The 56,214-nt window shown below is 70.2% G+C and carries 55 protein-coding genes and 1 tRNA gene (2 of these 56 cut by a window edge); 41 read left to right on the forward strand and 15 right to left on the reverse strand.

Going from position 1 to position 56,214, the window contains the following annotated elements:
• From L3Q67_RS17005 to L3Q67_RS17020, 4 genes are all read right to left on the reverse strand, one after another.
• Positions 1–150: the 5' portion of an IclR family transcriptional regulator gene (locus L3Q67_RS17005; protein ID WP_499190422.1), read on the reverse strand. 588 nt of this gene lie to the left of the window's left edge; only the first 150 of its 738 coding nucleotides appear in the window; it begins with the start codon at positions 148–150; the stop codon falls past the left edge of the window.
• Positions 151–189: 39 nt separating this feature from the next.
• On the reverse strand, positions 190–1,326 hold the full coding sequence (locus tag L3Q67_RS17010) for a serine hydrolase domain-containing protein (protein ID WP_499190423.1): 1,137 nt from the start codon (positions 1,324–1,326) through the stop codon (positions 190–192).
• A gap of 71 nt (positions 1,327–1,397) precedes the next feature.
• Positions 1,398–3,794: a tetratricopeptide repeat protein gene (locus L3Q67_RS17015; RefSeq protein ID WP_499190424.1), complete on the reverse strand. Its 2,397-nt coding sequence runs from the start codon at positions 3,792–3,794 to the stop codon at positions 1,398–1,400.
• A gap of 413 nt (positions 3,795–4,207) precedes the next feature.
• Positions 4,208–5,155 carry an alpha/beta hydrolase gene (locus L3Q67_RS17020; RefSeq protein WP_499190425.1) on the reverse strand — a complete coding sequence of 316 codons (948 nt, stop codon included), beginning with the start codon at positions 5,153–5,155 and terminating at the stop codon, positions 4,208–4,210.
• Positions 5,156–5,269: 114 nt separating this feature from the next.
• Here L3Q67_RS17020 and L3Q67_RS17025 point away from each other — a divergent pair, with 114 nt between their 5' ends.
• Positions 5,270–5,830 carry a TetR/AcrR family transcriptional regulator gene (locus tag L3Q67_RS17025; RefSeq protein ID WP_499190426.1) on the forward strand — a complete coding sequence of 187 codons (561 nt, stop codon included), beginning with the start codon at positions 5,270–5,272 and terminating at the stop codon, positions 5,828–5,830.
• On the opposite strand, the gene L3Q67_RS17030 is transcribed toward L3Q67_RS17025, so the two are convergent.
• Positions 5,811–7,451 (reverse strand): glycosyltransferase family protein, encoded by a 1,641-nt coding sequence (locus tag L3Q67_RS17030; RefSeq protein ID WP_499190427.1) that lies wholly within the window; start codon positions 7,449–7,451, stop codon positions 5,811–5,813. The genes L3Q67_RS17025 and L3Q67_RS17030 overlap by 20 nt on opposite strands.
• Before the next feature lie 105 nt (positions 7,452–7,556).
• On the opposite strand from L3Q67_RS17030, the gene L3Q67_RS17035 reads away from it, so the two are divergent.
• Entirely contained in the window at positions 7,557–7,868 is a 312-nt protein-coding gene (locus tag L3Q67_RS17035) for a hypothetical protein (RefSeq protein WP_499190428.1), read from the forward strand.
• On the opposite strand, the gene L3Q67_RS17040 is transcribed toward L3Q67_RS17035, so the two are convergent.
• Entirely contained in the window at positions 7,831–8,319 is a 489-nt protein-coding gene (locus tag L3Q67_RS17040) for a winged helix DNA-binding protein (protein ID WP_499190429.1), read from the reverse strand. The genes L3Q67_RS17035 and L3Q67_RS17040 overlap by 38 nt on opposite strands.
• Positions 8,320–8,357: 38 nt before the next feature.
• On the opposite strand from L3Q67_RS17040, the gene pip reads away from it, so the two are divergent.
• The 14 genes from pip to L3Q67_RS17110 all read left to right on the forward strand — a co-directional run bounded on the left by pip (position 8,358) and on the right by L3Q67_RS17110 (position 27,520).
• Entirely contained in the window at positions 8,358–9,284 is a 927-nt protein-coding gene (pip, locus tag L3Q67_RS17045; protein ID WP_499190430.1) for an alpha/beta hydrolase family protein, read from the forward strand.
• Between the two features lie 57 nt (positions 9,285–9,341).
• Positions 9,342–10,292, forward strand: a complete 951-nt coding sequence (locus L3Q67_RS17050; protein WP_499190431.1) for an Lrp/AsnC family transcriptional regulator — start codon at positions 9,342–9,344, stop codon at positions 10,290–10,292.
• A 60-nt stretch (positions 10,293–10,352) separates the two neighbouring features.
• A complete protein-coding gene (locus tag L3Q67_RS17055) occupies positions 10,353–13,505 on the forward strand; it encodes an alpha-L-rhamnosidase (protein ID WP_499190432.1) in 3,153 nt (1,050 codons plus the stop codon).
• Positions 13,506–14,079: 574 nt separating this feature from the next.
• Positions 14,080–15,573, forward strand: a complete 1,494-nt coding sequence (locus L3Q67_RS17060) for a sugar ABC transporter ATP-binding protein (RefSeq protein WP_499190433.1) — start codon at positions 14,080–14,082, stop codon at positions 15,571–15,573.
• A complete protein-coding gene (locus L3Q67_RS17065) occupies positions 15,570–16,661 on the forward strand; it encodes an ABC transporter permease (RefSeq protein ID WP_499190434.1) in 1,092 nt (363 codons plus the stop codon). The genes L3Q67_RS17060 and L3Q67_RS17065 overlap by 4 nt, the downstream gene beginning before the upstream one ends.
• Positions 16,661–17,623 (forward strand): ABC transporter permease, encoded by a 963-nt coding sequence (locus tag L3Q67_RS17070; protein WP_499190435.1) that lies wholly within the window; start codon positions 16,661–16,663, stop codon positions 17,621–17,623. Before L3Q67_RS17065 ends, L3Q67_RS17070 begins: the two co-directional genes overlap by 1 nt.
• Positions 17,620–18,687, forward strand: coding sequence for a rhamnose ABC transporter substrate-binding protein (gene rhaS / locus L3Q67_RS17075; RefSeq protein ID WP_209662199.1), 1,068 nt, complete (start codon positions 17,620–17,622; stop codon positions 18,685–18,687). The genes L3Q67_RS17070 and rhaS overlap by 4 nt, the downstream gene beginning before the upstream one ends.
• 12 nt (positions 18,688–18,699) lie before the next feature.
• Positions 18,700–19,866, forward strand: coding sequence for a sugar isomerase (gene rhaI / locus L3Q67_RS17080; protein WP_499190436.1), 1,167 nt, complete (start codon positions 18,700–18,702; stop codon positions 19,864–19,866).
• A gap of 2 nt (positions 19,867–19,868) precedes the next feature.
• Positions 19,869–20,072 (forward strand): transcriptional regulator, encoded by a 204-nt coding sequence (locus L3Q67_RS17085; protein ID WP_499190437.1) that lies wholly within the window; start codon positions 19,869–19,871, stop codon positions 20,070–20,072.
• Between the two features lie 458 nt (positions 20,073–20,530).
• Positions 20,531–22,972: a LamG-like jellyroll fold domain-containing protein gene (locus tag L3Q67_RS17090; RefSeq protein ID WP_499190438.1), complete on the forward strand. Its 2,442-nt coding sequence runs from the start codon at positions 20,531–20,533 to the stop codon at positions 22,970–22,972.
• A 37-nt stretch (positions 22,973–23,009) separates the two neighbouring features.
• Positions 23,010–24,089: an ABC transporter substrate-binding protein gene (locus tag L3Q67_RS17095; protein WP_499190439.1), complete on the forward strand. Its 1,080-nt coding sequence runs from the start codon at positions 23,010–23,012 to the stop codon at positions 24,087–24,089.
• The gene (locus L3Q67_RS17100; RefSeq protein ID WP_499190440.1) at positions 24,079–25,599 is read left to right on the forward strand and encodes a sugar ABC transporter ATP-binding protein; all 1,521 of its coding nucleotides are present in this window, start codon (positions 24,079–24,081) and stop codon (positions 25,597–25,599) included. The genes L3Q67_RS17095 and L3Q67_RS17100 overlap by 11 nt, the downstream gene beginning before the upstream one ends.
• The gene (locus tag L3Q67_RS17105; protein ID WP_499190441.1) at positions 25,596–26,555 is read left to right on the forward strand and encodes an ABC transporter permease; all 960 of its coding nucleotides are present in this window, start codon (positions 25,596–25,598) and stop codon (positions 26,553–26,555) included. The genes L3Q67_RS17100 and L3Q67_RS17105 overlap by 4 nt, the downstream gene beginning before the upstream one ends.
• The gene (locus L3Q67_RS17110) at positions 26,552–27,520 is read left to right on the forward strand and encodes an ABC transporter permease (RefSeq protein ID WP_499190442.1); all 969 of its coding nucleotides are present in this window, start codon (positions 26,552–26,554) and stop codon (positions 27,518–27,520) included. Before L3Q67_RS17105 ends, L3Q67_RS17110 begins: the two co-directional genes overlap by 4 nt.
• Before the next feature lie 4 nt (positions 27,521–27,524).
• On the opposite strand, the gene L3Q67_RS17115 is transcribed toward L3Q67_RS17110, so the two are convergent.
• Positions 27,525–28,442: a cation diffusion facilitator family transporter gene (locus tag L3Q67_RS17115; RefSeq protein ID WP_499190443.1), complete on the reverse strand. Its 918-nt coding sequence runs from the start codon at positions 28,440–28,442 to the stop codon at positions 27,525–27,527.
• A gap of 210 nt (positions 28,443–28,652) precedes the next feature.
• Here L3Q67_RS17115 and L3Q67_RS17120 point away from each other — a divergent pair.
• From L3Q67_RS17120 to L3Q67_RS17145, 6 genes are all read left to right on the forward strand, one after another.
• Positions 28,653–28,725: transfer RNA gene (locus L3Q67_RS17120), tRNA-Arg, on the forward strand.
• 123 nt (positions 28,726–28,848) lie between these two features.
• Entirely contained in the window at positions 28,849–29,112 is a 264-nt protein-coding gene (locus L3Q67_RS17125; RefSeq protein WP_499190444.1) for a hypothetical protein, read from the forward strand.
• A gap of 75 nt (positions 29,113–29,187) precedes the next feature.
• Positions 29,188–29,790 (forward strand): LysE family translocator, encoded by a 603-nt coding sequence (locus L3Q67_RS17130; protein ID WP_499190445.1) that lies wholly within the window; start codon positions 29,188–29,190, stop codon positions 29,788–29,790.
• Positions 29,787–30,455 (forward strand): B3/B4 domain-containing protein, encoded by a 669-nt coding sequence (locus L3Q67_RS17135; RefSeq protein ID WP_499190446.1) that lies wholly within the window; start codon positions 29,787–29,789, stop codon positions 30,453–30,455. The genes L3Q67_RS17130 and L3Q67_RS17135 overlap by 4 nt, the downstream gene beginning before the upstream one ends.
• 78 nt (positions 30,456–30,533) lie before the next feature.
• Positions 30,534–30,941: a YciI family protein gene (locus L3Q67_RS17140; RefSeq protein ID WP_499190447.1), complete on the forward strand. Its 408-nt coding sequence runs from the start codon at positions 30,534–30,536 to the stop codon at positions 30,939–30,941.
• Positions 30,941–32,158, forward strand: a complete 1,218-nt coding sequence (locus tag L3Q67_RS17145) for an RNA polymerase sigma factor (protein ID WP_499190448.1) — start codon at positions 30,941–30,943, stop codon at positions 32,156–32,158. Before L3Q67_RS17140 ends, L3Q67_RS17145 begins: the two co-directional genes overlap by 1 nt.
• Here L3Q67_RS17145 and L3Q67_RS17150 read toward each other — a convergent pair.
• Both L3Q67_RS17150 and L3Q67_RS17155 read right to left on the reverse strand, forming a co-directional pair.
• Entirely contained in the window at positions 32,151–32,873 is a 723-nt protein-coding gene (locus L3Q67_RS17150; RefSeq protein ID WP_499190449.1) for a DUF305 domain-containing protein, read from the reverse strand. The two genes, L3Q67_RS17145 and L3Q67_RS17150, sit on opposite strands and share 8 nt — an antisense overlap.
• Entirely contained in the window at positions 32,870–33,730 is an 861-nt protein-coding gene (locus L3Q67_RS17155; protein ID WP_499190450.1) for a thioredoxin-like domain-containing protein, read from the reverse strand. Before L3Q67_RS17155 ends, L3Q67_RS17150 begins: the two co-directional genes overlap by 4 nt.
• 142 nt (positions 33,731–33,872) lie before the next feature.
• Here L3Q67_RS17155 and L3Q67_RS17160 point away from each other — a divergent pair, with 142 nt between their 5' ends.
• Positions 33,873–34,139, forward strand: coding sequence for a hypothetical protein (locus L3Q67_RS17160; protein ID WP_499190451.1), 267 nt, complete (start codon positions 33,873–33,875; stop codon positions 34,137–34,139).
• Here the strand turns inward: L3Q67_RS17160 and L3Q67_RS17165 are convergent.
• The gene (locus L3Q67_RS17165; protein ID WP_499190452.1) at positions 34,136–34,834 is read right to left on the reverse strand and encodes a thioredoxin-like domain-containing protein; all 699 of its coding nucleotides are present in this window, start codon (positions 34,832–34,834) and stop codon (positions 34,136–34,138) included. The genes L3Q67_RS17160 and L3Q67_RS17165 overlap by 4 nt on opposite strands.
• A gap of 73 nt (positions 34,835–34,907) precedes the next feature.
• On the opposite strand from L3Q67_RS17165, the gene argS reads away from it, so the two are divergent.
• The 6 genes from argS to rho all read left to right on the forward strand — a co-directional run bounded on the left by argS (position 34,908) and on the right by rho (position 43,717).
• Positions 34,908–36,563: an arginine--tRNA ligase gene (argS, locus tag L3Q67_RS17170; RefSeq protein ID WP_499190453.1), complete on the forward strand. Its 1,656-nt coding sequence runs from the start codon at positions 34,908–34,910 to the stop codon at positions 36,561–36,563.
• 4 nt (positions 36,564–36,567) lie between these two features.
• On the forward strand, positions 36,568–38,004 hold the full coding sequence (gene lysA, locus L3Q67_RS17175; RefSeq protein ID WP_499190454.1) for a diaminopimelate decarboxylase family protein: 1,437 nt from the start codon (positions 36,568–36,570) through the stop codon (positions 38,002–38,004).
• Positions 38,001–39,302 (forward strand): homoserine dehydrogenase, encoded by a 1,302-nt coding sequence (locus L3Q67_RS17180; protein WP_499190455.1) that lies wholly within the window; start codon positions 38,001–38,003, stop codon positions 39,300–39,302. The genes lysA and L3Q67_RS17180 overlap by 4 nt, the downstream gene beginning before the upstream one ends.
• Complete coding sequence (gene thrC / locus L3Q67_RS17185; protein WP_499190456.1) at positions 39,299–40,345, forward strand: threonine synthase; 1,047 nt, start codon at positions 39,299–39,301, stop codon at positions 40,343–40,345. The genes L3Q67_RS17180 and thrC overlap by 4 nt, the downstream gene beginning before the upstream one ends.
• Positions 40,342–41,247 (forward strand): homoserine kinase, encoded by a 906-nt coding sequence (gene thrB, locus L3Q67_RS17190; RefSeq protein WP_499190457.1) that lies wholly within the window; start codon positions 40,342–40,344, stop codon positions 41,245–41,247. The genes thrC and thrB overlap by 4 nt, the downstream gene beginning before the upstream one ends.
• Positions 41,248–41,626: 379 nt before the next feature.
• A complete protein-coding gene (gene rho, locus L3Q67_RS17195) occupies positions 41,627–43,717 on the forward strand; it encodes a transcription termination factor Rho (protein WP_499190458.1) in 2,091 nt (696 codons plus the stop codon).
• A gap of 159 nt (positions 43,718–43,876) precedes the next feature.
• On the opposite strand, the gene L3Q67_RS17200 is transcribed toward rho, so the two are convergent.
• The gene (locus tag L3Q67_RS17200) at positions 43,877–44,401 is read right to left on the reverse strand and encodes a CHAP domain-containing protein (RefSeq protein ID WP_499190459.1); all 525 of its coding nucleotides are present in this window, start codon (positions 44,399–44,401) and stop codon (positions 43,877–43,879) included.
• A gap of 211 nt (positions 44,402–44,612) precedes the next feature.
• Between L3Q67_RS17200 and rpmE the strand changes: the two genes are divergently transcribed.
• The 3 genes from rpmE (at position 44,613) to L3Q67_RS17215 (ending at position 46,934) form a co-directional block, all read left to right on the forward strand.
• On the forward strand, positions 44,613–44,840 hold the full coding sequence (gene rpmE, locus L3Q67_RS17205) for a 50S ribosomal protein L31 (protein WP_209662174.1): 228 nt from the start codon (positions 44,613–44,615) through the stop codon (positions 44,838–44,840).
• Positions 44,841–44,917: 77 nt separating this feature from the next.
• Positions 44,918–45,985, forward strand: coding sequence for a peptide chain release factor 1 (gene prfA, locus L3Q67_RS17210; protein WP_499190460.1), 1,068 nt, complete (start codon positions 44,918–44,920; stop codon positions 45,983–45,985).
• Between the two features lie 52 nt (positions 45,986–46,037).
• Complete coding sequence (locus L3Q67_RS17215; protein WP_499190461.1) at positions 46,038–46,934, forward strand: hypothetical protein; 897 nt, start codon at positions 46,038–46,040, stop codon at positions 46,932–46,934.
• Between the two features lie 114 nt (positions 46,935–47,048).
• On the opposite strand, the gene L3Q67_RS17220 is transcribed toward L3Q67_RS17215, so the two are convergent.
• Entirely contained in the window at positions 47,049–47,843 is a 795-nt protein-coding gene (locus tag L3Q67_RS17220) for an LLM class oxidoreductase (protein ID WP_499190462.1), read from the reverse strand.
• A 3-nt stretch (positions 47,844–47,846) separates the two neighbouring features.
• Positions 47,847–48,620 (reverse strand): alpha/beta fold hydrolase, encoded by a 774-nt coding sequence (locus L3Q67_RS17225; RefSeq protein ID WP_499190463.1) that lies wholly within the window; start codon positions 48,618–48,620, stop codon positions 47,847–47,849.
• Between the two features lie 58 nt (positions 48,621–48,678).
• On the opposite strand from L3Q67_RS17225, the gene L3Q67_RS17230 reads away from it, so the two are divergent.
• Genes L3Q67_RS17230 through L3Q67_RS17245 form a run of 4 tightly spaced genes read left to right on the forward strand, consistent with a single transcriptional unit; the run spans position 48,679 to position 51,740 of the window.
• Entirely contained in the window at positions 48,679–49,023 is a 345-nt protein-coding gene (locus L3Q67_RS17230) for a MerR family transcriptional regulator (protein WP_499190464.1), read from the forward strand.
• Positions 49,024–49,036: 13 nt separating this feature from the next.
• The gene (prmC, locus tag L3Q67_RS17235; RefSeq protein WP_423583983.1) at positions 49,037–49,900 is read left to right on the forward strand and encodes a peptide chain release factor N(5)-glutamine methyltransferase; all 864 of its coding nucleotides are present in this window, start codon (positions 49,037–49,039) and stop codon (positions 49,898–49,900) included.
• A 23-nt stretch (positions 49,901–49,923) separates the two neighbouring features.
• Entirely contained in the window at positions 49,924–50,571 is a 648-nt protein-coding gene (locus L3Q67_RS17240; RefSeq protein WP_209662167.1) for an L-threonylcarbamoyladenylate synthase, read from the forward strand.
• A 17-nt stretch (positions 50,572–50,588) separates the two neighbouring features.
• On the forward strand, positions 50,589–51,740 hold the full coding sequence (locus tag L3Q67_RS17245; RefSeq protein WP_499190465.1) for a glycosyltransferase family 4 protein: 1,152 nt from the start codon (positions 50,589–50,591) through the stop codon (positions 51,738–51,740).
• Here the strand turns inward: L3Q67_RS17245 and L3Q67_RS17250 are convergent.
• Positions 51,737–52,744 carry a hypothetical protein gene (locus L3Q67_RS17250; RefSeq protein WP_499190466.1) on the reverse strand — a complete coding sequence of 336 codons (1,008 nt, stop codon included), beginning with the start codon at positions 52,742–52,744 and terminating at the stop codon, positions 51,737–51,739. The genes L3Q67_RS17245 and L3Q67_RS17250 overlap by 4 nt on opposite strands.
• Positions 52,741–53,313, reverse strand: coding sequence for an RNA polymerase sigma factor (locus L3Q67_RS17255; RefSeq protein WP_499190467.1), 573 nt, complete (start codon positions 53,311–53,313; stop codon positions 52,741–52,743). Before L3Q67_RS17255 ends, L3Q67_RS17250 begins: the two co-directional genes overlap by 4 nt.
• Positions 53,314–53,429: 116 nt before the next feature.
• Here L3Q67_RS17255 and L3Q67_RS17260 point away from each other — a divergent pair, with 116 nt between their 5' ends.
• From L3Q67_RS17260 to L3Q67_RS17280, 5 genes are all read left to right on the forward strand, one after another.
• The gene (locus L3Q67_RS17260) at positions 53,430–54,080 is read left to right on the forward strand and encodes a L,D-transpeptidase family protein (protein ID WP_499190468.1); all 651 of its coding nucleotides are present in this window, start codon (positions 53,430–53,432) and stop codon (positions 54,078–54,080) included.
• A gap of 116 nt (positions 54,081–54,196) precedes the next feature.
• Positions 54,197–54,661, forward strand: a complete 465-nt coding sequence (locus tag L3Q67_RS17265; RefSeq protein WP_282773373.1) for a Cg1360 family ATP-synthase-associated protein — start codon at positions 54,197–54,199, stop codon at positions 54,659–54,661.
• Positions 54,662–54,993: 332 nt separating this feature from the next.
• Positions 54,994–55,788 (forward strand): F0F1 ATP synthase subunit A, encoded by a 795-nt coding sequence (atpB, locus tag L3Q67_RS17270; protein ID WP_209662162.1) that lies wholly within the window; start codon positions 54,994–54,996, stop codon positions 55,786–55,788.
• A 64-nt stretch (positions 55,789–55,852) separates the two neighbouring features.
• Positions 55,853–56,104: an ATP synthase subunit C-like protein gene (locus L3Q67_RS17275; RefSeq protein ID WP_113694160.1), complete on the forward strand. Its 252-nt coding sequence runs from the start codon at positions 55,853–55,855 to the stop codon at positions 56,102–56,104.
• Positions 56,105–56,135: 31 nt separating this feature from the next.
• Positions 56,136–56,214, forward strand: partial view of a F0F1 ATP synthase subunit B family protein gene (locus L3Q67_RS17280; RefSeq protein ID WP_499190469.1) — the 5' end (the start) only. 473 nt of this gene lie beyond the right edge of the window; only the first 79 of its 552 coding nucleotides appear in the window; its start codon is at positions 56,136–56,138; its stop codon lies beyond the right edge, outside the window.

The following is a 56,214-nucleotide window of genomic DNA, read 5'->3' on the forward strand; positions in this document are numbered from 1 at the left end:
CGCCACGTACCGGTAGGTGGTGGCGATCGGGGTGCCCAGTAGCGCCGCGAGTTCGGCCACGGTGGCTTCCGGCCGCCGCTCGGAGAACGCCAGCAGCAGCTGCAACACTTTGCGAGAGCTGCTGGCGCCCGGTGTCCGCTTGGCGGTCATCGCCCCATGGTTGATCAACTTCGCCGGGTCCGCAACCGGCTAGTCGCAGAGGGCTCGGTCCAGGACGTGCTTGGTCACCGCGCTGGAGGGGCCGCCGAAGTCCTGGGTGGACAGTGAGAGCACGATGCCGCGGCGGCCGTCGTCGCTGAAGCCGTTGCGGGTCTGGAACCCGTGGATGTCACCGCCGTGCGACCACGAGACCCCGCCGCAGCTGAGCGGTGTGCTGGTGATGCCGAGCCCGTATCCGCTGCCCGGATCGGTCTCCTGCCACGTCTTCGCGGGCACGGTCTTGCGCATCTCGGCGAACTCGGACCGGCGCAGCAGCTTGCCACCGAGCAGCGCCTGCCAGAACCGGCTGAGGTCGCTGGGCGTGGAGATCATGTCCCCGGCCGCGCCACCCCACGACGGGTTCAGCTCCGTGGTGTCGACGATCTTGGTGGTGCCGGGGAAGACGCTGTACCCGTGGGCGTGCGGGTGCGGCAGGCCGACGCGCTCACCGGGGGAGTAGGTGTCGCGCAGGCCCAGCGGCTTCAAGATCCGCGACCGGACCTCCGCCGCCCACGGGTTCCCGGTGACCTGCTCGATCAGCATGCCCGCCAGCAGGTAGTTGGTGTTGGAGTAGTTCCAGCTGGTGCCGGGCGCGAACTCCGGCGGCTGCGCCATGGCCTGCTTGACCAGCACCTCCGCGCTGGTGGAGTCGAAGCGGTGGGCGAGGAACTCCGCCTCGCTGCGCAACGGGAGGTCGTTGGTGTAGTTGTACAGCCCGCTGGTGTGCTGGAGCAGCTGGCGCACGGTGATCTGGTCGCCACCGGGGCTGGTGACCACGCCGGGGAGCAGGTCGGCGACCTTGTCCTCCAGCGACAGGCGGCCCTGCCCGACCAGCTGCAGCACCACCACGGCGACGAAGGTCTTGGTGTTGCTGCCGATGCGGAAGGCGCCGTCACGCGGTACCGGTTTCGCCGTGCCCGCCTCGGCGACGCCGGAGCGGGCGCTCCACCGCCGCGAACCGGTGTCGACCTGCGCCTGCACGCCGACGATGCCGGCGTCGCGGATGGCGTCCAGGTCCTCCTGCAACGCGGAGCGGTCGTAACCGGGCGTGGTGGCCAGCGCCGGGACGGCGGTGGTGAAGGTCAGGGCGGTGATGACGGCTGCTGTGGTGATCCGGGTTGCTCGCATACCTGGAAAACTAGGGGGCGCGCGCGCCCGGTCACAGGGAGTGGCCACCCGTCTCCGGGGTGGGGCTGGCCCTACCTCCGGAACGCGCGCTCGAACCGGGTCCGCCGCGCGGACACCGGGCTGAGGGCGTCGCCGTCGGCGAACCAGTCGGCCAGCGCGGCCCAGGCCTCGGCCGCCTGCTGGAAATCCTTGCGGGTGCGCGGCACCACCACGTCGTGCCGCGGGACGCGCAGCAGGTGCGACAACTCCACCAGCCGCTCGGTGCAGCGGCGCAGGTACAGCTCGGTCTCCTTGTTGACCGTGTCCTCACCCTGCGGCAGCTGCCACTCCTTGCGCAGCTCGAGGTCGTCGGTGAGCCCGGCCGCCCTGGTGAACAGCGAGTGCTCGGAGTAGGCGGGGAAGCGGATGTCGTCGCAGGCGTACCCGGAGGCGTGCGACCAGCGCTGCAGCGCCTTGATCGCCTGGTACCGCGTCTGCCACTCCTGGTTCGCCGACGCCAGCTGGGAAATCGTCTCCCACGCGTCGTGTTCCGCGCGGTGCCAGGTGTCCGCGGCCAGCTCGTCGACGAATTCCTTGGGCTGCGGGGTGTACCGGCGCCAGGCGTGCGCCAGGCAGCTGGCGATGTGCCGGACCAGGGTGGCGGTGTAGGTGGACAGCTCCCAGGCGTGCACCCGGCGCGGGCGCAGCGGGGTCGGGCGGTCGGGGGAGTAGGTGATCATCTCGAAGGTGCGGAACTCCGGCTGCCCGCGCAGCGTGGACAGGTCCGGGTCCTCCGACATCACCCACGGCCGCCGCTGCGCCAGGTAACCGGTGTGCCGCGAGGCCGCTGCGCTGTCCAGCTCCGCGATCGCTTTGGTGACCAGGGTTTTCTTCTCGTCGACGCCGAGCGCGCGCACGGTTTCCTTGGTGGCGCTGGGTTCCCCGCGCATCCCGGACGGCAGCAGGGCGACCGCGTACACGCAGGCGGCGTTGTAGTGCTCGTGCCAGACGGACGCGGGACCGCGGGGCTGGAGCTGCTGCCGGACCACCTCGGTGAGCGCGTCGATCGACGGCGGCCAGTCCGTGTCGGCCGCCAGCGGCTCGAACCCGTCCACGGACACGTTCTTGACCGCCGAATAGCCGCCGAGCGGCGCGCCCATTTCGGCGTGGGCCATCGAGCGGCGCAGGTGCGTCGCGAGCAGGCCGAGGCGCAGGCAGTTGTCGGACAGCAGTTGCCGCAGGTGCTTCGGCCGTGGTTCGGCGATCAGCTTCTCGAGTTCGTACTGCGCGACCTCGCAGAAGTACGCCCGCAGCCGCGCGGCTTTGACCTCGTTGGTCGAGCCGCCGGGGTCGTCGAGCAGGCCGTCCGGCGGGGGCAGCGTTTCGCGGTAGCGCTCGAACCGGAGCTGGATCGATTCGCGCATCCGGATCTGGCGCATGCGGGTCTTCGGATCGCCGAGCCACCAGTCGTGGGCGAGCCAGTCGCCGCGGCCGAGGACCAGCGCGCGGCGGTAGCGGGCGAGCAGCAGCGCCGCGGCTTCCGGGGTGGACGGCCCGTACCTCCGGTTTTCGCACAGGGTCACCACGTCGTCGTAGGTGACCAGTGCGGCGAGGTGCAGGTCGAGGCGTTCCTGGAGGTTGCCGATCTCGACGCGGATGTGCACGTTGGCCGGGTCCAGCTCGATCGCGCGGTGGTACTCGGCGAGCGCTTCGTCGTAGCGGCGCTCGGTTTTGTACTGGTTGGCGCGTTCGTAGGCGTCGAACAGCGCGCCGGGGATCTTCGCGCCGCGCCAGCGGGCCCACTGCTGGTTGCGGCAGTACTTGCTGCGCGGGATGACGAGCGCGGCCACCGCGTTGGCGGCGCGGCCGAGCAGGCGCTGCTCGTCGTCGTCGGTGAGCAGGAGCGGGCTGGCGGCGAACCCGGGCTGGCGCACCACGTCGAGCACGAGCTGGTGCTGCCCGTCCCGGGTGCGGAGTCGGCCGCTGATCCGGATCGCGTGCGGTGGCCGGGCGAGGCGGATCAGCCGGGACGCCACGCGCCACCAGCCGGTCGCGGCTTCGCCCGCGCTTTCCACGATCTGGATGAAGTCGTAGGAGCGGGAGACACCGGGGACCACGGCCGGGGTGTACATCCGTGATTCGTTGAGCTTGCTCTTGAACACCGCGGTGACCTCGGCGGGCGAGGAGTCGCCCTCGATCTCGAACAGCTCGATGTCGACCTCGTTGGCGTTGTACGCGGCGATCTCCAGGCGCGCGCGGCCGATGCCGTAGAGCATGAAGAGCAGGCTGACGATGAACCCGCTGAACAGGGCGACGGTCATCGTGAAGGAGGCGCCCACCGGGGCGTCCGCCGGGACGGTGAGCCGGTAGGGCAAGACGAGGAAGGCGAGCGCGAGCAGCGCGGCCGCCCCGCTGAACACCCACCAGCGGACCATCCGCGCCTTCGGCAACTCGGCCGGCTCGAACTCCGGCCGGTGACGAACCGGCATCACTGCGCAAAACCCCCTCGGGCGAAAATCCTGCCAGAGGGGGTGGGGTGTGTACAGGGGGTTACCGGGGAGTCGAAGGGGCCACCCCGGATTTCGATTGTCACTACGGCGAAGACCCTGATGTCAAGGCGGGAAAGATGCCTTGACATCAGGGTCTTCGCCGTGTTTTGGCTTGGGACCGGGGATGGGGAGGGGTGGGTGGCCTGGGTGGGCGCGTTGGGCTGCCCGGCTCCCGTGGGGGTGCCGGGGGCCTCGTGGGGTGCCGGGGGTCCCGTTGGGTGCCGTGAATGTGGCTTTCACGGCGGAATGTGCCGTGAAAGCCACATTCACGGCATGGTCGAGGGGGACAATGTCACGAATGTGGCTTTGGGGGCGGAATCGGCTCCCAAAGCCACATTCGTGTCCATCGGGCCTTAGGCGAGGGCGGAGCGCAGGGTGGCGGCGGCTTGGGCGATGGCGGCGGCGGCCGCGGGGGTTTCGCGGAGGGCGTTCAGCATGACGAAGTCGTGGATGACGCCCTGGTAGCGCACGGCCGTCACCGGGACGCCTGCCTGCCGCAGCTTGTTCGCGTAGGCCTCGCCTTCGTCACGCAGCACGTCCGCTTCGGCGGTGATCACCAGTGCCGGCGGCAGGCCCTGCAATTCTTCCGAGCTTGCCCGCAGCGGCGAGGCGGTGATTTCCGCTCGCTGCGCCGGGTCGGTGGTGTACTGGTCCCAGAACCATTGCATTCCGTCCCGCCGCAGGAAATAGCCTTCGGCGAACAAACGGTACGACTCGGTGTCGAAGTTCGCGTCGGTCACCGGGTAGAAAAGGACCTGCTGCCGGAACTGCACCTCGCCGCGCTGCTTGGCCAGCAGGGTGACCGCCGCGGTCATGTTGCCGCCGACCGAGTCGCCGGCGATGGCGATCCGCCCGGCGTCCAGGTTGTGTTCGCCGCCGTGTTCGGCGACCCACTTGGCGGCCGTGTAGTTCTCTTCGATCGCGATCGGGTACCTGGCTTCCGGCGAAAGGCTGTACTCCGGGAACACCACGGCCGCGCCCGCGCCGACGGCCAGTTCACGGATGAGCCGGTCGTGCGTGTGCGAGTTGCCGAACACCCAGCCCGCGCCGTGCAGGTACACGATCACCGGCAGCGGACCCTCGGCCCCGGCCGGGCGGATGATCCGGACCCGCACGTCGCCGGGGATGGTCAGGTCTTCGATGTCCACGGCGGGCTTGGCGATCTCACCGCTCTGCACCTCGTCGACCGCCTTGCGACCGTCGGCGGGGGCCAGGTCGAACAGGAACGGCGGCTGCGAAGTCGCCTCGGCGAAGGCCTGGGCGGCCGGTTCGAGCGGCAGGTTGTGCGGGTTCGCGGTCATGGCGACTCCTCAATGAGGGAGAACGTTCTGTCTCGTTCTGTTGAGATCGAAACTAGCCCGCCGGCCCGGCTTCGGCAAGGAGAATGAGACAGAACGTTCTGTTACGCTCGTCTCATGGGCACAGCGACAGGCCGTCCCTCGGCGGCGAGGACCCGGCTGGTGGAAGCCGCCGCGCGCATCTTCTACGCCGACGGCATCCACGCGGTCGGCGTGGACCGGGTGATCGAGGAGGCCGGCGTCAGCCGCGCCACCTTCTACCGGCACTTCCCGTCGAAGGAGGCGCTCGTCCGCGCTTACCTGGAGGCGGAGGACCAGGCGATCCGCGCCAACGTCGCGGCCGCCGAGGCGCGCGCCGAGAACCCCCGTGAGCTGCTGGAACGCCTGGTCGTCGGCCTCGGTGACCAGATCTGCGGCGCCGGTTTCCGCGGCTGCCCGTTCATCAACGCGGCCGCCGAGTACCCGGATCCCGAGCACCCCGTCCGCGTGACCGTGCGCGAGCACCGCGACTGGTTCGCCGGCGCGCTCGCCGACCTGGCTGTCGCCGCGGGCATCCCGCCGGAGCTGTCCGGCGTGCTGGTCTTCCTGCGTGACGGCGCGATGGTCGGCGGCTACCTGGAGGAGCCGGAGGTCGTGCGGGAGAGGCTGGCGCTGACGGTCAGGGCGTTGGTGCGGTAGCCGGGCAGGGCTCGTAGACGAACCGCGGATCGGCGTCCAGCGCGGCGATCAGCGTCGCGGCCTGGTCCTTGCGCGGGAACACCACGGCGTAGAGCTGCGTGCCCTCGCGGCGGAAGTTGGCCACCTGGTAGGTGTCGCGGTAGATCGCGTCGTCCGTGCACTGTGGACGGACGGCGAACCCGTTGCCGGTGACGATGCCCAGCGCGGGCCTGCGCACGTGGACCACGTAGTCGTAGTCGTGCGCGATGTGCCCGATCGGGCCGCTCTCCTCGGTGCGCAGGCCGTTGCGCGCGATGTGCTCGTCGGTCAGCCCGAGCACGTCGACCACCGGCACCGCCGGACCGGCCCGGTAGGACAGCGCGCCGTTGGCGTAGGTGCTGATCAGCGTGCCCGGCGGCAGGTTCTGCCCGAGCAGCGACCCGAACTCCTCCATCTCGGCGATCTTCGCGCGCCACTGGTGCATCAGGTCGAGCATCTTCGGATCGGTGATCGACACCAGCAGCGACAGCCCGCAGATCGCCGCGGCGGCCAGCGGCATCAAGCGCAGCCCGGCGACCCGCGTCCGCAGGCGTTCGGTGTCCAGCAGCCCGTACGCGGCGACCGAAGCGACGCCGAGCAGCGGGGGCACCGGCGCGAGCAGGCGGTACGCGGGCATCCAGTCACCGCCCGCGTAGGTGATGAACGCGAGGTAGGTCAACGCCAGCACGAAGATCAGCCACACCAGCGAGGAATCCGCGTCCGCACGCCGGAACCACACCAGCCCGGCGATCGCCAGCGCCGCGAGCACCAGGAAACCCAGTGATGCCACGGCGAACCCGCCGAGGTACTCGCCGCCCTGGGCGATCTGCCAGCCGAACGAGCCACCCGACTTCGCGGCGACCGCGTTGGGCAGCAGATGGCCGTAGTAGACGACGCGCCAGATGGTCCACGGCAGCGCCAGCACCAGCAGCCCCGCCGCGTATTCGAGCACCGGCCGCCAGTTCGTCCGCTTCCGGACCGCGCGCAGCAGCAGGTAGAGCCCGACCAGCACGGCGATCAGCAGCCCGTCCGGCCGGGTCATCCCGGCCAGCGCGACCAGCAGCCCGGCGATCAGCGGCCGTTCCACCGCGAGCGCGTAGAGCACGCCGAGCACCAGCAGCAGGAACAGCGGCGTTTCCAGGCCGGACGGCCCGTAGGCGGCCAGTCCGCTGGCACCGGCGGTGAGCACCGCCGCGAGCACGCCGAGCGCCTTGTCCTTCACCAGGCGGTTGACCAGGAAGTACGACAGCACCACGCACGCCACCGTGCACACCACGCCCAGCACCGCCGCGCCGACCACGATGCCCTTGCCGAACAACGCCTTCGGGACGGCGATCAGCAGCATCCACAGGAAGTTCGAGTACCCCTCGACCCGCTCGCCCACGTTGAACACCGGGCCGTTGCCGTCCGCGAGGTTCTCCGAGTAGCGGAAGGTGATGAAGGCGTCCTCGGCCACGGTGGAGAACAACGCCTGGTGACCGAGCGAGTACGCGACCGCGCCCGTCAGCGCGGCGACGCGCCACGCCCGGCTGGTGGAGATGCGGGTCCAGCCCCCGAGTACCAGAGCGGTCAGCAGCAGCCAGCCGCAGATGAGCGCAACCACACCAGGTCCTTCGGCAACGGGGTCGGGGTCCGCGTCAATCTACCGGGGCCCCTGCCTGGGACTTTCCCCGCCCGAGCTGTCGGTGGGGCGTGGGAGGATCGACGTATGGAACCAGCCGACAGCCCCGAGATCGCCGAGCAGCTGCCGCTCCCCGGCCGTGAGCCGCTGCAGGCCTTCCTCCGCCGCCAGGCGCACCACCGCGTACCCGCGCCGCCGTCCGCCGACGCGGCGCGCGGCCGGACGCCGTCGGGCACGGTGCACCTGGTCAACGACGCCTGGCTGCCGGTCTGCGGAGCCGGCCTGAACACCTGGGACCCGCTGCGCGGACTGTCGCCGACCGAGGAGCCGGTCACCTGCCGCCGGTGCGCGGACGTGCATCTCAAGGACCTGCGGAACGATCAGCTGCGGCTGTTCTGAGCCGGGTGCCGACGCGGTCGTGGAAGGGCCGCCGTTCCAGCGCGCGGGTGGCGGCGGCGACCAGTTCGACCAGTGAGTACGGCAGTTCGGCGTCCAGTTCGGCGAGGGCGGCCTCGGTCGCCGCCCACTCGGCGTCGAGCACGGGCAGCAACTCCCGCGTCTTCGGGGTCAGGTGCACGATGCGCTCGCGCGCGTCCGCGCCCGGCCGCAGTTCGGCGAGGTCCAGCCGGCGCATCTGGGTCACCGTCTGACTGGCGGCCGAGTGGGTCACGCCCAGCGCCTCGGCGAGGTCGCGGATCGGCAGCGGACCGCGCTCGGTCAGCGTGCGCACCACGGGCGAGAACCGCGGCCGGAAGCCCGCCAGGTCCAAGTCGGCGGAGACCCGGGCGACATCGCCGTCGAGCAGGTCGAGCAGGTGCCGGAGCTGGGTGCCGAACCCGGTGGTTGTCACAGCGCTAATATAACAGCGCTAATACAACTGGAGGAACCATGTACACGCACGGCGAGCCGTACGACAGCGGCCTGCTCGACGTCGGTGACGGCAACCTCGTCCACTGGGACGTCTCGGGGAACCCGGCGGGCAAGCCCGCGGTCCTGCTGCACGGCGGTCCGGGCGTGCCCTCGCCCAACGGCCGCCGCTACTTCGACCCGGCGGCCTACCGCGTGGTGCAGTTCCACCAGCGCGGTGTCGGCCTCAGCACGCCGTCGGTGATCGACCACGAGACCGACCTGAGCGTCAACACCACCGAACACCTGCTCGCCGACATGGAGTTGCTGCGCGAGCACCTGGACATCGAGCGCTGGCTGGTGTTCGGCGGCTCGTGGGGCGCGACGCTGGGTTTCGCGTACGCGGAACGGTTTCCGGCGCGGGTCACGGAACTGGTGCTGGTGGCGGTCACGAACACCCGGCCGTCGGAGATCGACTGGCTCTACCGCGGGCTGGGCATGGTGTTCCCGGAGGCGTGGGACCGGTTCCGCGAAGGGGCCGGAGACGACGACGTGGTCGGCGCGTACAACCGGCTGCTCAACGACCCGGACCCCGCTGTCCGCGAGAAGGCGGCCCGCGACTGGTGCGCCTGGGAAGCGGCGGCGGTCGACGAGCAGACCCCCGACCCGCGCTGGGCCGACCCGGACTTCCGGATGGCGCTGGCCCGCACGGCGGCGCACTACTTCCACCACCACGCCTGGCTGGAGGACGGCGTCCTGCTGCGGGAAGCGGGCAGACTGGCCGGGATCCCCGGCGTGATGGTGCACGGCAGGCGCGATCTCAGCGCGCCACTGGGAACCGCGTGGGCGATGGCCAAGGCCTGGCCGGACGCCGAGCTGAAGGTGATCGACGAGGGCGGTCACTTCTCGGAGGGCGCCATGGAAGAGGCGGTGCGGGCCGCGATGGACCGCTTCGCGACCGGGGATTGAAGCGATCCAGTAGATCAGCGTCTATCGGTGCATCCGTGCGCGATCTAGCCTGATTCGGTGACCCCGCACGCGTTCGACGACCTCGACCGCCGTTTGCTCCACGCCCTCCAGCTCGACGGCCGTGCCTCGTTCAGCCGCATCGGCGAGGTGCTCGGAGTCTCCGGGCAGACCGTCGCCCGGCACTACGCCGCCTTGCGTTCGGATGGTGCGGTCAAGGTGATCGGGGTGAGCGATCCGGAAGCGCTCGGTGAGGCGCTCTGGCTGACCAGGGTGCGGTGCCCGCCGGACGCGGCGGACGCGGTGGCCACCGCGATCGCCGGCCGCGAGGACGCCTCGTGGGTGCGGATCACCTCCGGTGGCACCGAAATCGTGTGCGCCATCAGGGCTTCCGGGGACAAGACCCCGTTGGTGCCGAAGCTGCCGCGCGTGCTCGACGTGACCGCGCAGTGCGTGCTGCACGAGTTCCTCGGCGGTGGTGAAGGTCTGCTGCGCAAGGCTCGCGTGCTGACCAGGGCCGAAATCGACGAACTGACCTGGTCGGCCGACGCCCCACCGCGGCGGGAGATGTCCGAACAGGACCATCGGATGATCGAGTTGCTGCGGGACGACGGCCGGACCCCGGTGACCGAACTGGCCGGGGCGACCGGCTGGTCGCAGACCACGGTCCGCCGCCGCCTGGCCGAGCTGCGGGCGGGCGGGCTGCTGCGGTTCACCGTGGACTTCGACCACCGGATCTTCGGCTTCGGCGTGCACGTCCTGCTGTGGCTCACGGTCGAACCCGCCGACCTCGACCTGGCGGGCCGCCTGCTGGCCGAGGAGCACGCCGAGGTGGCCTACGTCGCGGCGACCAGTGGTCCGACCAACCTGGTCGCCGGGGTGGTCTGCCCCGCGGTCAAGGACCTCTACGGCTACCTGACCCGGCGGCTGGCGGTGCTGCCCGGCGTCCGGCGGATCGAGACCGCGCCGGTGGGCCGGACGGCGAAGAGCGCGCGGGCAACCGGGTGGTGAGGCGACCGGAACCGGACATCGGCGTTGCCGCGCGAGTGGCGTCGTTCGTACGTTCCGGTGATGACTGGTGGAGTGAACCGGCGTAGCTTCCTGCAGACCTCCGCACTGGGCGCGGGCGTGCTCGCGCTGCCCACCGGGGAGGCGGCCGCAGCGGACCGGGCAGAGGAGGCGGGCGTGCTCCGCGTCGAACGGCTGACCGTCGAATACGCGGAAACCCTGCTGGGCACCGATGTGGCCCGGCCGCTGCTGTCGTGGGTGCCGGTGGCGCCCGGCCACGGCGCCCGGCAGACGGCCTACCAGCTCGAGGTCGACGGGATCTGGGATTCGGGGCGGGTGGCGTCGGATCGCTCGACCGCTGTTGCCTATGACGGCCCGGCGTTGCAGCCGCGTACGCGGTACCAGTGGCGCGTGCGGGTGTGGGACCAGGACGGCCGGTCGTCGGACTGGAGCGCGTGGAGCTGGTGGGAGACCGGTTTCCTCGGTACCGAGTGGACGGCGGCCTGGATCGGCGCGCCCGCACCGGAAGCGCCGCTCGAGTTCACCGGCTCGTCGTGGATCTGGTCGCCGGGCAGCACGAGCGGCAACGCGCCGGCCGGTCCCCGCTGGTTCCGCGCGACGCTCGACCTGCCCGCCGGGGTCACCGAGGCGGAGCTGATCGCCACGGCGGACGACGACTTCACCCTGTTCCTCAACGGGGAGCAGGTGCTGCACGCGCCCGAGCAGGTCGACGGCTGGCGGACCGCGCGGCACGCCGACGTCTCCGTCAGCGGCCGTGTTGTGGTCGCGGTGCTCGCCACGAACCGGGGTTCGGTGTCGGTCAACCCGGGCGGCCTGCTGGTCCGGCTCCGGGCCGGGACGCACGAGCTGGTCACCGGTCCGGGCTGGCGGGTCGCGGACACCGAGCAGAGCGGCTGGCAGCAACCGGACTTCGACGACAGCGGGTGGGCCGAGGCCGCGGTACTGGCGCCGTACGGCCAGGGTCCTTGGGGCAGCGGCGTTTCGGTGCAGGTACCGCAGGTGCCCGCGCCGCTGCTGCGTCGTGAGTTCACTGTGGACAAACCGATCGCGAGCGCGCGGCTGTACATCAGCGGTCTGGCGTACTACGAAGCCGAGATCAACGGCGAGCGCGTCGGCACGCAGGTGCTCGATCCGGGGTTCACCGACTACGACAGGACCGTGCTGTACGCCACGCACGACGTCACCGGGCTGCTCAGTGGTGGGGCCAACGCGATCGGCGTGACGCTCGGGCGCGGGTTCTACGGCATGACCACGCCGAACGTCTGGCGCTGGGAGAAGCCGGACTGGCGTGGTGAACCGAAACTGCTGGCACAGCTGGAGATCACGCACCCGGACGGCAGCCGCACGACCATCGCGTCGGACACCTCGTGGCGGCTCGCGGACGGCCCGACGGTCTCGGATTCCCTGTACGCCGGGGAATCCTACGACGCGCGCGAGGCGAAGCCGGGGTGGTCGGCGACCGGTTTCGACGACAGTTCCTGGCGGGCGCCGGTCGTGCACAGCGCGCCGAAGGGCGTGGTGCGTGCTCAGCAGCACGAGCCGATCGAGGTCGTGGAAACCGTGACGCCGGTGTCGATCACCGCGCTGCGGCCGGGGGTGTTCGTCGCCGACATGGGCCGCACGATGGCGGGCTGGACGAAGCTGACCGTGAGCGCACCGGCGGGTACGACGGTCGAGCTGTGGCACGGCGAGCGCCTGCGTGAGGACGGCAGCGTCATCTGGGAGAACGGGCACGTGCCCGGGCGGCACCAGAAGGACTTCTACACCTGCGCGGGTGGTGGTGAGGAGACCTGGGAGCCGAAGTTCTCGTACAAGGGCTTCCGGTACGTCGAGGTGCACGGGTTGACGACGCAGCCTCGGCTGCTCGGCCGGGTGGTGCACACGAAGGTGCGTGAGGTCGCTTCCTTCCGTTGCTCGGAGCCGTTTTTCGAGCAGTTGGACCGGGCGATGCGCCGGACGCTGCTGAACAACCTGCACGGCATCCCGACCGACACCCCGATGTATGAGAAGAACGGCTGGACCGGGGACGCGCAGCTCGGCGCGCCGAGCCTGGCGTACGCCTTCGCCGTGCCGCGGTTCCTCACCAAGTGGATCGGGGACCTCGCGGACAGCCAGAACGAGCCGGGGCAGCTGCCGGTGATCGTCCCGAGTGGCGGCTGGGGTTACCAGGAACTGGCGCCCGCTCCGGAGTGGACGACCGTCTATCCTTTCCTGGTCCGGGAAATGTATCGCTGGTACGGCGACGACCGGGTGGCCGCCGAGCACTGGCAGCCGCTGACCCGGTACCTGGACTGGGAAATCGGGCGGCTGGAGAACGGGCTGGCGGTCACCGCGCTGGGCGACTACCTGCCGCCGGGGTACGGTGGCGTGCCGCCGGAGGACACCCGGCTGACCGCCACCGCCTATCTGCACCGAGCGCTCGTCGGCGCCGCCGAACTCGGCTCGATGCTCGGGCACGAGGCGACCGCGGCCCGGTACCGATCGGTGGCGGACGGGCTCCGGGAGGCGTTCAACGCGGCCTTCCTCGGTCCGGAAGGGCACTACCGGACGGCGAAGGACCCCGGCTACCGGCAGACGTCGAACGCGATCCCGCTGGCCTTCGACCTGGTCCCGGCGGGGGCGGTGCAGTCCGTTGTGGACAGTCTGGTGGCGGACATCCGGGCGCGGGGCAACCACCTGAACACCGGGGCGCTGGGAACCAGTGTCCTGCTGCGGGTGCTCACCGCCCACGGTCACGCCGATGTCGCCCACGCCGTGGCCACGCAGCGGAGTTATCCGAGCTGGGGGTACTGGTTCGACAACGGTGCGGACACCATGTGGGAGATGTGGCAGCTGGACTCGCGTTCGCGGGACCACTACTTCCAGGGGACCGTGGTGCAGTGGCTGTACGAGAACGTCGCCGGCCTGCGCCCGGGGGACGCGGGGTACCGGACGTTCACCGTGCGCCCGGACGCGCTGACCGGCGTGCACTGGGCGGGGAGCAGCGTGGAAACCGTGCGGGGGCGGGTCGGCGTGCACTGGACCAAAGTCAGCGAGGGACTACGGCTGACCGTGGACGTCCCCGTGGGTTCGGAGGCCGAAGTCCACCTACCCGGCACCGTCACCTCCGTCCCCGCCTCCCCGCGCATCCGCACCGACCGCGGCTACGCCGTCCACCACATCACCCACGGCCAATGGCGCTTCCACTCCACCTGACCCTCCGCCCTCCCGCCGAGTCCCACGTCCAGGCAGCCGAGTCCCACACTCGTGCAGCCGAACCCCACGTTCAGGAAGCCGAACCCCACGTTCGTGACATCCGGGCTGGTGGTCAGCCGGCGGTCGAGCTGGCCGAACTCCACACTCAGGTGTCCGAGTCCCACGTTCAGGCAGCTGAGCTCCACACTCGTGCAGCCGAACCCCACATTCGCGGCGGGGTCAGCGTGCGACTCGCCAGCCACGAATGTCGGGGCTCGGCTGATCGGGTGCGGGACTCGGCTGCCCGGGTGTGGAGTTCGCGAGCGTGAGTGTCGAACTCGGCTGCCTGAGTGCGGGACTCGGCTTCCTGAACGTGGAACTCGGCTGCGGGAACGTGGGGTTCGGCTTCCTGAACGTGGGGTTCGGGTTGTGGGGTGTGGGGGTTGAAACGTTCTAATGGGGGTGGTAGTGGGGGCGGGTGAGCGCGTCAGTTTCGGGACAAGGTGGGCGTAGAACTTGACATGGGTCACAGTTTCGACGCACTCTCGGCTCATCCGTGGATTGAAACGATTTATTCACGCGAGGGAGAAGGCCAGTGACCGAGCACCCGGTGACCGAGTTGCGCGAGGTTACCAAGGCCTTCGGCGCGGTGCGGGCGTTGGCCGGGGTGTCGCTCGGCCTGCGCGCGGGTGAGGCCCACGCGCTCCTCGGCGAGAACGGGGCAGGCAAGTCCACGTTGATCAAGGTGCTCGCGGGCGCCCACCGCCCGGATGAGGGCAGCGTGCTGATCGACGGCAGGCCCAGCCGGTTCGGGGGGCCCGCCGACGCCAGGGACGCCGGGATCGCGGTCATCTACCAGGAGCCCACCCTGTTCGGGGACCTGTCCGTGGCCGAGAACGTGTTCATGGGCCGCCAGCCTCTCCGCAGCGGCCGCAGGATCGACACCCGCGCGATGCACCAGGCCGTGCGCGAGTTGTTCAAGCGCCTCGGCGTCGCACTCGATCCGGCGCGGCCGGCGCGCGGGCTCTCCATCGCCGATCAGCAGGTGGTCGAGATCGCCAAGGCGCTGTCCTTCGACGCGCGCGTGGTCGTGATGGACGAGCCGACCGCCGCGCTGTCCGAAGTGGAGGTTCGCAGGCTCTTCGGCGTGGTCCGCGCCCTGCTCGACGCCCAAGTAGCGGTGCTGTTCGTCTCACACCGGCTCGACGAGGTCTTCGAGCTGTGCACCAAGGCCACCGTGCTCCGCGACGGCGAGCACGTCTGGACCGGCGAACTGGCCGGGCACACCCCCGAGGACCTGGTCCGCCGCATGGTCGGCCGCGAGCTGTCCACGCTCTTCCCCAAGCAGGCCACGGCGCCCGGCGAGGTCGCGCTGAAAATAAACCGCCTGACCAGGGAAGGTGTGTTCACCGACGTCTCCTTCGACCTCAGGGCGGGCGAGATCGTCGCGCTCGCCGGGCTCGTCGGGGCCGGGCGGAGCGAGGTGGCCCGCGCGATCTTCGGCATCGATCGCCCCGACGCCGGAACCGTGCGAAGAAACGGCAAACCCCTCAAACCGGGTTCACCGACCGCCGCGATGGCCGCCGGGATCGGCTTCGTGCCCGAAGACCGCAGGCAGCAGGGGCTGGTGATGGACGCGTCCATCGAACGCAACGCGGCGCTGGCCTCGCTCGGCACGCTCAGCCGCGGCGGCCTGATCCGCAAGAGGGACGAACAACAGCTGGCCAAGGACTGGGCCGTCAAACTGCGGCTCAAGTTTTCCCGGCTCGGCGACCCCGTCGGCGTGCTCTCCGGCGGCAACCAGCAGAAGGTCGTGCTGGCGAAGTGGCTGGCGAGGAAGCCAGCCGTGCTGATCGTGGACGAACCGACGCGCGGCATCGACGTCGGCACCAAGGCCGAGGTCCACCGGCTGCTGTCCGAACTCGCCGCGGAAGGGGTGGCGGTGCTGATGATCTCGTCCGAACTGCCCGAGGTGCTCGGCATGGCCGACCGCGTGCTGGTGATGCACGAGGGCAGGCTCGCCGCCGAGCTCGACCGGGCGGCGGCCACCGAGGAAACCGTGGCGCTGGCCGCGGCGGGCCGGGCATGAGCGCCGAGTCCACTGTGGACCAGATCGCCCCGGAGCGGGGTGCGGGCGCCCGGCGGCTCGCCGATCGCGCCGGCAAGGTCCGTGAGCTGGGCATCCTGCTCGCGCTGCTGCTCGTGGTCGGCGGCACCGCGCTGAGCAATCCGCGGTTCATCGAGGCCCAGAGCGTGCGCGACCTGCTGCTCAACGCCTCGATCGTGGCGCTGCTCGCGGTCGGCCAGACCATCGTGGTGATCACGCGCAACGTGGACCTGTCCGTCGGCTCGGTTCTCGGCCTGGCCGCCTTCCTGACCGCGGACACCTTCGCGTCGAACGAGAACCTGCCGGTGGTCGCCGGGGTCGCGTTCGGCGTGCTGATCGGACTGCTCTGCGGGGCGGCGAACGGCCTGGTGGTCGCGCTCGGCCGGGTGCCGAGCCTGGTGGTCACCCTCGGCACGCTCTACGTCTTCCGCGGCCTCGATTTCGCGCTGGCCTCCGGGCAGCAGGTCAACGCCGCCGACCTGCCCGAGAACCTGCTCGGCCTGGGCAGCGGGCGCCTGCTCGGCGTGCCGAACCTGGTCTTGATCACGCTGATCGTGGTGCTGGCCGCGTGGTTCTACCTGCGTTCGTACCGGTCCGGCCGGGAGCTCTACGCGATGGGCTCCAACCCGGAGGCCGCGGTACTGGCCGGAATCCCGGTGCGCCGCCGTACTTTCACCGCTTTCGCCGTGTCCGGCGCGATCGCCGGGCTGGCCGGGGCGCTGTGGGCCGCGCGCTACGGCACGGTCGACGCCGCCGCGGGCACCGGGCTGGAACTGCAGGTGGTCGCGGCCGTGGTGGTCGGCGGCGTGGCCATCTTCGGTGGTTCGGGGACCGTGCTCGGCGCGGCGCTGGGCGCGCTGCTGCTCAGCACGATCGCCGGTTCGCTGGTGGTGCTCGGCGTGCCCGCGTTCTGGCAGCAGGCGATCACCGGCGCGTTGCTGCTCGCCGCGATCTCGATCGACCGGCTGGTGGCGCTCCGGCTCGCGGCTGCCTTGCGGCGCAACAACGCCGTGTCGCCTGCACGGGGAACGACCCCCGGACCCCCGGACCGCTCGAAGGGAGGGGCGTGATGGCCCGCCTGCTGCGCTGGGAGTCGGTGCTGGTGCTCCTGCTGGTGGTGGTCGCGGTGGTCGGCAGCGTCCGCACCGGCGGCACCTTCCTCTCCGGCGGCAACCTGTTCTACCTCGGCCTGGACATCGCCGAAATCGCGTTGATCGCCCTGCCGCTGACCCTCGTGGTGGTCTCCGGCGAGATCGACCTGTCGGTCGCCTCGGTGCTCGGGCTGTCCAGCGCGCTGGTCGGCACGCTCTGGAACGCCGGCTGGGCACTGGAACTGATCCTGCCGGTGGCGATCCTCGCCGGGGCGGTGTGCGGTGCGGTCAACGGCCTGCTGGTCACCCGGCTCGGCCTGCCCTCGCTCGCGGTCACCATCGGCACGCTCGCCCTGTACCGCGGGCTCGCGCTGGTGCTGCTCGGCGACACCGCGGTCGCCGACTTCCCGGCGAGCTTCACCCAGTTCGGCAACACGCCGATCCCCGGCACGCAGATCCCGTACCCCATCCTGCTGTTCGTGGTGCTGGCCATCGGGTTCGCCGTGCTGCTGCACTACAGCTCGTTCGGCCGGTCCGCCTTCGCCATCGGCGCGAACGACGAGGCCGCCCGCTTCTCCGGCATCCGGGTCAAGCGCGTCAAACTGGTCCTCTTCGTGCTGACCGGCGCCGTCGCCGCGATCGCCGGGATCGTCTACACCCTGCGGTTTTCCAGCGCCCGCGCGGACAACGGCAACGGGCTCGAACTGGCCGTGGTCGCCGCGGTGCTGCTCGGCGGGGTCTCGATCTTCGGCGGCAAGGGCACGCTCGGCGGGGTCATCGCCGGGGTGCTGCTGCTCGGCGGCCTGCGCAACCTCCTGATCCTCGACGACGTGTCGACCGAGGTGCTGACCGTGGTCACCGGCGCGCTGCTGCTCGCCGGCGTGCTCATCCCGCGCTTGCTCGGCAGCCGGTTCACCCCGGCAGGAAGGAAAACCCGATGAACACACGATCCGCCGCACGACGAGGTGCCGCGGTACTCGGCATGGCGCTGTTGCTGGCCTCCTGTAGCGGGACCACAAAGGACAGTGCCGACCAGGGGCCCGCGCCCGCGGCCAGTGGAGCCGCGAACCCGGCCGCCCCGCTGAAGACCGGGCTGAAGATGACCTTCCTGCCCAAGCAGGTGAACAACCCGTACTTCACCGTGGTGCAGCAGGGTGGCGAGAAGGCCGCGGGCGAGCTGCAGGCCGAGTTCAAGGCCACCGGCCCGTCCGACGCCAGTGCCTCCTCGCAGGTCACCTACATCAACACCGCCGCGCAACAGCGCCAGGACGCGCTGATCATGGCGGCCAACGACGAGAACGCGGTGGCCCCGGCGCTGAAAACCGCGCGCCAGCAGGGGATGAAGGTGGTCACGCTCGACTCCGACGTGGCGGCCGACGCCCGTGACGTGTTCATCAACCAGGCCGATTCCCGGGACATCGCGGTGAAGCAGGTCCAGCTGATCTCCGAAGCCGTTGGCGGCAACGGGGAAATCGCCATCCTCTCGGCCACCCCGAACGCGACGAACCAGAACACCTGGATCGAGATCATGAAGCAGGAACTGGCGAAGCCCGAGTACGCCGGGCTCAAGCTGGTCGAAACCGCCTACGGCAACGACGACGACCAGACGTCGTTCCAGAAGACCCAGGGCCTGCTGCAGGCACACCCGCAGCTCAAGGGCATCGTCTCGCCGACGACGGTCGGCCTCGCCGCGGCCGGGCGCTACCTCAGTTCGTCGGAGTACAAGGGCAAGGTCGCGCTGACCGGCCTCGGCACGCCGAACCAGTTGCGGGCTTACGTCAAGGACGGCACGGTCGGCAAGTTCGCGTTGTGGGAGCCGAACAAGCTCGGCTACCTCGGCGTGCAGGCGGCGACCGCGCTCGCGTCCGGCCGGATCACCGGTGCCCAGGGGGAGAAGTTCTCGGCCGGGGAACTGGGCGAGTACACCATCGGCGCGGAGGGGGAGGTCGTGCTCGGCCCGCCGACCGTGTTCGACGCGGCCAACATCGACCGGTTCGACTTCTGAGAGGGGCAACGGATGAGTTCGTGGGCACAAGCCGCCGAGGTGCTGCGCGCCCAGCGGATCGAAACCCCGTCCTGGGCGTACGGGAACTCGGGCACCCGGTTCAAGGTGTTCGCCCAGCGCGGGATCCCGCGTGATCCGTACGAGAAGATCGACGACGCGGCGAAGGTGCACGAGCTGACCGGCGTCGCGCCGAGCATCGCGCTGCACATCCCGTGGGACCGCGTGGACGACTTCGGCGCGCTCGGCCGGTACGCCGCCGACCGCGGGATCGAGCTGGGCGCGATCAACCCCAATGTGTTCCAAGAGGACGACTACCGGCTCGGCAGCATCTGCAACCCCGATCCCGGGATCCGCCGCAAGGCCGTCGACCACCTGCTGGAGTGCGTGGAGATCGGGCGCGCCACCGGTTCCGGCGTGTTGTCGGTGTGGCTGGCCGACGGTACGAACTACGCCGGGCAGGACAACATTCGCGCCCGCCAGGACCGCCTGTACGAGGGCCTGCGCGAGACGTACGACCGGATGCCGGAGAACATGCGGCTGCTGCTCGAATACAAGTTCTTCGAGCCGCACTTCTACACCATGGACGTGCCGGACTGGGGCACGTCGTTCGCCCAGTGCCTGCGCCTCGGCGAGCGCGCGCAGGTGCTGGTGGACACCGGGCACCACGCGCCGGGCACGAACATCGAGTTCATCGTCGCGTTGCTGCTGCGCGAGGGCAGGCTCGGCGGGTTCCACTTCAACAGCCGCAACTACGCCGACGACGACCTGATCGTCGGTGCGGCGGACCCGTTCCAGCTCTTCCGGATCATGCACGAGCTGGTCAGCGCGGGCGGGCTGGATCCGGCTGCGAACGTGGCCTTCATGCTCGACCAGTGCCACAACCTGGAACCCAAGGTGCCGGCGATGATCCGCTCCGTGCTCAACGTCCAGGAGGCCACGGCGAAGGCGCTGCTGGTCGACGCCGACGCGCTCGCGCGGGCGCAGGCCGAGGGCGACGTGCTCGGCGCGAACGCGGTGGTGATGGACGCCTTCAACACCGACGTCCGGCCGCGGCTGGCCGAACTCCGCCAGGACATGGGCCTGGACGCGGACCCGATCGCGGCCTACCACCGCAGCGGGTACCAGGAGCGGATCGAGGCCGAGCGGACCGGAGGCGCCGCGATGGGCTGGGGGGCGTAACGGTGCTGACCAGGGAACGGCTTCGGCACGACGACCTGGAACTGCTCCGGCTGCTCGCCGCCGGGCTACCCGCGGACGCGGTGGCCCGGCGGCTCGGCCTGTCCGACCGCACGATCCGGCGCCGGACCCGGGCGATCTGCGACCAGCTCGGCGTCCGCACGCAGATCGAGGCTGTCGTCTGGGCGGTCCGGCGAAGATTGCTCTGACCTCTGGATGCTATGAGTGGGGCATTACTTGCAATGAACGCAAGTAATGCCCCACTCATAGCATCCGGGGGCGACGGTCGTCGGATCTCTCGGGCGTCGGCCGACTGTCCGCCACAAAGAGACAAGAATCAACAGATCCCCGGTGTGGCCATCCGCACCGGGGATCTTCTTCTGTCCGTGACCAAAACGGACATCCCCTGGGCAAGGCCGGTGCGAGCGCAAATGTTGAGAGCTGAGCAAGTATGGTCGGATGTGTTGACATCTGTTGAGTCTCCGCGTGAAATGTGTCACGGCGGGTCCACCACGTGCCGGCACACGCGGACTCGTTTCCCGGCGCCAGCAGCCGCTGGTTCACCAGGACCTCACCTGAAGGGTGTACGACAACGATGTCACGTGTTAGCCGACGCCGAAAGATCAGACGTCCGTGGGCCGCTGCCGCGCTCGCCTCGGTCGTGGCGATGCTCACCGTGGTGGCCCCGCAAGCTTCGGCCCAGCCGGAGTGGGCGATGGGCACGCCGAAACTGCCGACCCCCTGGACCCACCTGGTCAACCCCGACAACGCGCTGCCGGAGTACCCGCGGCCGCAGCTGACCCGCAAGGACTGGCAGAACCTCAACGGCGTCTGGGAGTTCGCGGGCGCGACCGCCGGCGAAGCGCCGCCCTTCGGCAAGACCCTCGGTGAGCGGATCCTGGTGCCGTACCCGAGCGAGTCGGTGCTCTCCGGCATCGAGCGGCACGAGGACCACATGTGGTACCGCCGCACCGTGTCCGTGCCCCCGAACTGGCAGGTCGGCAGCCGGAACCGGCTCAAGCTGAACTTCGGCGCGGTCGACTACCTCGCGTCGGTCTACGTCAACGGCAAGAAGGTCGCCGAGCACAAGGGCGGCTACGGCGCGTTCTCCGCCGACATCACCGACGCGCTGAAGCCGGGTGGCCAGCAGGAGATCGTCGTCGGCGTCGAGGACCGCGCGGACAAGACCTGGCAGCCGGTCGGCAAGCAGCGCATCGTGCCCGACCGCGGGATCTTCTACGAGGGCGCCTCCGGCATCTGGCAGACCGTGTGGATGGAGCCGGTGGCCGCCGCGCACGTGGAGAACCTCGGCATGGTGCCGGACATCGACACGAACACCCTGGGTTTGACCGTGCAAACCAGCGGTGACGCGAGCGCGCTGTCCGCCGAAGTGATCGTGCGCGATGGCGGTGCCGTGGTCAGCCGCAAGCGCACCCGGGCCGCCGGGGAGATCAAGGTCGACGTGCCGCAGGCGAAGCTGTGGTCGCCGGACAACCCCTTCCTCTACGACCTCGACGTCATCCTGCGTGACGCCAACGACCGCCCGGTCGACCGCGTCAGCTCGTACTTCGGCATGCGGGAGATCGGCAAGGTCGAGGGCGCCGACGGCAAGCTGCGGATGACGCTCAACGGCAAGATCCTCTTCCAGATGTCCACTCTGGACCAGGGCTACTGGCCGGACGGCATCTACACCGCGCCGACCGACGAGGCACTGGCCTTCGACCTCGAGCAGCACAAGGAACTCGGCTTCAACACCGTGCGCAAGCACATTAAGACCGAGCCCGACCGCTGGTACTACCACGCCGACCGACTCGGCCTGCTGGTCTGGCAGGACATGCCGGCCATGCGGACCGGCGGCCGCCCGCCGGTGGACGCGCAGCAGCAGTTCGAGACCGAACTGCACGAACTGGTCGAGCAGAAGAAGAACTGGACCTCGGTGATCGGGTACGTGCCGTTCAACGAGGGCTGGGGCGAGTGGAACCGCGAGGCCACCGGCCGCATCGCCGAGGAGGTCAAGGCGCAGGACCCGAACCGGCTGGTCAACGCGCACAGCGGGGTGAACTGCTGCGACTCGCTCGGTGACTCCGGCAAGGGCGACGTGCTCGACTGGCACGCCTACGTCGGCCCCGGCACCCCGGTGCCGGACGAGAACCGCGCCTCGATGGACGGTGAGCACGGCGGCTTCGGCCTGGAGATCGACGGCCACATGTGGTTCGGCGAGGGGCACGCCTACGAGATGACGCCCGACCCGGCCACGCTGACCAGGCGTTACGTGGAGAACCAGGAGGATGTCCTGGACGCCGCGCAGCGCTGCGGCATCAGCGGCGCCATCTACACCCAGATCACCGACGTCGAGCACGAGGTGAACGGGTTCTTCACCTACGACCGGCAGGTGAAGAAGATGGACTTCGCGCAGGTCAAGGCGATCAACGAGAAGATCGTGCGCGAGGCCGACGGCAGCGGCTCCGGCGCGCCGGACCCCGGTCCCGGTACCCCGGGCACCGACGGGGTGCACGCCTACAAGTTCGACGAGGGCACCGGCACCACGGCCGCCGACGCGGTCGGTGACGCCGACGCCACGCTGACCGGCGCCGAATGGGCCCCCGGCGTGCAGAACGGCGCGGTTTCCTTCAACGGCAACGGGTTCGGCGACACCGGTAGCGCGCTGGTGAACTCGGCGAGCAGCTACTCGGTGTCCGCCTGGGCCAAGCTCGACGTGGCGGACGGCGCGTTCCAGACCGTGGTCAGCCAGGACACCGGCAGCAACAGCGCCTTCTTCCTGCAGTACTCGGGACAGGACCAGCGCTGGGCGATGAGCTTCGTCGGCCTGCGCGCGCTGTCGCCGGAGAAGCCGGAAGTCGGCCGCTGGTACCACCTCACCGGCGTCCGCGACGCCAAGGCGGGCACGCTCTCGCTCTACGTCGACGGCCAGAAGGTCGCCGGGCAGAGCGCCTGCGCGGCACCGGAATCCACCGGCCCCACGGTGATCGGCCGTGGTCAGTACGGCGGCAACCAGGTCGACTTCCTCCGCGGTGACGTGGACGACGTCCGCCTGTTCGACCGGGCGCTGACCGGTCAGGAGATCGCGGCACTCGCGACCCGCCCCTAGGTTTCACCCCTTCCCTGCCCCCACGAGGAGTTCAACGATGAACAGCAGAAAAACCCGGCTCTCCGTCATCTTGCTGGCGGCCGCCGGTCTGGCGCTCACCGCGTGCACCAACCCCGGAGATTCAGGCAGTTCCGCGGCGCCCACGGGCACCGCGGGTGGTGACGGCCAGGTGGTGAAGAGCCAGGCCCCCGGGGCGGGGGAGGGGTGCACCCTGGAGAAGAACGGGGCGCAGAAGCTGGACCTGAAGACCGCGGTGGTCGGGTTCTCGCAGTCCGAGCCCGACACCGCGGCCTTCCGGGCCGCCGAAACCGCGTCGATCAAGTCGGCCGCCGAGCAGCTGGGCGTCAAGCAGCTGCTGGTGACCAACGCGAACAACGAGCTGCCCAAGCAGATCGCCGACATCCAGGACCTGCTCAACCAGGGCGCGCAGTTCCTGATCGTGGCGCCGGTGAACTCCGACGGCCTCGACCCGGCGCTGGCCGCGGCGAAGGCCAAGGGCGTGCCGGTGCTGACCATCGACCGCAAGGTCACCAACACCGCGTGCACCGACTACGTGGCCTTCCTCGGCTCTGACTTCTACGAGCAGGGCAAGCGCGCGGCCGACGCGATGAACAAGGCGACCGGTGGCACCGGCAAGGTGGCCATCCTGCTCGGCTCCTCGGGCAACAACGTGACCGACAACCGCAACGCCGGGTTCAAGGACCAGCTCAAGCAGTACCCCGGCCTGCAGATCGTGGCCGAGCAGACCGGCAACTTCGCGCGGGAGAAGGGCCAGGCGGTGGCCGAGCAGCTGCTCCAGGCCAATTCGGAGATCACCGCGATCTACGCGCACAACGACGAAATGGGCCTCGGCGCGGTGACCGCGGTGACCGCGACCGGCAAGAAGCCGGGCGAGGACGTGAAGATCGTCTCCATCGACGGCACCCGCAACGCGGTCCAGGCCATTGTGGACGGTCAGATCAACGCGGTGATCGAGTCGAACCCGCGCTTCGGCCCGCTGGCCTTCGAGACCGCGCAGAAGTTCTACAACGGTGAGGCCATCCCGGAGAACGTCATCATCGAGGACGACGAGTACAACCGGGACAACGCCGCGCAGAACCTCGCCAATGCGTTCTGAGGCACTACTGGAAACCACCGCTGTCACGAAGTCCTTCGGTGGTGTGCACGCTCTGCGTGGCGTGGATTTCTCCCTCGCGAAGGGGGAGATCCACGCCCTCGTCGGGGAGAACGGCGCCGGCAAGTCGACGCTGATCAAGGTGCTGACCGGGGTGTACCGCCCCGACGGCGGCCAGGTGCGCTTCGGCGGGGAGCCGGTGGACTTCCACCGGCCCTCCGCCGCGCAGGACGCCGGCATCTCCACGATCTACCAGGAGATCAACCTGGTGCCGCTGCTCTCGGTGGCGCGCAACATCTTCCTCGGCCGCGAGCCGCGCAACCGGTGGAAGCTGATCGACGTGGCGGCGATGAACCGCCAGGCCGCCGAGCTGACCCGCTCGCTGGGGCTGGACCTCGACGTGACCGCCGAACTCGGCAGGCTCGGGCTCGGGGTGCAGCAGATGGTGGCGCTGGCACGGGCGATGTCGGTGGACAGCCGCGTGGTGATCATGGACGAGCCCACCTCCTCGCTGGAGGCCCGTGAGGTGGCCACGCTCTTCGAAGTGGCGCGTGGCCTGCGGGATCGCGGGGTCGGCCTGATCTTCGTCTCGCACCGGCTCGACGAGCTGTGGGAGCTGTGCGACCGGGTCACCGTGCTCCGCGACGGGCAGCAGGTGCACACCGGCCCGATGGCCGAGCTGGACCGGGTCACCCTGGTCGCGCGCATGCTCGGCCGCGACATCGAGCAGGTGGAACGCGAAGGCGCCACCGAGTTCGGCGAAGAGCACACGCGGAGCGAAGAACCGGTGCTGGAAGTGTCCGGTTTGGACGTCCGGCACCGGCTCTCCGGCGTCGGGCTGACCGTGCGCCCGGGCGAGGTCGTCGGCCTCGGCGGGTTGCTGGGCTCCGGCCGCAGCGAGACGGTCAAGGCGGTCTACGGCGCGCTGCCCGCGCAGTCCGGCTCGGTTTCGGTCCGCGGGAAGAAGGTGCGGGCGAACTCCGTGCGGCACGCGCTGCGCTCGGGGATCGCGCTGCTGTCCGAGGACCGCAAGGCCGAGGGCATCATCCCGGACCTCTCGGTGCGCGACAACATCGCGCTGGCCGTCCTTCCGCGGTTCTCGCGGGCCGGTCTGGTGACCGAGGCACGCATCGACGCGCTGGTCGAAACGTTCATGAAACGCCTGCGCATCAAGGCGTCCAGTCCGGCGCAGAAGGTGCGCGAGCTCTCCGGCGGCAACCAGCAGAAGGTGCTGATGGCGCGCTGGCTGTGCACCGAACCGAAGGTGTTCCTGCTCGACGAGCCCACCCGCGGCATCGACGTCGGCGCGAAGCTGGAGGTGCAGTCCCTGATCGACGAACTGGCCGACCAGGGGCTCGCGGTGGTGCTGATCTCCAGCGAGATGGACGAGCTGGTGGAAGGCGCCGACCGGATCGTGGTGCTGCACAACGGATCGGTGAGCCGGGAGCTGACCGGTGAACGGGTCACCGGCGCCGAGTTGCTGGCCGCGCTGGCGGGGGAGGACGGCGAATGAGCCGGTTCGACAAGGACTGGGTGCGGCGCAACGGTGTCTACGTGGCACTGGTGTTCCTGCTGCTGATCAACATCGTGATCACCGACAACTTCGTCAGCGCGGGCACGCTGCGCCTGCAGTTGATCCAGGTGGCCCCGGTGCTGCTGGTGGCGCTGGGCATGGCGCTGGTGATCGGCACCGAGGGCATCGACCTGTCGGTCGGCGCGGTGATGGCCATCGCGGCGGCGCTGGTCCCGCTCTACATCGGCTACGGCACGGTGGGCGCGCTGCTGATCTCCGTGCTGGCGGGCGCGGTGACCGGGGTACTGGCCGGGGTGCTGGTGGCGAAGGTCGGCGTCCAGCCGATCATCGCCACGCTCGGCATCATGGTCGCCGGGCGCGGGCTGGCCAACGTGTTCGGCGGGGAGATCAAGAGCATCCGCGACCCTGGCATGGTCGAGCTGGGCACCGGTGACCTGCTCGGCATCCCGTACGTGGTGCTGATCGCGGCCGTGGTCGCGGCGCTGGCCTGGTTCCTGGTCCGGCGGTCGACCTACGGGCGGCAGCTGGTGGCCATCGGCGGCAACAAGCGGGCCGCGGAACTCGCCGGGCTGCCGGTCAAGCGCGTGCTGATCACCACCTACGTGATCTGCGGGCTGCTCGCCGCGCTGGCCGGGGTGCTGATGGCGGCGCGGTCGCAGGCCAGTGACCCGACGAAGCTCGGCATGCTGGTGGAGCTGTCCGCGATCACCGCGGTGGTGATCGGGGGCACGCCGCTGTCCGGTGGGCAGGTGCGCATCGCCGGCACCATCGCCGGCGCGCTGCTGATGCAGTTGATCACCGCGACGTTGATCTTCCACGACATCCCCGACTCCACCGCGCAGGTGGCGCAGGCGGTGATCGTGGTGGCCGCGGTCTACGTGCAGCTCGGCCGGAAGAAGGCACGGAAGAAGACCGGGCAGAAGGTGACGACATGACAACCACGCCCACGGCCACCCGAGCGAGGGTGGCGCGCTCGGCGCAGCGCCAGGGCGCGCTGGCGATCCTGGTGGTCGCGGTCGTCGCCTCCACCTTCGCCTTCGATTCCTTCGGCACCGCAGGAAACCTGACGAACATCGCGCTGCAGGCCTCGTTCCTGGCCGTGGTCGCGCTCGGCATGACCTTCGTGATCATGACCGGCGGCATCGACCTCTCGGTCGGCTCGGTGTTCGCGCTCGGCGGGGTGCTGGCCGCGTGGGGCGCGCAGTACGGCACCTGGGTGGCGATCCTGTTGCCACTGCTGGTGTGCGGCGCGATCGGGCTGGTGCAGGGGCTGATCATCGCGCGCGGCGGGCTGCCGCCGTTCATCGTCACGCTGGCCGGCCTGCTGTTCGCCCGCGGGGTGCTGCTGCTGATCAGCGACGAGGGCGCCACCACGTACAAGGTGCCGCCGGATTCGGCGTTCCGCGAGCTGGCGCAGGGCAGCCTCTTCGGCATCGGCTACCCGATCTGGATCGTGGTGGTCGCGTTCGGGATCGGCGCGCTGGTGCTGCACCGGACCACGTACGGCTCGACCGTGCTGGCGATCGGCGGGCAGGAGGACGCGGCCGACCTGATGGGCCTGCCGGTGGTCCGCGCGAAGGTGGTCACCTACCTGGCGTCGGGGCTGCTGGCCGGGTTCGGCGGGCTGCTGATCGCCTCGTACACCTCGTCCGGGGTGACCGTGCTCGGCGTCGGCATGGAGCTGGAGGTGATCTCCGCGGTGGTGCTCGGCGGCACGCTGCTCACCGGCGGCGCGGGCACCATCCTCGGCACGCTGGTCGGCGTGCTGCTGCTCCAGGTGATCAAGAACGTGATCAACCAGGTCGGCTCGCTGAACTCGAACTGGCAGGCGGTGGTCAGCGGGACGATCCTGCTGATCGTGGTCACCCTGCAACGCTGGCTCTCGCGCCAGGTGAAGTAGGGGTCTACCAGGACATCTCGCTGCAGCGTCGGGCCGATTCCCTCGGCTCGACCTGCAGCGTGGCGTGTTCGATGCCGTAGGTGCCGGCGAGCAGGTTCTGGGCCTCGACGAGCACGTCGCAGTGCACCGCGGCCGACTCGATGGTGAGGTGGGCGGAGGCGACCTCCATACCGGAGGTGAGCGTCCACACGTGCAGGTCGTGGACGTCGGTGACACCGGGCAGGGCCGCGAGCTCCTCGCTGATCCGGCCGACGTCGACGCCCTGCGGGGCGTGCTGGAAGAGGATGCGCAGCGCCCGGCGGGCCAGCGACCAGGTGCGGGGGAGCACGAAGAGGCCGATGGCGACACCGATGAGCGGGTCGGCGTAGCGCCAGCCGGTGGTCAGCGTGATGAGGCCGCTGAGCAGCACCCCGAACGAGCCGATCATGTCGGCCATGACCTCGAGGTAGGCGCCGCGGACGTTGAGGCTCTCCTTGGCACCCGAGCGCAGGAGCAGGAACGACACCACGTTGGCGCCCAGCCCGGCGGCCGCGACGAGCATCACCGGCAACCCGGGTACCGCGGGCGGGTCGGTGATCCGGCTGATGGCCTCGTAGAGCACGTACCCGGCGACGCCGAAGAGCAGCACCGCGTTGGCCAGTGCGGCGAGCACCTCGGCGCGGTAGAGCCCGAAGGTGCGGCTGAACGTCGGCCCGCTGCGACGGGCGAGCAGGATGGCGGTGAGCGCCATGCCCACGCCGAGCACGTCGGTGAACATGTGCGCGGCGTCGGAGATCAGCGCCAGCGAGGAGGTCGCGAAGCCGACCGCGAACTCCAGCACCATGAAGGCCGCGCCGATCAGCAGCGCGGCGGTCAACGCACGCACATACCTGCCCGACGCGCCTCCCGCGGGCACCTGCCCGTGGCCGTGTCCGTGGCCCATCCCGCCGCCTCCCGTTGCTCGTACCCCGGGGAATATATAGTGACATGCGCATGCGTGCAATAGAGGCCAGCCTAAGCTATGCGCTCGACGGTACGACGCGCCCAGCCGCGGTCCAACCCCCAACCGGGGCTTCCCGCCGCGCGGGATCGTCAACCCGCTGTCAACGCCTTCGGGGGATGCGCTAGGCTTCACGAGGTCGCAAGTTGACGGGCCCTCGTAGCTCAGGGGATAGAGCACTGCCCTCCGGAGGCAGGTGTCGCAGGTTCGAATCCTGCCGAGGGCACTCATCTTTACTTTGGCCAATCAAGCCCCTATCGGCGAGATGCGATAGGGGCTTTCTTGTGTCCCTGTTCAACTACTGGTGAAGGCCATTGACCGTGATCCGGGTCACCTTCAGCCTGGGGGCATGATGCTGAAAAGAGCTTTGAAGGCGGGTGTGGTCGCGTTGGCGGCCGGGGCGTTGTTCGCGGGGCCGGCGCAGGCGGAACCGTCGGCGCAGAAACTGCCGATCGATCCGTACAACTGGTGCGGTCACGAGTCCTACATCGAACTCGACGGGCACATCTTCAAGTTCTACGACCACTGGCACGAGGCCAACCGCCACGTGCACTACTACTGGTTCCGCAACATCGCCAGCGGCTTCAGCGCCACGCACCTCGGACACTGCTGACCGGCCAGTGGACCAGTTCGGCGGGTCGTGACTGGACCTGTTCGCTGGGCCACCTCAGCCCCCATGATCAACCCCGTGAGTATCGAGTTTCTCCTGACAGCGCTGGTCATCGTGGCCACCCCGGGCACCGGCGTGCTCTTCACCGTGGCGGCCGGGCTCAGCCGCGGGGTGCGCGCGAGTGCGGTGGCCGCGTTCGCGTGCACCCTCGGCACCCTGCCCCACCTGCTCGCGGCGCTCACCGGGCTGGCCGCGCTCCTGCACACCAGCGCCACCGCCTTCGAGGTGCTGAAGTACCTCGGCGTCGCCTACCTGCTGTACCTCGCGTGGGCCACTGTTCGAGATAAATCGGCGTTCGAACCGCAGGACAATGTCCCCCTATCCCCGCTCAAGGTGATCACCACCGGAGTGCTGGCCAACATCTTGAACCCCAAGCTGACCATTTTCTTCGTCGCGTTCCTGCCGCAATTCGTGCGGCCGGAAGAACCGGTGTGGCGCATGGTGGAATTGAGTGCCGTTTTCACCGCCCTCACCCTGGTCGTCTTCCTCGCCTACGGGGTGTTCGCCGCCGCGGTGCGGGAGCACATCATCACCCGGCCGAGGGTGCTCGCCTGGGTGCGGCGCACCTTCTCCGCCGCGTTCGCCGGGCTCGCGGTCAAGCTGGCGGTGACCGAAGCATGAGCACCTTCCGGCACGCCGACGCCCTCTGGGCCGACTTCCCGCAGCTCGTTCCCGCTGTCCTGCACGTCGAGCACACCGACGCCCGGCAGGACCTCACCGAGTACTACGAGATCGCCGAGCAGCGGCTCGAAGGCACCACCGAAGCGCAGCTGCCCGAAATCCAAGCCTGGCGACGGGCCTTCGGGCAGCTCGGGCTCAAGCCGACGCAGTACCGTTGCGCCTCCGAATCGCTGCTTCGCCGGTTCCGCAAGGAGAAGTCGCTCCCGCGCATCCACCCGGTGATCGACCTGTGCAACGCGGTCTCGCTCGCCTACGCCATTCCGATCGCGGTGCTCGACCTCGCGCAGATCACCGGCGATCTCGAGGTGCGCTACGCCACCGGCGACGAGGAGTACCTGACGTTCGGCGGCGAGGTCGAGCACCCGCAGCCCGGTGAGGTGGTGTTCGCCGACGAGGCCGGGCACGCCCACGCTCGCCGCTGGACCAACCGCCAGAGCGGGCGCTCGGCGGTCAGCGCCCAGACCGAGACCGTGCTGATCGTCGCGGAGGCGTTGCACGACACCGCACCCGATGATGTGAAAGCCCTGGTCAACACCCTCGAGCAGGAATTCGGTCAACCCAGGAGGGCGATCCTCAGCCGCGCTGATCCGGAATTCCGCTACTGAGGCGAGAATGGGTGTCCGGATGGGCGCCGCGGCTCCGACGTCTCCGGTGAAGGCACCGAACGAGGCGAGGAGAACACGATGAAGTACATGATCCTGAGCTACGGCTCGCAGCAGCAGTACGACGCCATGGCGGGCAAGGGCGAGTTCCAGGCCGAGGACTTCAGCGCCATGCACGCCTTCATGGGCGAGTTCAACGCCGAACTGGAAGCCTCCGGCGAACTGGTCGAGACCCGCGGCCTGCACGAGCCCGTGCACACCCGCCGCGTGCAGGGCGTCAAGGACGGCACTCCGGTGTGGACGGACGGCCCGTACGCCGAGACGCAGGAAGTGCTGGCGGGTTACTGGATCGTCGAGTGCGAGAGCTTCGACCGGGCTACCGAGCTCGCCGGGCGGCTGGCAGGCTGCCCGGTGCCGGCCGGGTTCGACGACGATGCCTACGCCGACGTCCGGCCCCTCGTGGAATTCGCCGCCGACCTGAACTTCTGATGCCCGCCGAGGTCGAGGGCCTGCTGCGCGGTCTCGCGCCGCAGGTCCTCGGCGCGGTGGTCCGCCGGTTCGGCAACTTCGACACCGCCGAGGACGCGGTCCAGGAGGCGCTGCTCGCGGCCACCACGCAGTGGCCGGACAGCGGCATCCCGGACAACCCGCGCGGCTGGCTGATCACCGTCGCCTCCCGGCGGCTGACCGATCTGCTGCGCGGCGAGTACGCCCGCCGCCGCCGCGAGGACACCGTCGCCCGGCAGGTGCTGCCCGAGGAATGGCTGGCGCCGCCCGCGGACCGGCCCGAGAAGGCCTCGGACGACACGCTCGTGCTGCTGTTCCTGTGCTGCCACCCGTCGCTGTCCCCGGCCTCGCAGATCGCGCTCACCCTGCGCGCGGTCGGCGGCCTGACCACCGCCGAGATCGCCAGGGCCTTCCTGGTCCCGGAAGCCACGATGACCCGGCGCATCAGCCGGGCCAAGCAGCGCATCAAGGACAGCGGCGTCCCGTTCGGCGTGCCGGCGGGCCCGGACCGGCTCGCCGCCGTGCTGCACGTGCTCTACCTGATCTTCAACGAGGGCTACGCCAGCACCGCGGGCCCCGAACTGCAGCGGACCGAACTCACCGCCGAGGCGATCCGGCTGGCGCGCCTGCTGCACCAACTCCTGCCCGGCGACAGCGAAGTGACCGGACTGCTCGCGTTGATGCTGCTCACCGACGCCCGCCGCGCGGCCCGGACCGGACCCGACGGCGCGCTGGTGCCGATGGCCGAACAGGACCGCGGCCGGTGGAACGCGGACAACATCGCCGAAGGCATCGAACTGATCACCGCCGCGCTGCCGGACGGCCCGGTGGGCGAATACCAGCTGCAGGCGGCGATCGCGGCCGTGCACGACGAGGCACCCAGCGCCGAGGAGACCGACTGGCCGCAGATCGTCGCGCTGTACGAAGCGCTCCTGCGGTTGTCCGACAACCCGGTGGTGGCGTTGAACCACAGCGTCGCGGTCGCGATGGCGCGAGGACCGCGGGCCGGGCTGGAACTCCTTGCGGCAGTGGAGAAACGGCTTCCGGGCGACCACCGCGTGGACGCCGTCCGCGGGCACCTGCTGGAGCTGGCCGGGGAGAGGGCCGCGGCGCGTGAGTCCTATGTGGCCGCGGCGAACCGGGCGACGAGCCTGCCGCAGCAGCGTTATCTGCACCGCCGGGCGGGGATGCTCAGCTGAACGGCAGCGGGGCGGCACCGCGGTCGGCGAGCATGCCGGTCATCACGCGGGCCTCGGCGCTCTGCGACTTGAGGATGCTGTTCGTCAGCGACTTCACCGCGGCCATGCCGCTGTGGTCCTGGGTGTACTGCGCCATCTCCGTGCCGCCCTGGTGGTGGCGGAGCATCAGCTGCAGGAAGTAGACGTCCAGTTCCTTGCCGGACAACGACCTCAGCTTCGCCAGCTCGTCGTTGGTGGCCATGCCCGGCATCAGCCCGGCAGGCGTGGCGGGGCTGGTGGCGACAGCGCCGTGGGCGTGCCCGGGGGAGTCGATCATCCAGGTCATGTACCCGCCGATGGCCTGCTCCGGCTTGTTCCACAGCATCAGCCAGCCCTTCATCCGCCCGACCTGCTCGAGCTGGGTGCTGGCGATGTCGAAGGCGAGCTGCTGCACCTGCGGGTCGGTGGAGTGATCACGCGCCCAGTTGGCCATGGTGACCGCCTGCAAGTGGTGCACCGCCATGTCCTGCGCGAAGCCGACCTCCACCACGCCGGGCGAGGGGGCCGCGGTTTCGGTGTCCTGGCCGAGCGACTGGGTGAGGAACATGCCGATGGTCGCGCCGACCAGGAGCACCGCGAGCGTCGCGGCGCCCAGGATGACCACCCGGGACCAGGCCGGGCGGGGTTCGCCGAACTCCGCCCGCTCCTGGTCCTCTTCGGGGAAAGCCGAACTCATCCGCCGGCCGGGGGCTGCTGCCCGGCCGGGGGCGTGCCACCGGGCACCCCGCCCGGCGTGCCGGTGCTCTCCTGCTCGGCGCCCTCGGAACCCTTGTAGTCCATGGGCTTGGCGTCCGGTCCCGGCGGCGTCGCGTCGAAGGCGGGCGGCGCGTCCACGTCGAACCGGCCAGGGCCCATCGCGTCGCAGGACGCGCCCTGCTCGGGGTAGGTGGTCGGGTTCAGCCGCAGCGCGGCGATGAACTGGTCGATGCGCTCGTCGTCGACCGAGTCGAGCTTGAGCTGGTGACCCCACGCCTGCAGCGAGACCGGCTTGTCCAGGCCGGGGAACGGCGACATCATCGTGTACGGCTTGCCCTCGGCCCGCACGCGCAGCTTGTTGACCGCGTCACCGGTGACCTGGTCGGGGTTGTAGGCGATCCAGACCGCGCCGTGCTCCAGCGAGTGGACCATGTTCTCGGTGCGCACCGCGTTCGGGTAGACGATGCCGGTGCAGGCCGCCCAGAACCCGTCGTGCGGGCCGCCGAAGGCCGGGGTCTGGTCGTAGGCCACGCGCTCGGTGGGGAGGATGTGCACGCTGGCCTCGTACTGCTTGGTGACGATGCCGGGGATCTTCAGCGACGGGTCCGGGTTCTCCGCCGAAGGCGCGAAGGCGGCGGCCGCTTCCTCACGGGTCTTCTGCTCGCGCTTGTCCGCCGAGTTGACGTAGTAGTAGCCGAACACCACCCCGGCCAGCGCCAGGATCGCCACCACCGCGATGATCGTGCCCCACGGGGTGCCCTTCTTGGCCACCACGGAGCCCCGGGCCGACTTCACGGCGTTCGTCGGCCTGCCCTTTTTCTTCGTGCCGCTTGCCATCGTGCTGTACCGACCTCGTCTCGTCGTCGCCCCGGTCATGGAGCACCCCGGCCAGTGTAGGGATGACGTGTCTGGTCGGTGTAGGGCGCTTCGGAGGGTCTCGCTTGACCCTGACCCGGGTCAAGGTCGCAGGCTTGCCGCCATGGTGAACGCGAACCCGGACCGGGAGACCCTGCGCGCGCTGGCCGACGAGGGGAACGAGACGGCCATGGACCGCCTCGCCGACCTCGCCGACGCCCGTGCCGATCTCGGCGAACTGAGCGAGTTGCTGGACGAAGGGTGCCTGCGTGCCGGGCACCTGCTCACCCGGCGCGCGGTCGCGGCAGGGGACCTGCTCGAACTGCAGCGGATCTCGGACGCCGGGTACGACGAGGCAGGCGGGGAACTGGAGCGCCTGCTGAAGGGCTAGATCGGCGGCTGGGCGTCCGGTCCTGGCGGAGTCGGGTCGAACGGCGGTGGCGCGTCCTGGTCGAAGCCGCCGGGGCCGGGGTCGCAGGGCGCGCCGGGTTCCGGGAAGGTCGCCGGGTTCAGCAGCAGCGCGGTGACGAACTGGTCGATGCGCTCGTCGTCGGCCGAGGTGAGCTTCAGCTGGTGACCCCAGGACTGCAGCGAGATCGGCTGGTCCAGACCGGGGTAGGGCGACATCACCAGGTACGGCTTGCCCTCGACGCGCTCAGCCAGCTTCGCGCGCTCGGCGCCGGTCACCCGGTCCGGGTGGTACGCGATCCACACCGCGCCGTGCTCGAGCGAGTGCACGAGGTGCTCGGTGCGGACCCCGTCCGGGTACACCACGCCGTTGCACGCCGCCCAGACCTGGTCGTGCCTGCCGCCGAAGGGCGGTGAGTGGTCGTAGGCGACCCGCTGGGGCGCGACCACGTGCAACCCGGGGTCGTAGGCCTGCCGCACGATCCCGGGAATGGCGGCCGACGGATCCGGGTCGGCCTCCGACGGCATGAACGCCGCGAGCCGTCGGTCCCGCTCGGAAACGGTCGCCTGCCCGGCCACCGATCGCTCGGCGGTGAGCAGGGCCACGCCGGTCAGCGCGGCACCCGCCAGCAGTACGCCCACCAGCGCGATGACCAGCGCCGTCGTCCTCGAATTCATCGCCTGCTCGCCTTTCGCCCGGTCCTGGGACCGTCTTGGTGCCGGTCAGCGGGGCACACCTAGAATTCGGCAGGTGACTCCCGCCGATCTCGCCGCACTTGTCCGAACCTCCGCCGTGGACGTCCTGACCGCCCGTGGTCTCGACCCGGCGGTGCTGCCCGACGCGGTGACGATCGAGCGACCCCGCAACCCCGAGCACGGAGATTACGCGACGAACCTGGCGCTGCAGGTGGCGAAGAAGGCGGGGCTCAAGCCGCGTGAATTCGCCGACGCGCTGGCCGAGTCGCTCGCCAAGGCGGACGGCGTCGAAGCCGCCGAGGTGGCCGGGCCCGGCTTCCTCAACCTCCGGCTCGGCGCGAGCGCCCAGGGCGCGCAGATCAGCCAGGTGCTCGCCGCGGGCAAGGCGTACGGCCGCGGCGACGCGCTGGGCGGGCTCAAGATCAACCTCGAGTTCGTCTCGGCCAACCCCACCGGGCCGATCCACCTCGGCGGCACCCGCTGGGCCGCCGTCGGCGACGCGCTGGGCCGGGTGCTGACCGCGCAGGGCGCCGAGGTCACCCGCGAGTACTACTTCAACGACGCCGGCGCGCAGATCGACCGGTTCGTCAGGTCCCTGATCGCCGCCGCGAAGGGCGAGCCCGCGCCGGAGGACGGCTACGCGGGCACCTACATCAGCGACGTCGCCGCCGAGGTGCTGCGCCAGGAGCCCAGCGCGCTGTCGCTGCCCGAGGCCGAGCGGCACGAGACCTTCCGCAAGGTCGGCATCGAGCTGATGTTCGCCGAGATCAAAAAGGCGCTGCACGAGTTCGGCACCGACTTCGACGTGTTCTTCCACGAGAACTCGCTGCACGAGAACGGCGAGGTCGACCGCCTGGTGGCCAAGCTCAAGGACGAGGGCACGCTGTACTTCAACGACGGTGCCTGGTGGTTGCGCACCACCGACCACGGGGACGACAAGGACCGCGTGGTGATCAAGAAGGACGGCCACCCGGCCTACATCGCCGGGGACATCGCCTACCTGCACGACAAGCGCCAGCGCGGCTTCGACCTGTGCATCTACATGCTCGGCGCGGACCACCACGGCTACGTCACCCGGCTGAAGGCGGCCGCCGCCTCGCTGGGCGACGACCCGGCCGTGGTCGAGGTGCTGATCGGGCAGATGGTCAACCTGGTCAGCGACGGCAAGCCGGTGCGGATGAGCAAGCGCGCGGGCACCGTGATCACCATGGACGACCTGGTCGAGGCGGTCGGCGTGGACGCCGCCCGCTACGAGCTGGCCCGGTACTCGGTCGACTCCACCCTGGACATCGACCTGGACCTGCTGCGCAAGCACAGCAACGAAAACCCGGTCTACTACGTGCAGTACGCACACGCGCGGCTGGCCTCGCTGCAGCGCAACGCCGCCGATTTGGGCCTCAAGGCCGGCGAGCGGCCGGACCTCGGCCTGCTCACCCACCCGCGGGAAGGCGACCTGATCCGAACGATCGGCGAATTCCCGGAAATGTTGAGGAAGGCGGCCGAGCTGCGGGAACCGCACCGCGTCGCCCGGTACCTGGAGAGCCTCGCGAGCGCCTACCACAAGTTCTACGACGTGGCCCGCGTGCTGCCGCAGGGCGGGGAGGAACCCACGCCGCTCACCTACGCCCGCCTCGCGCTCTGCGAGGCCGCGCGCCAGGTGCTCGCCAACGGTCTCGAACTGCTGGGCGTTTCGGCGCCGGAACGGATGTAGTTTCATGGCTCACCCCGCGGGACCCCGGTACGCCGAGGTCCATGCCCATGCGGACACCGCCGGGTTCCCCCCGTCCACTTCGGGCGAACTGGACCGGCTCTACCCCAAGGTGTGGCCCCGCAACTCCTTCCGCGCGCCGGACGGTGTGGTCCGGATCGCCGGGGTGGACGTGCGCGAGCTGGCCGAAACCTACGGCACCCCGCTCTTCGTCATCGACGAAGCCGACTTCAAGTCGCGGTGCGCCGAGTACGCCGAGGCGTTCGACGACCCGACGCTGGTGCACTACGCGTCGAAGGCGTTCCTGTGCACCGAGGTCGCGCGCTGGGTGGCCGCCCAGGGCCTGAGCCTGGACGTGTGCAGCGGTGGCGAACTGGCCATCGCGCAGCGCGCCGGGTTCCCGCCGGAGCGGATCACCTTCCACGGCAACAACAAGTCGGTCGCCGAGCTGGAAGCCGCAGTCACCGCCGGGGTGGGCACCGTGGTGCTCGACTCGTACTTCGAGATCGCCAGGCTGGCCGAGGTGGCCGCGCGCCACGAGGTCACCCAGCAGGTGATGGTGCGGGTCACCGTCGGCGTCGAGGCGCACACGCACGAGTTCATCGCGACCGCGCACGAGGACCAGAAGTTCGGCTTCTCGCTGGCTTCCGGGGACGCCGCCGAGGCGGTGCGCCGGGTGCTCAACGCCGGTTCGCTCCGGCTGATCGGGCTGCACAGCCACATCGGCTCGCAGATCTTCGACGCCGACGGCTTCGAGGTGGCCGCGCGCCGGATCATCGGCCTGCTCGCCGAGCTGGGCAAGGAACACGGCCCCGAACTGGTCGACCAGCTGTCCATCGTGGACCTCGGTGGTGGGTTCGGCATCGCCTACACCGATCGCGACAACCCGCCGCCGCCGGCGCAGATGATCACCCAGATCCGGGAGATCGTGCGCAAGGAATGCGCCTTCGCCGGGCTGCCGGTGCCGCGCATCGCCGGGGAGCCGGGCCGCGCGATCGCCGGTCCCGGCACGGTCACGCTGTACGAGGTCGGCACCATCAAGGACGTCTCGCTGGGCGACAACGCGGTCCGCCGGTACGTCAGCGTCGACGGCGGGATGAGCGACAACATCCGCACCTCGCTCTACGACGCGGTGTACGACGCGAGGCTGGTCTCGCGCGCCGCTGCGGACGGCCAGGACGACGAAGCGCACCCCGCGTTGTCCCGCGTGGTGGGAAAGCACTGTGAGTCCGGCGACATCGTGGTCCGCGACTGCTGGTTGCCCGACAACCTGGCTCCCGGCGACCTGCTCGCGGTCGCCGCGACCGGCGCCTACTGCTACTCGATGGCCAGCAACTACAACCGCCAGCCACGCCCGGCGGTGGTCTCGGTGCGCAACGGCGAGGCGCGGCTGCTGCTGCGCCGGGAAACCACCGAGGACATGCTGGGTCTGGAGGTTTCGTGAGGTCCACCCCGATACGCGTAGCGCTGCTCGGCTGCGGCACGGTCGGCGGTGAGGTCGCGCGCCTGCTGACCGAGCAGGCCGGTGAGCTGGCCGCCCGCGCGGGCGCGCCGGTCGAGCTGGCGGGCATCGCCGTGCGCCGCCCGGACAAGCACCCGGAACTGCCCCCCGAACTGCTCACCAGGGACGCGGCCGAGCTGGTCACGGCGGACGACGTGGACGTGGTCGTCGAGCTGATCGGCGGCATCGAGCCGACCCGCACCTGGCTGCTGGACGCCCTGCGCGCCGGCAAGTCCGTGGTCACCGCGAACAAGGCGCTGCTCTCGGAGAACTCGGGGGAGCTGTCCGAGGCCGCCGACGCCTCCGGCGCCGACCTCTACTTCGAGGCCGCGGTCGCCGGGGCCATCCCGCTGCTGCGCCCGCTGCGCGAATCACTGGCGGGCGACCGGATCACCCGCGTGATGGGCATCGTCAACGGCACCACTAACTACATCCTGTCCGCGATGGACTCCACCGGCGCCGGGTACGCCGAGGCGCTGGACGAAGCGAGCAGGCTGGGGTACGCCGAGGCGGACCCGACGGCCGATGTGGACGGCTACGACGCCGCCTCCAAGGCCGCGATCCTGGCCTCGCTCGCCTTCCACACCAGGGTGACCGCGGCCGACGTGCACCGCGAGGGCATCGCCGGGGTCACCGCGTCGGACATCACCGCGGCGAAGATGCTCAACCGCACGGTCAAGCTGCTCGCCATCTGCGAGCGGGTGACCAGCGAGGACGGCATCGAGTCGGTTTCCGCCCGCGTGCACCCGGTGATGATCCCGCGCGCGCACCAGCTCGCCGGGGTCAGCGGGGCGTTCAACGCGGTCTACGTCGAGGCCGACGCCGCCGGTGAGCTGATGTTCTACGGCCAGGGCGCCGGGGGCGCACCGACCGCCAGCGCCGTGCTCGGCGACCTGGTCGCGGTGGCGCGCAACCGGGTGCTCGGCGGGCTCGGCCCGCGCGAGTCGGCGCACGCCGCGCTGCCCGTGCGCCCGATGGGCCAGACGCCGACGCGCTACCACGTCAGCCTGGACGTGGCCGACCGCCCGGGCGTGCTGGCTCAGGTGGCGCAGGCGTTCGCGGCGAACGGCGTGAGCATCGCCGCGGTCCGCCAGCGCGACCGGCTGTCCACCGCGAGCCTGGTGATCGTCACCCACCTGGCGCCGGACGCGGCCCTGGAGTCCACTGTGGACGAGATCGCGAAGATGGACGTGGTGCACGAGGTGGTCAGCGTTATGCGCGTGGAAGGCGAAGACCAGTGACCGGGATCATCGAGGCGTACGCCGACCGCATTCCCATCCCCGAGGGCGCGAAGATCGTCACCCTCGGCGAGGGGAACACGCCGCTGCTGCCCGCGCCGCACCTGTCCGAGCTGACCGGGAGCACGGTCTACCTCAAGGTCGAGGGCGCCAACCCGACCGGCTCGTTCAAGGACCGCGGCATGACCGTGGCGATCACGCACGCGCTGGCCAGCGGGCTCAAGGCGGTCATCTGCGCCTCCACCGGCAACACCTCGGCCTCGGCTTCGGCCTACGCCGCCCGCGCCGGGCTGACCAGCGCGGTGCTGGTCCCCGAGGGCAAGATCGCGCTGGGCAAGATGGCCCAGGCGGTCGCGCACGGCGCGAAGATCCTGCAGGTCGAGGGCAACTTCGACGATTGCCTGGAGCTGGCGCGCAAGACCGCGGCCGACTACCCGGTGACCCTGGTGAACTCGGTCAACCCGGTGCGCCTGGTCGGCCAGAAGAGCGCCGCATGGGAGGTCTGCGACGTGCTCGGCGCGGCGCCGGACATCCACTGCCTGCCGGTCGGCAACGCCGGCAACATCTCCGCCTACTGGGCGGGGTACGCCGAGTACGCCGCCGACGGTGTGGTGGACGGCACACCGCGCATGTTCGGCTTCCAGGCCGCGGGCGCCGCCCCGCTGGTCGACGGCGCGCCGGTGAGCGAGCCGGAGACGGTGGCCACCGCGATCCGCGTGGGCAGCCCGGCGTCCTGGACCAAGGCGGTCAAGGCGAAGGACGCCTCCGGTGGCCTGTTCGAGAAGGCCACCGACGAGCAGATCCTCGAGGCGTACCGGCTGCTGGCCCGCAAGGAGGGCGTGTTCGTCGAGCCCGCCTCGGCGACCAGCGTGGCCGGGTTGCTGATCACCGCCGCCGACGGCCGGATCCCGCGGGGGTCGACGGTGGTCTGCACGGTGACCGGGCACGGCCTCAAGGACCCCGCCACCGCGCTGAACGGCGTGGTCGAGGTGGAACCGCTGGCGGTGGACCCGACCGCCGTGGCGGCGGCGCTGGAGCTGGCGTGAACCTCCGGGGTCGTCCCCCGAGCGGGCACTACCGGGTGACGGTCCCCGCGTCCACGGCGAACCTCGGTCCGGGGTTCGACGTGCTGGGCCTGGCGCTGGGGCTGTACGACGTGGTGGAGGTGCAGGTCACCGACGCCGGGCTCAAGGTCGAGGTGCTCGACGCCGGAGCGGGCGGGGTGGGTGACGTGCCCACCGACGAGACCCATCTGGTGGTGCGTGCGCTGCGCCGCGCGTGCGACCACCTCGGCTTTTCGGTTCCCGGCCTGCACCTGCGTTGCCACAACGCGATTCCGCACGCACGCGGCCTCGGCTCTTCGGCCGCCGCGGTGGTTTCCGGGGTGGCCGCGGGATACGCGCTGGCCGGGCGCGAACTCGACGACGACGCGCTGCAGCTGGCGGCGGAGTTCGAAGGCCACGCGGACAACGCGGCGGCGAGCCTGCTCGGCGGCCTGGTCATCGCCTGGGAGACCGACGGCCGGTTCGGCGCGGAACGGCTCGACCCGCACCCCGACCTGCGGCCGGTGCTCGCCGTGCCGGGCCTGCGCTCGTCCACCGACGCCACGCGCGGCCTGCTGCCCGAGCACGTGCCGCACGCCGACGCGGCGTTCAACGCGGGCCGCGCGGCACTGGCCGTGCGCGCGCTCGTGGGCAATCCGGAACTGCTGCTCAGCGCCACCGAGGACCGCCTGCACCAGCACTACCGCGCCCCGGCCTACCCGGCCAGCGCGAAGCTGGTGCGCGAGTTGCGCGCGCAGGGCGTGGCGGCGGCGATTTCCGGCGCCGGGCCCACGGTGCTGGCCCTGACCACGACGGGAATACTTCCGGACGTGGTGGACGTTACATCCTTCGAGGTCACCGCGCTCCCGGTCGATTCGGCCGGGGTGCAGGTCGCCGTGGGATAACACGCCGAAGGCAAAGTAGGGGTGGTTGTTGCACGGCGAAGCGGGCCGGTCTACCCTCGGGAGCGTTCGATCACCGTGCGCAGTCCGCACCCGGTGCAGGTTCCGGGGGTTCAGCCCGGATCGCATTTTCCCGTCCAGTCCAGGTTCCTGCGGGGATCCTGGAGCGTGGCGACGGGCTCCGGTGCGGTCGCGGTGACGAATTTCGCGTGTGCCATATGGGGCACGTACTTCCCGTGTCGGCGGTTCTCCCGCCGTGACTCGTACGTCTCGGCTGGATCTGGCTTCCGGCCACGGGAACAACTAGCCGTCTCGTGATTCGGACGCGGGCGGCAGTCCGCTGATCCACCGTGGAGGCGTGGATCGGTAAGGAAGGACTTGTGTGAGCAACACCGATCTACTGAGCGGCGACGCGGCTACCGGTGAGTCTTCGGCCGAACCGCAGGCCAACGGCACCGCCGCGCCGAAACGCCGTCCGGGCGGTCTGTCCGGAATGGTCATCGCCGACCTGCGTTCGCTGGCCGGGGAACTCGGCATCAGCGACACCGCGGGCATGCGCAAGGGGGACCTGATCGCGGCCATTCGCGAGCGCCAGGGCAAGACCAAGCGGCGCACCAGCGCCGCCGCGACCGCCACCACCGCGGACACGCTTCCGCTGGAGGGCATCGAGGGGAGCAAGCCGGCCGAAACGAAGGCCCGCGCACCGCGCAAGGAGGCCGAGAAGGCCGAGAAGCCGGTCGAGCAGCCGAAGGCCGAGGCCCAGCCGGAGCAGCAGGCTCCGCCCGCTGCGAAGGCTCCGGTCGCCGAGCCGCAGCAGGCCGAGCGCAAGGAGTCCGAGAGCGACGCGCCGTCCGGCGACCAGTCCGCCTCGGGTGAGGACGGTGGCCGCCGTGAGGGCGGGCGCCGCCGCCGCGGGTCCAACCGCGCCGCGGACTCGTCCGGCGGTGGTTCCGGCGAGCAACGCCGCGACCGCCAGCAGGGCGGCGACCGGCCGGCTGGTGACCGCCAGCAGGGCGGTGACCAGCAACAACGCGGCGACCGGCAGCGTGGCGAGCGGCAGGACCGTGGTGACCGCGGTGACCGCCAGGACCGTGGTGACCGCCAGGACCGTGGTGACCGCCAGGACCGTGGTGACCGCGGCGACCGGCAGGACCGTGGCGACCGGCAGAACGACCGCCAGCGCGGCCAGCAGGACAACCGCGACAACCGTGGTGGCCCGCAGGACGACGACGAAGAGGGCGGCCGTCGCGGCCGCCGCTTCCGCGACCGCCGCCGTCGCGGTGGCCGTGGCGAGGTCGGCAGCAGCAGCCCGGACACCGAGGTGCGCGAGGACGACGTCCTGCTCCCGGTGGCAGGCATCCTCGACGTGCTGGACAACTACGCGTTCGTCCGCACCTCGGGCTACCTGGCCGGGCCGAACGACGTCTACGTCTCGCTGTCGCTGGTCCGCAAGTACGGCCTGCGTCGCGGTGACGCCATCACCGGTGTGGTGCGCCAGCCGCGCGAGGGCGAGCAGCAGCGGCAGAAGTTCAACCCGCTGGTGCGCGTGGACAGCATCAACGGCCTCGAGTCGGACCAGGCGAAGAAGCGCCCGGACTTCACGAAGCTGACGCCGCTGTACCCGAACGAGCGCCTGCGGCTCGAGACCGAGTCGCACAAGCTCACCACCCGGGTGATCGACCTGGTGATGCCGGTCGGCAAGGGGCAGCGCGCACTGATCGTGTCGCCGCCCAAGGCCGGTAAGACCACGATCATGCAGGACATCGCGAACGCGATCACCACGAACAACCCCGAGTGCCACCTGATGGTGGTGCTGGTCGACGAGCGGCCGGAAGAGGTCACCGACATGCAGCGGTCGGTGAAGGGTGAGGTCATCGCCTCCACCTTCGACCGCCCGCCGTCAGACCACACCTCGGTCGCCGAGCTGTCCATCGAGCGGGCCAAGCGCCTGGTCGAGATGGGGCTCGACGTGGTGGTGCTGCTCGACTCGATCACCCGCCTCGGCCGTGCCTACAACCTGGCGGCCCCGGCATCCGGGCGCATCCTGTCCGGTGGTGTCGACTCGACCGCGCTGTTCCCGCCGAAGCGTTTCCTCGGCGCGGCACGCAACATCGAGAACGGCGGCTCGCTGACCATCTTCGCCACGGCGATGGTGGAAACCGGGTCCACCGGTGACACGGTGATCTTCGAGGAGTTCAAGGGCACGGGTAACGCCGAGCTCAAGCTGGACCGCAAGATCGCCGAGCGGCGCGTCTTCCCCGCGGTGGACATAAACCCGTCCGGTACCCGCAAGGAGGAGCTGCTGCTCTCTCCGGACGAGCTGGCGGTGACCCTGAAGCTGCACCGGGTCCTGCACGCGCTGGACTCGCAGCAGGCGATCGACCTGCTGCTGTCCCGCCTGCGCAAGACGAAGACCAACATCGAGTTCCTGATGCAGGTCTCCAAGACGGCGCTGGGCCCGGACGAGGACTAGCAACCGACGCACACACGAAGGGGCGGCACCGCACTGGTGCCGCCCCTTCGTGCTCCCTCCGGTCCCCACCGGGGAGCTTGTGGCCGCGCCGTCAATGCTATGAGTGGGGCATTACTTGCATTGAACGCTAGTAATGCCCCACTCATAGCATTCGAAAGGCTACTGGTGCGGGACGGCGGCCGGGGTCCAGCCGCGGTAGTTGTTGAAGTAGTTGACGCTGGAGGCGTGGCCGATCCTGCCGCCGATGCTGGTGGCGTAGATGCCGCCGCTGCCGTCGGCGATGCCCACGTGCCCCCACTGGCTGATGTTCCAGTACACGAAGGCACCCTTCGGCGGCCTGCTGCTGTCGGTGCGCTTCGGGCTCGCGCCGTACCAGTGCGCGTTCGCCGAGGCCCAGACGCCGGTGGTGCCGTAGGCGTTCTCCACCGCCTTCTCGCAGTAGCCCTGGTAGGCGGTGCTCCCCATCTTCGCCTTGAACCACGCGACGGCCCCCGCGGGCGTGCCGTCCCCGGCGCCGAGCACGGACAGGTCCGACTCCGGCGCGGTGGTGAACGTGCCAGCGGCCGGGTTGACGTCCGCGGCGGTGATCTCCGCCGAGAGCGGGCCGGCCTGGGCCGGGGCCACCGCCGCGCTCGCCAGCGCGGCCGCCGCCGCGGCCCCGATCAGCAGTCTCCTGGTGCGCATCGTTCACTCCTCCATGTCGAAGTTGCCGAATCACCAACAACGGCACCTTCTCGTGAAGATGTACAAGATCCGTACAAGCCGGGGAATAGCCGCGGGCCCGGCCCTGTTGAACCGGGTACCAGCGCGTCTGGCAGAATCACCCGCTGACGTCCGGCTCCGGTTCACCCCGTGGAGCTCCCGGGGACCCGGCGGCCAGCCAAGAGAGGACACCATGAAGAGCGGCATTCACCCCGAGTACGTGGTCACCAACGTGACCTGCGGCTGCGGCAACACCTTCACCACTCGTAGCACCAAGACGAGCGGCGACATCCACGTCGAGATCTGCTCCAACTGCCACCCGTTCTACACCGGCAAGCAGAAGATCCTCGACACCGGTGGCCGGGTCGCGCGCTTCGAGGCTCGCTACGGCAAGCGGCAGAAGAGCGCCGACGCCAAGTAGCTTCACCGACGGCGCCCACCCGCACAGCGGGTGGGCGCCGTTTTTCGTGTCAGCCGCTCCCAGCAGAAGGACAAACCGTGGATTCGAGTTCGTTGCGCGGGCTGCTCGACGAGTACGCCGAGTTGGAGAAGCAGCTCGCGGACCCGTCGGTGCACGCCGACCAGGGCCGGGCGCGCAAGCTCGGCCGCCGCTACGCCGAACTCACCCCGGTGGTCCGGGTCATCGGTGAGCTGGACGGCGTCCGGGGCGACCTGGCCGCCGCCAGGGAGATGGCCGAGGACGCGGCGTTCGCGGCCGAGGCCGAGGAGCTGGCCGAGCGCGTCCCCGTGCTGGAGGCACGGCTGACCGAGCTGCTGCTGCCGCGCGACCCCTACGACAGCTCCGACGTGGTCATGGAGATCAAGTCGGGGGAGGGCGGCGAGGAGTCCGCGTTGTTCGCGGGCGACCTGCTGCGCATGTACCTGCGCTACGCCGAGCGGCACGGCTGGAAGGCCGAGGTGCTCGACTCGGTGGATTCCGACCTCGGCGGCTTCAAGGACGCCACGGTGTCCATCAAGAGCAAGGGCGCCGACGCCGACGGCGTGTGGGCGAGGCTGAAGTTCGAGGGCGGGGTGCACCGCGTGCAGCGCGTGCCGGCGACCGAGTCGCAGGGCCGCATCCACACCTCCGCGGCCGGCGTGCTGATCTACCCGGAGCCGGAGGAGGTCGAGGTCGAGATCGACCCGAACGACCTGCGGATCGACGTGTTCCGCTCGTCCGGTCCCGGTGGGCAGAGCGTGAACACCACGGACTCGGCGGTGCGCATCACGCACCTGCCGACCGGCATCGTGGTCTCCTGCCAGAACGAGAAGTCGCAGATCCAGAACCGGGCGCGGGCGCTGCAGGTGCTCCAGGCGCGGCTGCAGGCCATGGCCGAGGAGGAGGCCGCGGCCAAGGCCTCGGACGCCCGCCGCTCGCAGGTGCGCACGGTGGACCGCTCGGAGCGGGTGCGCACCTACAACTTCCCGGAGAACCGGATCTCCGACCACCGGGTCAACTACAAGGCCTACAACCTCGACCAGGTGCTCGACGGCGACCTCGACGGCGTGCTCGACGCCCTGCGCTCCGCCGACCGGGACGAACGCCTCTCCGCCCACTCCGGCTAACGAACCACCCCCGCCCGCCGATCAAGAAGCCGAACTCGGCACAGGGGGACGAATGCAGACGGATCAGTACGGCCGCACGATCCTGCCCGAAAGAGGCGTACCGAAGAAGAAGCGCGGCCGAGCCCGGCTGGTCGCGCTGGCGGTGGTCGTGGTGGCCGCCGCCGGGGTGGGCGTCTACTACGCCCGCGCGGCCCGCGAGCCCCAGCCGGTGGGCACCGACGCCGATGTGGTGCAGGCGACGTGGTCGTTGGACAAGAGCCGGCCGTTCCTGGACACTCCCGCGCAGGACTGGGCCGAGGGCGAGGCGGCCATCCGGCTGCCGGAGCCGGTCGCCACCGGTGGGTTCACCGCCGCGCAGGTGGGGACCGCGCTGGGCAAGGTCAAGGAGTTCCTGGTGGCGGGCCGGGTGAACCGGCAGGTGCTGACCGGCGCGGACGTGGAGCCGCTGCTGGCGCCGCTCGCGCCCAGCTCGCGCGACCGGCTGCGGGCCGAACTGGGTGAGGCCGAGGTTTGGCCGGATGCCTACGCCACCAAGCTCGCGCCCGGTTTCCGGTTGCTGCCCGTGGAGCCCAAGATCAACGGCACCATCCGCGTCGAGCCGGGTGAGGAGCCGGACGAGTTGCTGATCCGGACGAACCTGGTGTTCTCCTACGCCTTCGACATCGACGACGCGAGCCAGGCGACCACCCCGCTGGACGTGATCACCGGCGCCCGGTGGGACCTCGACTTCAACTACCGCGACGGCGAGGAGTGGGCGGCGGAGGACCGCGGCCTGGACACCCCGTTCGGCCAGGGCTACAGCTATTCGATCGCCTGCGGGCCGATGGAACAGGGCTTGCTGGCCCCGGCGTACAGCGACCGCACCATGACGACCGCCGGTGGGGCGACCAAGCGGCCACCGGAGTACTTCGACCCCGCCGCCCCCATCCCCACCCACAGCAACTGCTAGAGCAGCGCGAAGCTCCGTTGAGGATGGTGGCGGGCAGTCGGGTGGGCCAGCCGCGACACGAATGTGGCTTTGGGGGCCGATTCCGCCCCCAAAGCCACATTCGTGGCAACGAACTCAGCGCATCGACTCCATGAAGGACGTCATGCGCGTCTCGTAGTCGGCTTCCGGGCCGAACCAGACGGCCAGGAAATCGGCACCCGCGTCGGCGAGGGCGCGGGCTCGGGTGACGGTCGGTTCCAGGCCGTCCCACGAAATCCGGGTGCCGACGCGGATCGGGCGGCCGGTGTGGTCGCGCAGCCTGGCCACCTGTGCGGCGAACTTCTCCGGATCGGCCTCGATGCTCTGCCACTCATCGGCGACCCGACCGGCCCGGCGCAGGGCCGCGTCGCTGATTCCGCCGACCATCAACCGCACGTTTCCGCGTGGGCGCGGCTCGAACACGCCACCGTCGAATCCGTAGTACTTCCCGTCGAACGAACGCTCATCGCGGAACAACGCGCGCATCAGGTCGATGGCTTCGTCGGTGCGGGCGCCGCGGGTGGTGAAATCGGCGTGCACGTTCTCGAATTCCTTGCGGTCCCAGCCGACCCCCAGGCCGAGGGTGAGCCGCTCGCCGGACAGCCGGTCCAGGGTGGCGACCTGTTTGGCCAGTGAGAACGGCTCACGCAGCGGCAGCACCAGCACCGAGGTGCCGATCCGGATGCGACTGGTCCGCCCGGCGAGGTGCGCGAGCGTGATCAGCGGTTCGTACACGCCGCCGTAGAAACTGCCGTACTCCTCCGGCGGCAGCACGTGATCGGGCAGCCAGGCCGTGTGGAACCCGAGTTCTTCGGCCTTCACCGCGATGTCCGCCGGACGGCCGGGGGCCATTTCCGGGGATTCGTTCGGCAGCACCACTTGCAGGTCCATCGGTCAGCCAATCTCGGAGAGGAACTTCTGGATCGAATCCAGCCATTGTTCACGGGCTTCGCCGCCGATGTTGTGCCCGGCGTCGATTTCGGTCAGTCGCGCGCCGGGAATACCGGCGGCCAGTTCCCGGGACAGCGCGGGTGACGCCAGCGCGTCCGCCGTGGTGGCGATCACCAGCGTGGGCACCGAAATCCCGGTCAGTTCGGCGCGCGTGTCGATCGAGGCGACCAGTTCGACGTGCTCCGGGGTGCCCTCCGGGACGAACTCGGCCAGCGCGTCGATCGAGGCGTCCAGTTCGGCCTCGCTCAGCGCGTTCAGCGTCCGCTCCCCGCTGCCCATCAGGGTCAGGTACTTCGCCAGCAATCGCCGGTCGTCCTGGGCCAGCAGCGCGAGCCAGACGTCGGCGGCCAGCCGCAGCTTGTTGCTGGGGTGGCTGAAGCCCGAGGTGAGGATCAGCCCGGTGACCCGATCCGGGTGCCGCGTGGCGGCGCGCACGGCGACACCGGTCCCGACCGAGTAGCCGAGGACGGTGAACCGCTCCACGCCCGCGTCCACCGCCGTGCGGACCAGCGCGTCGGCCACGGTGTCCAGGTCGAGCGGGGTCTCGCTGCGCGGGGTGCCGCCCGAACCGGGGTAGTCCGGCCCGACGACGGTGTGCGTGCGGGCCAGTTCGTCGAGGATCGTGCCGAAGTTGCCGTCGATGCTGCCGCCCCCGCCGTGGGCGAGCAGCAGGCCGGGGCCCGAACCCCGGACCAGGTGTGCGAAATGTTCAGCCATGCGGCGACGTTAAGCACTCACATCGGTGTCAGGGGCAAGCTCACGTGGGGTGGATCTCATGCTGATCGGTGAACTGTCGGGCCGGACGGGCGTCAGCCAGCGGATGCTCCGCTACTACGAGGAGCAGGGCCTGCTCACCGCGCGACGCGACGCGAACGGCTACCGCCGCTACGACGAGGACTCGGTCGCCACCGTGCGCCACATCCGCAAGTTGCTCGACCTCGGGCTGTCCACCGAAGTGATCGCCGACGTGCTGCCGTGCGCGATGGAGGACCTCGATCGGCTGGACCTGTGCCCCACTTTGGTGAAAACCCTGCGTGCCGAGCTGGCGGAGCTCGATGCGCGGATCGACACACTCCGGCGCAACCGCGGTGCGCTCGCCGGATATCTGCCGGTGGTGTGACAGGCTGGAAGACGTGAAGCGGCAACCCCTCCGGCTGGCGATCATCGAAGCGACGAGGATCCTCGAACGCGCCGGGGTCGCGTCCCCGCGCACCGACGCCGAACTGATCGCGGCCCACGTGCTCGGCGTGGAGCGCTCCCGCCTCCCGCTGGTGCCGCTGGTCGACCCGCCGGTGGTCGAGGCCATCGGGCAGCTGGTGAACCAGCGCGCCAAGCGCGTCCCGCTGCAGCACCTGACCGGCTGGGCGCCGATGGGCCGGATCACCGTGGACGTCGGCGCCGGGGTCTTCGTGCCGCGCCCGGAGACCGAGCTGCTGCTCGAATGGGGCCTGTCGATCATCGAGGGCAGGCAGTACCCGGTGGTGGTCGACCTGTGCACCGGGTCCGGCGCGCTCGCGCTGGCCGTGGCGCACGAACGACCGGACGCCGTGGTCTACGCGGTCGACATCGACCCGCAGGCGCTCGCCTGGGCCCGGCACAACGCCGAAGCGCGGGCGGCGGCAGGCGACACCGCGATCCGGCTGTACTCCGGGGACATCGCCGACGGCAGCATGTTCGCCGAGCTGGACGGCCTGGTCGACCTGGTGCTGTGCAACCCGCCGTACGTGCCGCCGAGCACCGAGGTGCCGCCCGAGGTGGCCGACTTCGACCCGCCGCAGGCGGTTTTCGCCCAGGAGGGCGGGCTCGAAGTGATCCGGTACGCCGTCGCCGCGGGCGCCCGCCTGCTCAAACCCACCGGTGGCCTGGCCATCGAGCACGACGACACCCACGGTTCGGTGGTGCCCGAACTGATCGCCGGGCGCCGCGTGCTCAGCGACGTCCGCTGCCACCCCGACCTCACCGGCCGTCCCAGGTTCACCACCGCCCGTCGCGGTTGACCGGGAGCAGTAGGCTGCGGTGCATGAGCGCGGTGTACGACTGCAGCCAACCCGATTCCCGAGCCGACGGCCTGACCGCGGCGGCCGGTGCGGTCCGCTCGAGCAGGCTGGTGGTGCTGCCGACCGACACGGTCTACGGCATCGGCGCCGACGCCTTCGACGGCGCCGCCGTGCAGTCGCTCCTGCGGGCCAAGAACCGCGGCCCGGACATGCCGGTCGGCGTGCTGGTCGGCTCCTGGTCCACTGTGGACGGACTGGTACTCGGCGTGCCACCACAGGGAAGAGCGCTGATCGAAGCCTTCTGGCCGGGCGATTTGTCCATTGTGCTCCCGCACGCGCCGAGCCTGCGGTGGGACCTCGGCACCACCCGCGGCACGGTCATGCTGCGCATGCCGCTGCACCCGGTGGCGCTGGAGCTGCTGCGCGAGGTCGGCCCGATGGCGGTTTCCAGCGCCAACGTCTCCGGTCAGCCGCCGGCCGCCACCGCGCAGGAGGCCCAGGAACAGCTCGGTGACTCGGTGGCGGTCTACCTCGATGGCGGGCCGAGCGGTGAGCCCGTGCCGTCGACCATCGTCGACCTGACCGGCGACCAGCCGCTCGTGCTGCGCGAGGGCGCGGTGAGCGTGGACGCGGTGTCCGAAGTGCTCGGCGTCCCCGTGCTGTCCGCCTGAACCTGAGAGATCTCCCCGTGCCCCCCACGATCACCCAAGGCCTGCCGATCCGCGAGTACCTGCTCGTCGGACTCACCGCGGCGGCGCTGACCTTCCTCCTGACCGGTCTGGTGCGCCGGTTCGCGATCAAGATCGGGGCGGTGGCCAATCCCCGCGCCCGCGACGTGCACGTCATCCCGATCCCGCGGATGGGCGGGCTGGCGATGTACTTCGGCGTGGTCGGCGGCATGGCGCTGGCCCACCAGCTGCCGGTGCTGCGGCGGGCCTTCGAGTACTCGCTGGACCCGGTCGGGGTGCTGATCGGCGGCGGCCTGATCGTGCTGATCGGCGCGCTGGACGACCGGATCGAGCTGGACGCCTGGACCAAGCTGGCCGGTCAGGTGATGTGCGCCGGGCTGCTGGTGCTGTTCGGCCTGCAGTGGGTGTCGTTCTGGGTGCCGTGGGGTGAGGGCGACGGCCTCGGCTCGGTGCTGGTGCTGGACAAGAACCAGGGCGGGCTGCTCGCGGTGTTCCTGGTGGTGCTGATGATCAACGCGATGAACTTCGTCGACGGGCTGGACGGCCTGGCCGCCGGACTCGGACTCATCGCCGCCGCGGCCACCTGCGCGTTCTCCCTCGGCGTGCTGCACGACACCGGCGGCGACGTGGGCAGCTACCCGCCCGCGCTGATCGCGGCCGCACTGGCCGGGGCCTGCCTCGGTTTCCTGCCGCACAACTTCCAGCCCGCGAAGATCTTCATGGGCGACTCCGGCTCGATGCTGATCGGGCTGATGCTGGCCGCCGCGAGCACCTCGGCCTCGGGCAAGATCCCGTACTCGCAGGTGGACCCGACCGACACGGTGGCGCTGCTGTCGCCGCTGCTGGTGGTGGCCGCGGTGCTGTTCGTGCCGCTGCTCGACCTGCTGCTCGCGGTGGTCCGGCGCACCCGGCGGGGCGAAAGCCCGTTCGCGGCCGACAAGATGCACCTGCACCACCGGCTGCTGGAGATCGGCCACTCGCAGCGCCGGGCGGTCATGCTCATCTACTTGTGGGCCGGGGTGCTCGCCTTCGGCGTGGTCTCGGTGACCCTGTTCGACACGGCCGCGGTGTTCTGGCTGGTGGGTGCCGGGTTGTTGCTGGCGATCCTGGTGTCGGCGGTGCCGAGGTTGCGCTCGCGTCAGCGGGTCTAGGGCCGTTCGGTGGTCGAAGAGACCGTGCCGGTTCGTTCGAACAGGGTGTAGTCGCTCGCCTGGAGTGGGGTGGGCGGGCGCCGGGTGTCCGGGGGCACCGGGGAGAACTTCCCGATGCTGAGCAAGGTCGAAGTCCGGGGGTCGAAGACGACTTCGGTGCGGAATTCGCTGTCGTGCCCGAAGGTCAGCTTCGTGCCGGTGCGGCCGAGCCGGTCGGTACCGGTGCCCGTGCGGCCGACCGGGAGCGCCGAGGCCAGTCCGATCGCCGCCGAGCGCAGTTCCGGGCTCGCCGCGGGCTTGCCGGCGATCTCCACCAGCATGTGCCACCGCGCCTGGTCCAGGTACCGCGCTTCGGGATCGGTCACCTTGCTGTGCCGCTGGTACCAGTCTCGGGCGAGTTCGGTGACCCGGGCGTCCAGCGCCCGCGGCTCGGCGGGCAGGGCCTGATCGGTCACCAGCGAATCGGGGAACAGTGGCCGGATCCGTTCCGGCAGGCCGGTCTCGCCGGGTTCCACCGGGTACACGGCGTCCGGCAGCGAGCGGTCGACCGGCTCGTGGTTCAGGTACTGGTGCCGTCCCAGCCAGTCCGCGCAGAGCGAGTCCGCGACCGAGGACGTGCACGAAAACTGCTGGTAGGGCGCGAGAACCAGGCGCACGGACCGCACGCTCGCCGGTGTGTTGCCGACCCACAGTTCGGCGGTGGCGCGGACCTCGCTCCACACTTCACCGCCGCCTTCCATGGTCACGTACCGCGTGCCCTGCACGGCCCGGACGTAGCTGAACGGCTTGGCGGCCACCGGCTGCGCGAGCGGGGGAGCGGGCGGTCCGGGGCGGTGGAGCACCGACGGCACCACCAGCGCCGCGCCCACCACCACCGCCGCGGTCGCCGCCAGTGCCACCAGTGGCCGCCAGTTCCGGCGCGGCGGCTCGGGCCGCACCTCGCGCAGGCCGTCCAGCAGCCGCTGCTCGAAGCCGGTCAGTTCCCCGGCGTAGTCCCCGCTCATGCGCTGCTTCCGATCTGGGGCATGGCGCCCCGAAGTCGCCGACGGGCCCGCGCCAGCCGCATCCGCGCGGCCGGGGCCGCGATGCCGAGCACCGCCGCCGCCTCGGCCGGGCTCAGCCCGTCCATGCCGACCAGCAGGAACAACTCCCGCTCGGCCGGTGCCAGTTCCGCCATCGCGGCCCGCAGCAGCGGCGACGCGCGCTGGGCGTCGATCCGGTCCGCCAGTTCCGCGAAGTCGTCGGGCCGCAGCTCGCGCTGCCCGTAGACCCGTTGCAGCGCACGGCTTTCGATCGCCCGCTGCCGTCCGTGCGCGGCCACCAGGTTGGCCGCGATGCCGAAGATCCACGCTCGCGGGGAGCCGCGCCGGGGGTCGTACCGGGCCGCCGTCCGCACCACCTCGAGCCACACCCCGGCGACCACGTCCGCCGCCTCCACGGGGTCGCCGATCCGGCGCGTGGCGTAACCGAGCACGGCCCGCACGTGCCGCCGGTACAGCTCGTCCAGCGCGGCCGGATCGGTCGCGACGCGGGGCACGAGGTCTTCGTCGGCCGCGTCGGGTGTGCCTGGCAAGTGGTGGCCTCCACGGGGGTCTCACCCGGTACTTGGCACGAACCCCGCCGAGCGCAACGACGTTGCGCGCCGGCCGCTTCGCGCCAAGTACGAGCAGAAGCCGGAAAGGGGACAGTATGCGTGACCTCCGTTGGTACCTGCCGCTGCTCTCGGTGCTCCTCGCAGGCTGCACGGCGGTCGAGGCGGAACCGGCACCGCCGCCACCACCGCCGGTGGTGCTCGCCCCGCCTGAACCGCCGATCCCGGCGCTGCCGGAGGTCCAGCAGTCGCTGCGGACCCTCGGCTACCTCGTGGGAGGGAGCGACGACGAGACGAAGCACGCGGTGACCGCGTTCCAGAAGGTGCACGAGCTGCCGCGCACCGGCGAGGTCGACCGCGCCACCGCGAACGCGTTGCGCGAGCCGGTCACCCCGGTGCCGCGCGGGAGTGGGCCCGGGTTCGAGGTGGACCTGGCCAAGCAGGTGCTCTACCGGGTGGAAAACGGCCGCGTGGTGCGGATCCACGACGCTTCCACCGGCCGCGACGAACCGGGGAAGCAGACGCCGAGCGGGCAGTTCCGCGTGCAGTACCAGATCGACGGCTGGCGGTACGCGAAACTCGGGCCGATGTACCGGCCCTCGTACATCACGAACACCGGGATCGCCTTGCACGGCGGAGAGCCGGTGGAAAGCCATCCGGCGAGCAACGGCTGCATCCGCCTGACCGATCAGGCGATCGACGAGATCTTCCCCGCGCTGAAGCCGGGAACGGCGGTCTCCGTCCATTGATCCGCGTTCAGCCGGAATTGCCGGCGCACCCGGCATCGGCGGGATGAATAGCGGGTGAATTGCTCGTTCGCGACCACTCGTGACGGCCCGATCCCGCGCGGTTCTACACTGGGTGGGTGAGCGACACCGAAGCGACCGAGCCCGAGTCGGCCACCGAAAAGCCGGACCCGCACGCCGAAGCCGTGCTCAAGCTGGCCGGGGCGATGCAGCGGGACATGCTGGTCGCCGGGGGTGCGGTGGTCGCCGTCGCGGTGGTCGCCGCGGCCGTGTGGCAGGGCCTTCCCGGCCTGGTCAGCGCGCTGATCGGCGGGGTGATCGCGCTGCTGTCCGCGGTGGGCACCATCTTCATGATGCGCAAGACCGCCTACCTGCCCCCGAGCTTCGTGCTCGTGGTCGCGCTCGGTGGTTACGCGGTGAAGTTGTTCATCCTCTTCGGCGTGATGTTCGCCCTTCGCTACGTGTCCTACCTGCACGAGCTTTCGGTCGGCCTGACCATGATCGCGGTGATCCTGGTGGCCGCGTTCGCGGAGATGCGTGCCTTCCGCCGGACCAAGATCCCGACGATCATCCCCGCTTCCTGACAGCGGCGCGGCGAACTCGCTGATCAAGCCGCTGAACAGCACTTAGGAGTACGGGCGTACGGCACGGTTCTACCGGCTGGTATCGTCCGCGCATGGAGGCGGCGCTCAGGCCGTTCTCCCGGGTCAAAGCCCCGGAACGCGAAGAGGCGAACCAGCTCGATCGGTCCCTTGCCCGCCGCGTCCGGCTGGCCGATCCCGGGATGTCAGGCCCTGAACTACCCACAGTGGTATCCGCCTCCGGGTGCCCGATCCGTGTCGGGTACGTTAAGTCCAGATCGTGACGATTCCCCCGGCGGAGTGAACGCCGGCCGGGAGAACCGGAAGGAGCCCAGTTGGGCGCGCTGGTACTAGCCGAGGGTGGCGAGTTCGTCGCCCCGGGTGCGAAGGACTTCGACCTCGGCCCGATCTTCGGCGAGGGCACTTTTCTCACCAAGCCGATGCTGCTGGTCATCCTTTCGGTGATCATCATCGCGGCGTTCTTCATCGTCTCGTCGCGGAAGCTGAAGATCGTACCCGGCAAGGGGCAGTTCATCGCCGAGTCGGTCTACGACTTCGGGCGGAACAACATCGCCCGCGAGCAGATCGGCTCGAAGGACTTCAAGCCGTTCGTGCCGATGATCCTGGCCATCTTCACCTTCATCCTGGTGAACAACATCTTCGGGATCATCCCCGTCGTGCAGTTCCCGACGATGGCGCACTTCGGGTTCCCGCTGGCGATCTCGGTTCTCATCGTCTACCCGGTCTACAACTACGTGGGCATCAAGCGCCACGGGTTCGCCGGGTACATGAAGAACCAGCTGATCCCGCCCGGCGCCCCCGGCTTCGTGCTGCCGCTGCTGATCCCGATCGAGTTCTTCTCCAAATTCATCCTGCAGCCGGCCACGCTCGCCCTCCGTGTTTTCGCGGCCATGTTCTCGGGCCACCTGCTGCTCCTGGTCTTCACTCTCGGTGGCGAGTACCTGCTGCTCGAAGCGGGCGGCGGGATCTTCCCGGTGTTCTCGGTGTTCGGGTTCGGCATGGCCATCGCCATGACCTTCCTCGAAGCCCTGATCCAGGTCCTGCAGGCGTACATCTTCGCCCTGCTGTCGGCCAACTACATCGGCGCGGCACTTTCCGCCGACCACTGAATAAGAAGAAACACACAAGCCCCCGATCCGCGCACCTGCGGACCGAGTGAAAGGGAATACGCAAGTGAGCAACATGGTTCTCGCTCAGGCCGCCGAAGCCGCCGTCGACATCAACCCGGGCCTCGCGGCCATCGGGTACGGCCTGGGCGCCATCGGCCCCGGTATCGGTGTGGGTCTGATCTTCTCCGCCGTCATCAACGGCACCGCCCGTCAGCCGGAGGCCCAGGGCAAGCTGCTCGGCCTCGCGTGGACCACCTTCGCCATCGTCGAGGTCCTCGCGCTGATCGGTATCGTCATGTTCTTCCTGGCGTCCTGACCCCGCCTCCTTCGAGAAGTAAGGAGACGCTGTGCTGAACACCCAGATGGTGCTGGCGGCGGAGGGTCCCAACCCGATCATTCCGCACCCGTCGGAGATCATCCTCGGCC

Source organism: Saccharothrix sp. AJ9571, assembly GCF_021725495.1.
Taxonomy (GTDB): Bacteria; Actinomycetota; Actinomycetes; order Mycobacteriales; family Pseudonocardiaceae; genus Amycolatopsis; species Amycolatopsis magusensis.

Coding starts and splice junctions, on each gene's coding strand:
- L3Q67_RS17240 (WP_209662167.1), top strand. CDS start 49,924: ATGAGCGCGGTGTACGACTGCAGCCAACCCGATTCCCGAGCCGACGGC.
- L3Q67_RS17135 (WP_499190446.1), top strand. CDS start 29,787: ATGAGCACCTTCCGGCACGCCGACGCCCTCTGGGCCGACTTCCCGCAG.
- L3Q67_RS17055 (WP_499190432.1), top strand. CDS start 10,353: ATGACTGGTGGAGTGAACCGGCGTAGCTTCCTGCAGACCTCCGCACTG.
- L3Q67_RS17035 (WP_499190428.1), top strand. CDS start 7,557: ATGGAACCAGCCGACAGCCCCGAGATCGCCGAGCAGCTGCCGCTCCCC.
- rhaI (WP_499190436.1), top strand. CDS start 18,700: ATGAGTTCGTGGGCACAAGCCGCCGAGGTGCTGCGCGCCCAGCGGATC.
- rpmE (WP_209662174.1), top strand. CDS start 44,613: ATGAAGAGCGGCATTCACCCCGAGTACGTGGTCACCAACGTGACCTGC.
- L3Q67_RS17250 (WP_499190466.1), bottom strand. CDS start 52,744: ATGAGCGGGGACTACGCCGGGGAACTGACCGGCTTCGAGCAGCGGCTG.
- L3Q67_RS17020 (WP_499190425.1), bottom strand. CDS start 5,155: ATGACCGCGAACCCGCACAACCTGCCGCTCGAACCGGCCGCCCAGGCC.
- L3Q67_RS17150 (WP_499190449.1), bottom strand. CDS start 32,873: ATGAGTTCGGCTTTCCCCGAAGAGGACCAGGAGCGGGCGGAGTTCGGC.
- L3Q67_RS17260 (WP_499190468.1), top strand. CDS start 53,430: ATGCGTGACCTCCGTTGGTACCTGCCGCTGCTCTCGGTGCTCCTCGCA.
- L3Q67_RS17115 (WP_499190443.1), bottom strand. CDS start 28,442: ATGGGCCACGGACACGGCCACGGGCAGGTGCCCGCGGGAGGCGCGTCG.
- L3Q67_RS17125 (WP_499190444.1), top strand. CDS start 28,849: ATGATGCTGAAAAGAGCTTTGAAGGCGGGTGTGGTCGCGTTGGCGGCC.
- L3Q67_RS17105 (WP_499190441.1), top strand. CDS start 25,596: ATGAGCCGGTTCGACAAGGACTGGGTGCGGCGCAACGGTGTCTACGTG.
- L3Q67_RS17025 (WP_499190426.1), top strand. CDS start 5,270: ATGGGCACAGCGACAGGCCGTCCCTCGGCGGCGAGGACCCGGCTGGTG.
- L3Q67_RS17070 (WP_499190435.1), top strand. CDS start 16,661: ATGGCCCGCCTGCTGCGCTGGGAGTCGGTGCTGGTGCTCCTGCTGGTG.
- L3Q67_RS17160 (WP_499190451.1), top strand. CDS start 33,873: ATGGTGAACGCGAACCCGGACCGGGAGACCCTGCGCGCGCTGGCCGAC.
- L3Q67_RS17200 (WP_499190459.1), bottom strand. CDS start 44,401: ATGCGCACCAGGAGACTGCTGATCGGGGCCGCGGCGGCGGCCGCGCTG.
- L3Q67_RS17095 (WP_499190439.1), top strand. CDS start 23,010: ATGAACAGCAGAAAAACCCGGCTCTCCGTCATCTTGCTGGCGGCCGCC.
- L3Q67_RS17015 (WP_499190424.1), bottom strand. CDS start 3,794: ATGCCGGTTCGTCACCGGCCGGAGTTCGAGCCGGCCGAGTTGCCGAAG.
- L3Q67_RS17100 (WP_499190440.1), top strand. CDS start 24,079: ATGCGTTCTGAGGCACTACTGGAAACCACCGCTGTCACGAAGTCCTTC.
- L3Q67_RS17145 (WP_499190448.1), top strand. CDS start 30,941: ATGCCCGCCGAGGTCGAGGGCCTGCTGCGCGGTCTCGCGCCGCAGGTC.
- L3Q67_RS17165 (WP_499190452.1), bottom strand. CDS start 34,834: ATGAATTCGAGGACGACGGCGCTGGTCATCGCGCTGGTGGGCGTACTG.
- pip (WP_499190430.1), top strand. CDS start 8,358: ATGTACACGCACGGCGAGCCGTACGACAGCGGCCTGCTCGACGTCGGT.
- L3Q67_RS17155 (WP_499190450.1), bottom strand. CDS start 33,730: ATGGCAAGCGGCACGAAGAAAAAGGGCAGGCCGACGAACGCCGTGAAG.
- rhaS (WP_209662199.1), top strand. CDS start 17,620: ATGAACACACGATCCGCCGCACGACGAGGTGCCGCGGTACTCGGCATG.
- lysA (WP_499190454.1), top strand. CDS start 36,568: ATGGCTCACCCCGCGGGACCCCGGTACGCCGAGGTCCATGCCCATGCG.
- L3Q67_RS17230 (WP_499190464.1), top strand. CDS start 48,679: ATGCTGATCGGTGAACTGTCGGGCCGGACGGGCGTCAGCCAGCGGATG.
- L3Q67_RS17225 (WP_499190463.1), bottom strand. CDS start 48,620: ATGGCTGAACATTTCGCACACCTGGTCCGGGGTTCGGGCCCCGGCCTG.
- L3Q67_RS17220 (WP_499190462.1), bottom strand. CDS start 47,843: ATGGACCTGCAAGTGGTGCTGCCGAACGAATCCCCGGAAATGGCCCCC.
- L3Q67_RS17010 (WP_499190423.1), bottom strand. CDS start 1,326: ATGCGAGCAACCCGGATCACCACAGCAGCCGTCATCACCGCCCTGACC.
- L3Q67_RS17065 (WP_499190434.1), top strand. CDS start 15,570: ATGAGCGCCGAGTCCACTGTGGACCAGATCGCCCCGGAGCGGGGTGCG.
- L3Q67_RS17090 (WP_499190438.1), top strand. CDS start 20,531: ATGCTCACCGTGGTGGCCCCGCAAGCTTCGGCCCAGCCGGAGTGGGCG.
- L3Q67_RS17110 (WP_499190442.1), top strand. CDS start 26,552: ATGACAACCACGCCCACGGCCACCCGAGCGAGGGTGGCGCGCTCGGCG.
- L3Q67_RS17215 (WP_499190461.1), top strand. CDS start 46,038: ATGCAGACGGATCAGTACGGCCGCACGATCCTGCCCGAAAGAGGCGTA.
- L3Q67_RS17140 (WP_499190447.1), top strand. CDS start 30,534: ATGAAGTACATGATCCTGAGCTACGGCTCGCAGCAGCAGTACGACGCC.